This window comes from Marinomonas sp. ef1, from assembly GCF_002806845.1.
In the GTDB taxonomy this organism is placed as follows: domain Bacteria; phylum Pseudomonadota; class Gammaproteobacteria; order Pseudomonadales; family Marinomonadaceae; genus Marinomonas; species Marinomonas polaris.
In genome coordinates this window covers 57,672-115,342 of sequence record NZ_NHTT01000007.1, presented here as the reverse complement: position 1 = coordinate 115,342, position 57,671 = coordinate 57,672, and the positions used below count along the sequence as shown (strand labels likewise).

52 protein-coding genes (2 of these 52 cut by a window edge) are annotated in these 57,671 nt (G+C 43.1%); 28 read left to right on the top strand and 24 right to left on the bottom strand.

Annotated elements, in window-relative coordinates; genetic code table 11:
- Together hutC and CCS02_RS11560 are read right to left on the bottom strand one after the other, a co-directional pair.
- Window positions 1-313: the start of a histidine utilization repressor gene (gene hutC, locus CCS02_RS11565; RefSeq protein WP_232617082.1), read on the bottom strand. It extends 443 nt beyond the left edge of the window; the window shows 313 of its 756 coding nt (coding positions 1-313); the start codon lies at window positions 311-313; its stop codon lies off the left edge, out of view.
- Between the two features lie 98 nt (window positions 314-411).
- On the bottom strand, window positions 412-1,086 hold the full coding sequence (locus CCS02_RS11560; RefSeq protein WP_100186458.1) for a cytochrome b/b6 domain-containing protein: 675 nt from the start codon (window positions 1,084-1,086) through the stop codon (window positions 412-414).
- Window positions 1,087-1,274: 188 nt separating this feature from the next.
- On the opposite strand from CCS02_RS11560, the gene CCS02_RS11555 reads away from it, so the two are divergent.
- The 6 genes from CCS02_RS11555 to CCS02_RS11525 all read left to right on the top strand — a co-directional run bounded on the left by CCS02_RS11555 (window position 1,275) and on the right by CCS02_RS11525 (window position 9,915).
- Window positions 1,275-2,306, top strand: a complete 1,032-nt coding sequence (locus CCS02_RS11555) for a hypothetical protein (RefSeq protein WP_100636624.1) — start codon at window positions 1,275-1,277, stop codon at window positions 2,304-2,306.
- Between the two features lie 361 nt (window positions 2,307-2,667).
- Window positions 2,668-3,969: a Xaa-Pro dipeptidase gene (pepQ, locus tag CCS02_RS11545; protein WP_100636623.1), complete on the top strand. Its 1,302-nt coding sequence runs from the start codon at window positions 2,668-2,670 to the stop codon at window positions 3,967-3,969.
- Between the two features lie 302 nt (window positions 3,970-4,271).
- A complete protein-coding gene (locus CCS02_RS11540) occupies window positions 4,272-5,264 on the top strand; it encodes a tripartite tricarboxylate transporter substrate binding protein (protein ID WP_100636622.1) in 993 nt (330 codons plus the stop codon).
- An 83-nt stretch (window positions 5,265-5,347) separates the two neighbouring features.
- Complete coding sequence (locus CCS02_RS11535) at window positions 5,348-5,863, top strand: tripartite tricarboxylate transporter TctB family protein (RefSeq protein ID WP_072840139.1); 516 nt, start codon at window positions 5,348-5,350, stop codon at window positions 5,861-5,863.
- 7 nt (window positions 5,864-5,870) lie between these two features.
- Window positions 5,871-7,370, top strand: coding sequence for a tripartite tricarboxylate transporter permease (locus CCS02_RS11530; protein WP_100636621.1), 1,500 nt, complete (start codon window positions 5,871-5,873; stop codon window positions 7,368-7,370).
- 403 nt (window positions 7,371-7,773) lie between these two features.
- A complete protein-coding gene (locus CCS02_RS11525; RefSeq protein ID WP_100636620.1) occupies window positions 7,774-9,915 on the top strand; it encodes a methyl-accepting chemotaxis protein in 2,142 nt (713 codons plus the stop codon).
- A 126-nt stretch (window positions 9,916-10,041) separates the two neighbouring features.
- Here CCS02_RS11525 and CCS02_RS11520 read toward each other — a convergent pair whose 3' ends face one another.
- Window positions 10,042-11,895 (bottom strand): bifunctional sugar phosphate isomerase/epimerase/4-hydroxyphenylpyruvate dioxygenase family protein, encoded by a 1,854-nt coding sequence (locus CCS02_RS11520; protein ID WP_100636619.1) that lies wholly within the window; start codon window positions 11,893-11,895, stop codon window positions 10,042-10,044.
- 331 nt (window positions 11,896-12,226) lie between these two features.
- On the opposite strand from CCS02_RS11520, the gene pcaQ reads away from it, so the two are divergent.
- Both pcaQ and CCS02_RS11510 read left to right on the top strand, forming a co-directional pair.
- The gene (gene pcaQ / locus CCS02_RS11515; protein WP_100636618.1) at window positions 12,227-13,189 is read left to right on the top strand and encodes a pca operon transcription factor PcaQ; all 963 of its coding nucleotides are present in this window, start codon (window positions 12,227-12,229) and stop codon (window positions 13,187-13,189) included.
- Between the two features lie 22 nt (window positions 13,190-13,211).
- Window positions 13,212-14,153 carry an AEC family transporter gene (locus tag CCS02_RS11510; RefSeq protein ID WP_100186464.1) on the top strand — a complete coding sequence of 314 codons (942 nt, stop codon included), beginning with the start codon at window positions 13,212-13,214 and terminating at the stop codon, window positions 14,151-14,153.
- A 28-nt stretch (window positions 14,154-14,181) separates the two neighbouring features.
- Here the strand turns inward: CCS02_RS11510 and CCS02_RS11505 are convergent, their stop codons facing one another.
- Complete coding sequence (locus CCS02_RS11505; RefSeq protein WP_100636617.1) at window positions 14,182-15,237, bottom strand: Gfo/Idh/MocA family protein; 1,056 nt, start codon at window positions 15,235-15,237, stop codon at window positions 14,182-14,184.
- A gap of 128 nt (window positions 15,238-15,365) precedes the next feature.
- Here CCS02_RS11505 and CCS02_RS11500 point away from each other — a divergent pair, with 128 nt between their 5' ends.
- Window positions 15,366-16,292, top strand: coding sequence for a LysR substrate-binding domain-containing protein (locus CCS02_RS11500; RefSeq protein ID WP_072840146.1), 927 nt, complete (start codon window positions 15,366-15,368; stop codon window positions 16,290-16,292).
- A 65-nt stretch (window positions 16,293-16,357) separates the two neighbouring features.
- Here the strand turns inward: CCS02_RS11500 and CCS02_RS11495 are convergent, their stop codons facing one another.
- From CCS02_RS11495 to CCS02_RS11480, 4 genes are read right to left on the bottom strand one after another with little or no spacing between them, the layout of a single operon-like run.
- Window positions 16,358-17,170 (bottom strand): sugar phosphate isomerase/epimerase family protein, encoded by an 813-nt coding sequence (locus CCS02_RS11495; protein WP_100186467.1) that lies wholly within the window; start codon window positions 17,168-17,170, stop codon window positions 16,358-16,360.
- Window positions 17,171-17,180: 10 nt separating this feature from the next.
- Window positions 17,181-17,798: an NIPSNAP family protein gene (locus tag CCS02_RS11490; protein WP_072840148.1), complete on the bottom strand. Its 618-nt coding sequence runs from the start codon at window positions 17,796-17,798 to the stop codon at window positions 17,181-17,183.
- Window positions 17,799-17,853: 55 nt separating this feature from the next.
- On the bottom strand, window positions 17,854-19,560 hold the full coding sequence (locus CCS02_RS11485; protein ID WP_100636616.1) for an FAD-dependent oxidoreductase: 1,707 nt from the start codon (window positions 19,558-19,560) through the stop codon (window positions 17,854-17,856).
- A gap of 26 nt (window positions 19,561-19,586) precedes the next feature.
- The gene (locus CCS02_RS11480; RefSeq protein WP_072840150.1) at window positions 19,587-20,378 is read right to left on the bottom strand and encodes an IclR family transcriptional regulator; all 792 of its coding nucleotides are present in this window, start codon (window positions 20,376-20,378) and stop codon (window positions 19,587-19,589) included.
- A gap of 190 nt (window positions 20,379-20,568) precedes the next feature.
- On the opposite strand from CCS02_RS11480, the gene CCS02_RS11475 reads away from it, so the two are divergent.
- The 5 genes from CCS02_RS11475 (at window position 20,569) to CCS02_RS11455 (ending at window position 26,389) form a co-directional block, all read left to right on the top strand.
- Window positions 20,569-22,344: an FAD-dependent oxidoreductase gene (locus CCS02_RS11475; RefSeq protein WP_100636615.1), complete on the top strand. Its 1,776-nt coding sequence runs from the start codon at window positions 20,569-20,571 to the stop codon at window positions 22,342-22,344.
- 17 nt (window positions 22,345-22,361) lie between these two features.
- Window positions 22,362-23,168: a shikimate dehydrogenase family protein gene (locus tag CCS02_RS11470; protein ID WP_100186471.1), complete on the top strand. Its 807-nt coding sequence runs from the start codon at window positions 22,362-22,364 to the stop codon at window positions 23,166-23,168.
- A gap of 75 nt (window positions 23,169-23,243) precedes the next feature.
- On the top strand, window positions 23,244-24,233 hold the full coding sequence (locus CCS02_RS11465; RefSeq protein WP_100186472.1) for a Bug family tripartite tricarboxylate transporter substrate binding protein: 990 nt from the start codon (window positions 23,244-23,246) through the stop codon (window positions 24,231-24,233).
- A 131-nt stretch (window positions 24,234-24,364) separates the two neighbouring features.
- Complete coding sequence (locus CCS02_RS11460) at window positions 24,365-24,877, top strand: tripartite tricarboxylate transporter TctB family protein (protein WP_100186473.1); 513 nt, start codon at window positions 24,365-24,367, stop codon at window positions 24,875-24,877.
- A gap of 9 nt (window positions 24,878-24,886) precedes the next feature.
- On the top strand, window positions 24,887-26,389 hold the full coding sequence (locus CCS02_RS11455) for a tripartite tricarboxylate transporter permease (protein ID WP_100186474.1): 1,503 nt from the start codon (window positions 24,887-24,889) through the stop codon (window positions 26,387-26,389).
- A 103-nt stretch (window positions 26,390-26,492) separates the two neighbouring features.
- On the opposite strand, the gene aroQ is transcribed toward CCS02_RS11455, so the two are convergent.
- The 6 genes from aroQ to CCS02_RS11425 all read right to left on the bottom strand — a co-directional run bounded on the left by aroQ (window position 26,493) and on the right by CCS02_RS11425 (window position 31,224).
- Window positions 26,493-26,945, bottom strand: coding sequence for a type II 3-dehydroquinate dehydratase (gene aroQ / locus CCS02_RS11450; protein ID WP_100636614.1), 453 nt, complete (start codon window positions 26,943-26,945; stop codon window positions 26,493-26,495).
- A 55-nt stretch (window positions 26,946-27,000) separates the two neighbouring features.
- Entirely contained in the window at window positions 27,001-27,933 is a 933-nt protein-coding gene (locus tag CCS02_RS11445) for an AEC family transporter (RefSeq protein WP_100186475.1), read from the bottom strand.
- Window positions 27,934-28,022: 89 nt separating this feature from the next.
- Window positions 28,023-28,730 carry a GntR family transcriptional regulator gene (locus CCS02_RS11440; RefSeq protein ID WP_100186476.1) on the bottom strand — a complete coding sequence of 236 codons (708 nt, stop codon included), beginning with the start codon at window positions 28,728-28,730 and terminating at the stop codon, window positions 28,023-28,025.
- Window positions 28,731-28,894: 164 nt separating this feature from the next.
- Complete coding sequence (locus CCS02_RS11435; RefSeq protein ID WP_100636613.1) at window positions 28,895-29,749, bottom strand: shikimate dehydrogenase family protein; 855 nt, start codon at window positions 29,747-29,749, stop codon at window positions 28,895-28,897.
- A 279-nt stretch (window positions 29,750-30,028) separates the two neighbouring features.
- A complete protein-coding gene (locus CCS02_RS11430) occupies window positions 30,029-30,877 on the bottom strand; it encodes a class III extradiol dioxygenase family protein (protein WP_100186478.1) in 849 nt (282 codons plus the stop codon).
- Complete coding sequence (locus CCS02_RS11425) at window positions 30,877-31,224, bottom strand: protocatechuate 4,5-dioxygenase subunit alpha (protein ID WP_072840161.1); 348 nt, start codon at window positions 31,222-31,224, stop codon at window positions 30,877-30,879. The genes CCS02_RS11430 and CCS02_RS11425 overlap by 1 nt, the downstream gene beginning before the upstream one ends.
- A gap of 256 nt (window positions 31,225-31,480) precedes the next feature.
- On the opposite strand from CCS02_RS11425, the gene CCS02_RS11420 reads away from it, so the two are divergent.
- From CCS02_RS11420 to CCS02_RS11400, 5 genes are all read left to right on the top strand, one after another.
- A complete protein-coding gene (locus CCS02_RS11420) occupies window positions 31,481-32,695 on the top strand; it encodes a LysR family transcriptional regulator (RefSeq protein ID WP_100186480.1) in 1,215 nt (404 codons plus the stop codon).
- A gap of 151 nt (window positions 32,696-32,846) precedes the next feature.
- Window positions 32,847-33,794 (top strand): Gfo/Idh/MocA family oxidoreductase, encoded by a 948-nt coding sequence (locus CCS02_RS11415; RefSeq protein WP_072840163.1) that lies wholly within the window; start codon window positions 32,847-32,849, stop codon window positions 33,792-33,794.
- A 127-nt stretch (window positions 33,795-33,921) separates the two neighbouring features.
- The gene (locus CCS02_RS11410; protein ID WP_072840164.1) at window positions 33,922-34,905 is read left to right on the top strand and encodes an aldo/keto reductase; all 984 of its coding nucleotides are present in this window, start codon (window positions 33,922-33,924) and stop codon (window positions 34,903-34,905) included.
- Between the two features lie 194 nt (window positions 34,906-35,099).
- Window positions 35,100-35,852, top strand: a complete 753-nt coding sequence (locus CCS02_RS11405; RefSeq protein ID WP_100636612.1) for a hypothetical protein — start codon at window positions 35,100-35,102, stop codon at window positions 35,850-35,852.
- A 1-nt stretch (window position 35,853) separates the two neighbouring features.
- Window positions 35,854-36,675 carry a sugar phosphate isomerase/epimerase family protein gene (locus tag CCS02_RS11400; protein WP_100636611.1) on the top strand — a complete coding sequence of 274 codons (822 nt, stop codon included), beginning with the start codon at window positions 35,854-35,856 and terminating at the stop codon, window positions 36,673-36,675.
- Between the two features lie 105 nt (window positions 36,676-36,780).
- Here the strand turns inward: CCS02_RS11400 and oadA are convergent, their stop codons facing one another.
- On the bottom strand, window positions 36,781-38,589 hold the full coding sequence (oadA, locus tag CCS02_RS11395) for a sodium-extruding oxaloacetate decarboxylase subunit alpha (RefSeq protein WP_100186481.1): 1,809 nt from the start codon (window positions 38,587-38,589) through the stop codon (window positions 36,781-36,783).
- 17 nt (window positions 38,590-38,606) lie between these two features.
- Window positions 38,607-40,022, bottom strand: coding sequence for an acetyl-CoA carboxylase biotin carboxylase subunit (locus tag CCS02_RS11390; protein WP_100186482.1), 1,416 nt, complete (start codon window positions 40,020-40,022; stop codon window positions 38,607-38,609).
- Window positions 40,023-40,170: 148 nt separating this feature from the next.
- Here CCS02_RS11390 and CCS02_RS11385 point away from each other — a divergent pair, with 148 nt between their 5' ends.
- The 3 genes from CCS02_RS11385 to CCS02_RS11375 all read left to right on the top strand — a co-directional run bounded on the left by CCS02_RS11385 (window position 40,171) and on the right by CCS02_RS11375 (window position 44,146).
- Window positions 40,171-41,121 carry a LysR family transcriptional regulator gene (locus tag CCS02_RS11385; RefSeq protein ID WP_100186483.1) on the top strand — a complete coding sequence of 317 codons (951 nt, stop codon included), beginning with the start codon at window positions 40,171-40,173 and terminating at the stop codon, window positions 41,119-41,121.
- A gap of 277 nt (window positions 41,122-41,398) precedes the next feature.
- Window positions 41,399-42,703, top strand: coding sequence for a methyl-accepting chemotaxis protein (locus CCS02_RS22470; RefSeq protein WP_100186484.1), 1,305 nt, complete (start codon window positions 41,399-41,401; stop codon window positions 42,701-42,703).
- A 144-nt stretch (window positions 42,704-42,847) separates the two neighbouring features.
- Window positions 42,848-44,146, top strand: coding sequence for a methyl-accepting chemotaxis protein (locus CCS02_RS11375; RefSeq protein ID WP_072840171.1), 1,299 nt, complete (start codon window positions 42,848-42,850; stop codon window positions 44,144-44,146).
- Between the two features lie 74 nt (window positions 44,147-44,220).
- Here the strand turns inward: CCS02_RS11375 and CCS02_RS11370 are convergent, their stop codons facing one another.
- From CCS02_RS11370 to CCS02_RS11345, 6 genes are read right to left on the bottom strand one after another with little or no spacing between them, the layout of a single operon-like run.
- The gene (locus CCS02_RS11370; protein ID WP_100636610.1) at window positions 44,221-45,069 is read right to left on the bottom strand and encodes a class III extradiol dioxygenase family protein; all 849 of its coding nucleotides are present in this window, start codon (window positions 45,067-45,069) and stop codon (window positions 44,221-44,223) included.
- Complete coding sequence (locus CCS02_RS11365; protein ID WP_072840173.1) at window positions 45,069-45,431, bottom strand: protocatechuate 4,5-dioxygenase subunit alpha; 363 nt, start codon at window positions 45,429-45,431, stop codon at window positions 45,069-45,071. The genes CCS02_RS11370 and CCS02_RS11365 overlap by 1 nt, the downstream gene beginning before the upstream one ends.
- A 41-nt stretch (window positions 45,432-45,472) precedes the next feature.
- Complete coding sequence (locus CCS02_RS11360; protein ID WP_084122436.1) at window positions 45,473-46,345, bottom strand: amidohydrolase family protein; 873 nt, start codon at window positions 46,343-46,345, stop codon at window positions 45,473-45,475.
- 44 nt (window positions 46,346-46,389) lie between these two features.
- Entirely contained in the window at window positions 46,390-47,478 is a 1,089-nt protein-coding gene (locus CCS02_RS11355) for a 4-oxalomesaconate tautomerase (RefSeq protein WP_100186485.1), read from the bottom strand.
- Complete coding sequence (locus tag CCS02_RS11350; protein WP_072840175.1) at window positions 47,471-48,148, bottom strand: 4-carboxy-4-hydroxy-2-oxoadipate aldolase/oxaloacetate decarboxylase; 678 nt, start codon at window positions 48,146-48,148, stop codon at window positions 47,471-47,473. Before CCS02_RS11350 ends, CCS02_RS11355 begins: the two co-directional genes overlap by 8 nt.
- A gap of 29 nt (window positions 48,149-48,177) precedes the next feature.
- On the bottom strand, window positions 48,178-49,185 hold the full coding sequence (locus CCS02_RS11345; RefSeq protein WP_072840176.1) for an amidohydrolase family protein: 1,008 nt from the start codon (window positions 49,183-49,185) through the stop codon (window positions 48,178-48,180).
- A 680-nt stretch (window positions 49,186-49,865) separates the two neighbouring features.
- Here CCS02_RS11345 and CCS02_RS11340 point away from each other — a divergent pair.
- The 3 genes from CCS02_RS11340 to CCS02_RS11330 all read left to right on the top strand — a co-directional run bounded on the left by CCS02_RS11340 (window position 49,866) and on the right by CCS02_RS11330 (window position 52,709).
- On the top strand, window positions 49,866-50,879 hold the full coding sequence (locus CCS02_RS11340) for a DctP family TRAP transporter solute-binding subunit (RefSeq protein WP_072840177.1): 1,014 nt from the start codon (window positions 49,866-49,868) through the stop codon (window positions 50,877-50,879).
- A gap of 85 nt (window positions 50,880-50,964) precedes the next feature.
- Entirely contained in the window at window positions 50,965-51,438 is a 474-nt protein-coding gene (locus tag CCS02_RS11335; RefSeq protein ID WP_072840178.1) for a TRAP transporter small permease, read from the top strand.
- Window positions 51,439-51,440: 2 nt separating this feature from the next.
- Window positions 51,441-52,709 carry a TRAP transporter large permease gene (locus tag CCS02_RS11330; protein ID WP_072840179.1) on the top strand — a complete coding sequence of 423 codons (1,269 nt, stop codon included), beginning with the start codon at window positions 51,441-51,443 and terminating at the stop codon, window positions 52,707-52,709.
- 90 nt (window positions 52,710-52,799) lie between these two features.
- On the opposite strand, the gene CCS02_RS11325 is transcribed toward CCS02_RS11330, so the two are convergent.
- Window positions 52,800-53,279: a peroxiredoxin gene (locus tag CCS02_RS11325; RefSeq protein WP_072840180.1), complete on the bottom strand. Its 480-nt coding sequence runs from the start codon at window positions 53,277-53,279 to the stop codon at window positions 52,800-52,802.
- Window positions 53,280-53,341: 62 nt separating this feature from the next.
- A complete protein-coding gene (locus CCS02_RS11320) occupies window positions 53,342-55,318 on the bottom strand; it encodes a methyl-accepting chemotaxis protein (RefSeq protein WP_100186487.1) in 1,977 nt (658 codons plus the stop codon).
- A 254-nt stretch (window positions 55,319-55,572) separates the two neighbouring features.
- Here CCS02_RS11320 and CCS02_RS11315 point away from each other — a divergent pair, with 254 nt between their 5' ends.
- The 3 genes from CCS02_RS11315 to CCS02_RS11305 form a co-directional block, all read left to right on the top strand.
- Entirely contained in the window at window positions 55,573-56,985 is a 1,413-nt protein-coding gene (locus CCS02_RS11315) for an aminotransferase-like domain-containing protein (RefSeq protein WP_100186488.1), read from the top strand.
- 212 nt (window positions 56,986-57,197) lie between these two features.
- Window positions 57,198-57,608: an energy transducer TonB gene (locus CCS02_RS11310; RefSeq protein ID WP_072840183.1), complete on the top strand. Its 411-nt coding sequence runs from the start codon at window positions 57,198-57,200 to the stop codon at window positions 57,606-57,608.
- Between the two features lie 37 nt (window positions 57,609-57,645).
- On the top strand, window positions 57,646-57,671 hold the 5' portion of the coding sequence (locus tag CCS02_RS11305) for a DUF501 domain-containing protein (protein WP_100186489.1). It continues 490 nt past the right edge of the window; 26 of the gene's 516 nt are visible here — the first part of the coding sequence; the start codon lies at window positions 57,646-57,648; its stop codon lies off the right edge, out of view.

The following is a 57,671-nucleotide window of genomic DNA, read 5'->3' as shown; positions in this document are numbered from 1 at the left end:
CCTCTTCTGCGATGTTATGAACATCAAACAGTGCTGAATGAGCCTTTTTCTCGGCAACAAAAGTGCCTAATCCTTGGTGACGAACAAGAAAACCTTCAGCAGTTAATTCGCGCAGTGCGCGGTTGACCGTCATACGGCTCACACCCAAAGCTTTCACGACTTCAGATTCCGAAGGTATACGCTGATTTGTCTGCCATTCTCCTGATGAAATTTTCAACGAAATCGCCTGCTTTAACTTGGCATATATCGGCAAAGGGGCATCCGGTAAATCATCGAATAAATTCGCTAAATTGGGAGCAGTTACGTCAGACACTAAGGATTCCATATGTTCGTGAATTTAAGAAATAATTATATCGTGACTCGATAAGAACAAACAATCAACTTGTCTATACATCTAAAAAACAAGTCTTTTTAGATAGGCGCCAGCCATAGTGCTGCCAACCAGGAAAGCCCCATCAACAAAGAAAATATCACGCCCCAGCGGGGCGTCTTCACTTCAACAGAAGCGACTTCAACCGATGTAATTGTATGATGTTTTTTACGTCCGAGAATCATGGCTTCAATAAGACGCTCTTTAAGACACAACTCATGATAAAACACAGCCAGCACATGCATGGCAACTAAACCAAGTAATACGTTAGGTAAGAAATGATGAATCGACGCCAACTGACTAGCCAAATCTTCTGAAATAAGAGAATAAAAAGGCCCAAACCAAAACACTTCATCACTAGTAAATAAGCCTGTTCCCCACTGTACTGAAAGCGCGAGCAATAAAACTACCACCATTAATGCACCAACAGGGTTATGACCCAAGTACTTTTTTGGACGACCAGACAACAGCGACATAGCAAAGCGAAAAGCGACCTTTGGCCCCTTAACAAACTGACTAAAACGCGCGTAATAAGAACCATAGAAACCATAAAGCACACGAGCAATAACCACCGCAGACAAACCATAGCCCATGTAAAAATGGTACTGTATATAATCGCCTTCTGATTTACCCGTAATAATCAAACCAGTAAATAAAAGCACAATCAGCCAGTGGCTAATTCGCACAGGCCAATCCCACACCAGTGTTGATTTCATCTTAACTATCCTCTCGTGCTCTCTTTAAAGTGTTCTTTCATAGAAGCCTATGTAGGCTGCTCAAAAAACGCTCGCTTGCAAAATAGTGACATTAAACACTATGCTGTGAAAAGCAAGATTCTGATTGCCTATTTTCAGCACTTAGCCGATAAACGCTTCTTTGAATCTATTATAAGGATGAGATATGTATGCTTGTCACGTTATTCCTGATCATGCTTTTCAGCGCTGTATTATTAGCGTATCTATTTTTATTTAGAGGTCGTTTCTTTAGTCGACAAAATGCAGTTATTGATGCGCCGATTGATGCAATTACTGAAGATCTAAGTGACCTTACTAATTGGCAAGTCTGGCTACCTTGGCTCATTTATGAACCTAAGTCCTATGTAGACTTTGAATACTTAAACTCAGGTATTCATTCAGTCTTTCCTTCCTGCTTAGTTTGGCAAGGCAAGCTGATTAAAGATGGGCATATTACTTTAAAACCAGCACGCTCCGGCGCTCATTATTTTCATACGTTATTAGAAGCGCCAGCATTTTACCCAAACGACGTACACTTCAACATTGACCTTACTAAACAGAAAGAACGCACCTTAATCACCATTCAAATAACGGGCAAGCTGCCTTTTCTTACCCGTTGGAAACAAAAAAATTACAGCATTCGCTCGGATAAAGACGCCGAACTCGCACTACTAAAACTATTGGCTTATCTAAACAAATACAGCAAAACATCTAGCCATGAATACAACGCGCCAACCTTTGAATGGCTTAACAAGACCAAGCTAGACAATGTTGATGCGGTGACTCGACCTTTCGTGGTGAGCGACCAACCTATGTCGCAAAAAATGGATCAAGGCTTCCACGATTTGATTACCGAACTTGGTCCTGAAAATCCACCCGCTGGCCCAAGTTTCGCTCTATATAAAAAAGCCGACATCGCCCATCATTATTTTTCTGGTCGATTAGGTATTCCCGTACAAAACCTTGTGCCTTGTGAACTCTGCCCTGAACGTATTGTCTTACGAGGTAACTATTTGCATTTACGCTATGTAGGCTGCTACCAAAACTTATCTTTGGCTTGGCATGTGCTTTACAGCTTTATGAGACTACACAACTTAAAACCCCATCGGCGACACTATGGTGTGGAAGTTTTTGAAGCCGGGCCAATGCAAAAAAATAGCTCAAAAGACTTCATCACCTCAGTATATTTGCCTATCAAATAATGGGCTTAGCTGTTTTCATGTGAAAATCTTTTTTCAAGCAGCGACTTTATAAGGAAATACAAACGTGACAAAACTTTACCCATTAATCGACAGCCTGATACGCATCATTATAACCATCGCGTTTTTCTATATTTTTAAACATTTCTTTAATGTGGAAAATGATTTGTTATTGGCCTTTATTTCTGTATTTTGTGGATTCTTAACTTTTCGTTGCTTGATGTTTGGCTTCAATAAAATTACAGCCAAAAAATAGTGAGAGCCCTCTTAAAATTTAGCGTATCCTAATAATTTATCCCCCTGAATACACAATGCAGATTTAATGGATACAAGTCTGCATTCTAGCTAACACTTGCAGATAAATATGAGTCCTTCTATGACGACACTGTATCAAGAACATCTTGCCGTTCTCATCAATCGATATGAAAATGCCATGGCGCATTTTGGCCTAGATGCCATTGTTTTAGCCTCAGGGGAAAAAAGTTATTACTTTCAGGATGATCATACCCATCCTTTTCATGCCTATTCTGGCGCGCAACAATGGTTACCTTTTACCTTAGGTGCAGAAACTTATGTTGTGCTGAAAACAGGCGAAAAACCGACGTTAGTTTGGCCTGTTCGTGACGATTTCTGGCATGCTCCAAATCCTGTTCCTAGCAGCGATTGGCAACAAAACTGGAACATTGTTACGGCGAAAAAAACAGACAAATGGTTCGCTGATTTACCCAATAAAACCGCCTGGCTTGGCCCACAAGCAATGTCATTCGCTGTCGCTTGTGATGGTTTAAAAGCCTATGTCGATTTTGCAAAAGCGGTGAAAACCGACTTCGAAATACAAGCCATGCGCCAAGCAAGTATGCGCGGTGCTGCTGGTCATCTCGCGGCGAAAGAAGCGTTTCTTGCAGGAATGAGCGAACTGGAAATCCATCTCGCCTTTTTAAAAGCCAGCCAACAAAGTGCTTTCCAAGAACCTTATCCGGGCATTGTCGGTTTAGACGAGCATGCAGCTGTACTGCACTATGAACATAAATCTATAGAACAAGTCGCCAACTCTCGTACGCTCCTGATTGATGCTGGTGCCAACGAACATGGCTATGCCAGTGACATTACCCGTACTTTTACCCGTCACGATGATGACTTTAACGCCTTGATCAATGACCTTGATGTAATGGAACAAAAGCTTTGCCGTAGCGCCATATCTGGTGTTGCCTTCCGCGATTTGCACCAAAACACGCTAGCAGGTATTGCGGCATTACTGCTTGAACATAAGATTTGTGCTTTAAGCGTTGAAGAGCAACTAGCAAAACGCATTCCACAAGTTTTCTTTCCTCACGGCTTGGGTCATTTGCTTGGCTTGCAGGTTCACGATGTGGGTGGCCATCAAATTGATCAAGCGGGCACCTTAAGCATGCCAGACGAGCACGCTCCTTTTTTACGCCTCACAAGAACATTAGAACAGAATATGGTGATCACCATTGAACCCGGCTTGTATTTCATTCCAATGCTGATCGACAAGATGCAGGCAGAAGTATCAAATCACGGTTGCGATATGGCGCGCATTAAATACTTCATGCCCTATGGTGGCATTCGTATTGAAGACAATGTGGTGGTGAAAACTGACCAGACTGAAAACCTTACTCGCATCGCTTTTTCAACCGCGCTATAAAAACATCGCTTACCTTTACCTATTAATATCAATAAGTTGATATTAATAGGTTCTTTCACTCTTTCTGTTTCGTCTCTTAGATAAATAGTAAATTACATATTTTAACCAAGCTATCTATAACTAAAAGGCAATAAAATGAGTAACATATGGAATCGATACAGCCTTTATCAACAATCATCGATCAGCTAAGGTTATAGCGGTTGCGAAATACTAGCTCAAGGATTGATCAAGTATCTATCGCTAATAATAAAAACACTAACAAAGCCAAAACCATCAAAAGATGGACGCTACAGAGGCCCCTAATGAAAAAAACAACAATAGCGTTACTAGCAGCACTATCCTTATCTTCATCTCTAACTTTCGCCGATTATCCAACTAAAGATATACAAGGCATTATCCAATGGGGAGCGGGCGGCTCAACCGATACGGTTATGCGTTCTATTGCCCCTCACGTTGAAAAAGAGATTGGCGGAGACATTATCCTAACCAACAAAACTGGCGGTGTTGGTGCTATTGCAACTAAGTATGTTAATGCGAAAGCTGCCGACGGTTACACGCTTTTGATGGGGGCTGAAAATCCTCAGATGTACAAAATTTTAGGGCTTTCTGATATTGATTACAGCGATATGATCGCAATCAATGTGCTAGCTCGTGGTACGCCAATTATTGTGGCTAACAACGACGCACCATTTAACACGATGCAAGAACTGATTGAGTATACAAAAGCCCATCCAGGCGAAGTGAAATTTGGTTCTACAGGCCCTGGCGGGTTAACTTCTATTGTTACAGCCATGCTGGATTCTCAAGTCAAACTAGACTACACCAGCATTCCGTATAATGGTGATGGCCCAGCATTGACGGCTCTTCAAGGCGGTGCTATTGATGTAATGCCAGCCGTACTAGGTGCTACTATCGAACAAATCAAAGCTGGCCGCATGAAAGCCATTAGTATTGTTGATGTTGAAGCCAATAAACTTCTGCCTAACCTTGCGCCTATCACTGATGCACTACCAGGCATGAAGTCTTACCTACCATGGGGACCTTTCTTTGGCGTGTTCGTGAAAAAAGGCACACCTGATGAAGCTGTAGAAAAATTGCAGGCAGCCTTCCAAAAAGCCGCTTTCAACAAAGACTTTGTTGATCTAATGCAAAAGCGCGGTTTCACCATCATGAATATTTCAGGTGAAGAAGCCGATTACTTCCTAGAAGCATACCGTTCAACATCTTCTTGGTTAGTGCATGATGCAGGCTTTAGTAAGTTTTCACCAGAAGAGTTTGGTATCCGTAAACCATAAGGTTATCGTTCCATTTTGATCCCTAGACGCGACTTAACTGACAATAAGTCGCGTCTCCTCTTTTTGCTTTATCTGGAGTTACCATGTCCAGTCAATCTCCTATGATCAAAACCCGTAAACCTGGTGAACGCATATTCTGTTTTCTATTGGTTTTAGGAAGTGTTTATCTATTTTGGCAAGCTTATAATATTTCAGGATTCAGCTCGTTAAGCTCTCCTGGCGCGTTTCCACTTGCCGCTTCTGCTGCCATGATATTGGCATCTTGTGTGACCTTTTTGAACACGTTGAAAGTACCTGCAGCAAAGGATGTTCGTTTCGTTTATCACTGTTTCCCGCCAGTTATTGCAACCATTATGGCATTGATTTTGATCTACTCAGTGGTGCTGGAAAGCTTAGGATTCATTCTTACTAGTTTTGCTTTCCTATTCATTTCTATCCAATTTTTATATCGACGCAGTCCGCTCATAACACTCGCTATTACGCTGTTCGCACTGATTGTTGTATACATCATTTTCCGCCTCGTTTTTCAAGTCGTGCTTCCAGAAGGCATCGTACCTGAGCGCGAAATCCTATCCTCAATAAAGTCTTTGTGGAGATAGTCACCTTATGGATGCTTTTAATTATTTCGCCATGTCTTGGTTGTCCCCAGAATTACTAGGCTTAACAGCACTAGGAACTTTCTTGGGTATTTACGTCGGCGCTATTCCCGGTTTATCGGTCACTATGGCCGTTTCTATCTTGATCTCATTTACCTTCTCATGGGATGTAAATTACGCACTGTGTCTTATGGTTGGTGTCTACATGGGTGGGGTATATGGAGGCTCTCGTACCGCTATATTGCTTAATATCCCAGGTGCTCCTTCTGCTATTGCTACGGCTCTAGATGGTTATCCTTTGGCGAAAAAAGGTTTAGCTGGGGAAGCCATTGGTTTATCTACAATTATGTCCGTGGTCGGTGGCTTTGTCGGCATTATCGTCTTGGCTATTGCCGCACCAACGGTGAGTGAATTTGCTATTACCTTTCAACCGCGCGATTACATGATGTTGGGCATACTTGGCATTATGCTAGTAGGCTCTTTGTCTGGCAGCAGTTTGGCTCGAGGCATTTTTGCTGGCGCTCTTGGACTATTGATCGGTACCGTTGGACTAGACCCAATGACAGCCGAAGAGCGCTTTACGTTTGGCGTTGTCGAGCTTTGGGATGGTATTAACCCTGTTGCGGTAATGATTGGTATGTTTGGTATTTCTGAAGCCTTGCACCAGTTACACCACATGAACAAGGCCGTAGTGAAGCAGAAGATATCTCGCATCATTCCAAAATGGTCAGACATTAAAAAGTACATGCCGCTGAGCTTACAAACGTCTTTCATTGGCGTCATTGTAGGAGCGTTACCCGGAACCGGTGGTGATATTGCCGCGCTGATGGCTTACGACCATGCTAAACGCGTAACTAAGAATCCAAAAGTTCCATTTGGTGAAGGTGCTAAAGAAGGCTTGATCGCACCAGAATCGGCGAATAACGCTGCTGTCGGTGGTGCTTATATTCCAATGTTAACCTTGGGTATCCCTGGGGACGCAGTAACAGCAGTGTTTATCGGCGCCTTATTTATTCATGGTTTAAACCCAGGTCCTTTGTTGCTTATCGAACAGCCTCATATGTTCTGGTTTACCGTCGGTAACCTCACACTAGCGAACATTTTCGTACTGATCTTTGGCTTAACTGGCATTAGACTTTTCTCGAAAATTGTCGAATGCCCTAAAGGCATTTTGATTCCGTTAATTTTCCTTTTGTCTATTGTTGGTGCTTATGCGATTAACAATGCCATTACGGATATTTGGTGGATGCTCGCCTTTGGTGTATTTGGCTACTTTATGCGTCTATACGGTTTTCCCGTTGGCCCAGTAATCTTAGGTGTTATTTTGAGTTCCTTGACTGACGAAAACTGGCGTCGTGCTATTCTGTCTGAACGTGGCAGTGTTGGGGACTTATTTATTAACCTATTCCACAGCCCACTTTCAACAGTGCTATTTAGTGTGATTGTTTTAATTCTATTTACGCAATCTCCTATTTGGACAAAATGGCTGAAGCGGAAACTTTTCCGTTAATTCATTTAATTGTTGCTTAGCAAACACTGACTACCAATTTTATAGATGAGGTAGTCAGTGTTTTTTACTTTATCACCACCAAAAAGATTCATTCTCTATTCCTACTCAAAACTTAACTTAAAACTAAAAACGTCAAAAAATTACCTTTTATCGCCAAAAAGAACCAACAGAGAGCAATAAAAAAACAAATACACCAATTTGGTGCAACTTTAAAAATCCGCCATTAAATAAAACACTGTTTTACTCTTCATATTCAGTCGAATGATAAGGTATTTTTATAAGTTAGCAGTGCATCAAACTAAAGTTTTATATTGAAAAAACAATGGCAAAAAAATTGCTTTTTATAAGCTCCCCCTAAGCGCATGCAACGAAGTAGTGCTTAACGCAACGGAGCAATATAGATATGAGTTTGAAAAGCAATCAGATGTTACTTTCAGCAAAAGAACGTCGTTGGTTACCTTGGTTTGGCAATACCGGACGACTCTCTCTCTTTTGGTCATGCTACTTAAATAAAGACACTTACCCCAATATTGAAAAAACCTTTGAAAGCATCGCCAACACAAGGGTAAAACTACTCAATACTTGGGTGAATAATCAATGGTCACAATTAGAAGTTTTATTAGAAATAATAACTAGCTCATTCCCTCATATTGAACAAGAAGCGCTAGAAGAACGTCTAAGTATAGTGCCTGACGTGTCTGAATACTTCGTGATTGATACGCAAGGCAAAGTGCTCAATTCCACCACAAAAGACCGTGTCAATAAGACAGACTTACAAGCTAAAGCAGTAGAAGCTGGCTTAAATCATCAGTTCCTCCATGGACCATACGTGGACCAAAACACGCTAAGCATCGGCGCTTCCAGCTCAAAATTCCATGATGCAGTGACCCTGATGTTTTACCTGCCAATTAAACAAAACGGCATCAGCGTTGGTGCTATTTGCGCTCGCGTTCCCAATGATGTAGTTGGCGATCTAATCCAGCGCGAAGCGGGACACATTTATAAAGAATCCGGCGACAACTATTTGTTCATGGTGAAGTCTGAGTTCGACAAATCCCTATTACCCGGAACAGCACTTTCCCGCTCACGTTTTGAAGATAACACCTTCAGCCATGGCGAAAACCTAAAAAGCGGAATAACCACAAACTGGGGAACAGTTAAAGTTCAACAACACACAGAGTTTGAAATCCGCTTTACTGACCCAGCAACAAAAGAATTACATCCCGGTGTAAGAGAAACCATCAAGAACGGCCAGAATCTTTTTGTGACTTACCCCGGTTATTCTGACTACCGACATATTCCTGTTATCGGCAAAGGCGTTACCTTTCAGTTAAAAGGCAGCCCAGACACTTGGGGGATGATGTGTGAAGGCGATTTGGAAGAAGTCAATCGTCGTCGCTCTATCAATCTAAAATTAATGAAAAGCTACCTATTGGCTTCCAGCGTGCCTCTTATCGTCAGCACTTCATTACAGGCTTACACCAACTTATCCATTGTCTTGACCAGCTTGGCGGCTTTCGCCAGCTTAACCGTCGCAGGGCTGCTATTTAATAGACTCAGCACCAAAAAAATAAGCAGCAGCATGAGCCAAATGACGGAAGTAATTCAAACCATCGCAGAGGGTGAAGGCAACCTTAAGCAGCGCCTTGACGACGATCTTGCCAACGACGAAACCGGCGATATGGGACGCTGGATGAATAGTTTTATAGATAATCTTGATACCACTATGGGACAAGTTATCTCTGCCAGCACCAACGTCAAAAAGTCTAATGACTTTATGGTTCGCACTAATGAAGAAGCAAGCCAAGCCTCGCACTATCTCGAATCTACGGTTGAAAGCATGCTGACAGTGTTTCAGCAACAAATAGACGAAGTGCAAAACGCATCGAAAACCGCGGATGATTTGAAGCAAGCGATGAATCAAGTGGCAGCAGAAACACAATCTCGCTTGCTAGACGCCAAAACAGGCACACAAGAAATACGCGATGTAGTGCGAGCCACAGCTGAATCGGTAAAGTCACTAGATCAAAAAACCAATGAAGTTGCCGGTATCATTACCACCATTTCGGACATCACCAACCAAACTAATTTATTGGCATTAAACGCCGCTATTGAGGCCGCAAGAGCGGGCGAACATGGACGTGGATTTTCCGTCGTGGCCGATGAAGTACGCAGTCTAGCGTCCAAAACAGCCGCCGCTGCAGAAGAAATACAAGCCATGCTAGAAGGTATTCAGGAAGAAACACGCAGTGCGGTGAGTTTTATGGAAAAAGGCGCAGAAAATGTCGATAAAAATCTCATGGCAAACGAACAAACCAACACTGGCGACAGTGCTTTATACGCCTTAGTCGACACCATGTTTGAGGCTATTTTATTGCTCAACGAAAGCAACAAAGAAAATGCGAAAACCGCACATGAAATGGGTGCAGCGACAGAACAAATGCAACGCTCGATTGCTGCACTACAAAGACGTTCGTCCCGCGTTGGATTGTCTGCCTTGAAGCTCAACTCGCTGGTTGGTCGGTTCCAAGTAACCGCCAAATAACAAAAAGACACAGCTGTATTTCCATTTTTTAAAGCAAAAAAAACCGGAGGAAGTTTCCTTCCTCCGGCGTAATTTCCTCACAAATGAATACGCCTAAAATAAATCATTCCCCGCAATGACAATGATTTATTTTTTCTCTTGGCGCGCCTGTGAGGCAAGACGGACAAATGCATTCGCTTCGCCATAACGGCTGTAATCACCAACTCGTTGTACAACTTCAAAAAAGACGCCATGTACTTCTTCTGTATAGAAATGGAAGAATTCACCTTCGTCATTTTGGTCATACATGATGTTGTGTGACTGTAATTTTTTAATCATCTCTGCAGGCAAACCAAAGCGCGCTTCAATATCACGATAATAGTTGTGTGGAATCGGTAATTGCTTCTCGCTATCAATGTTTTTTGCCGCAGCAAAAATATCATCACAAGCAAAAGCAATTTGATGCACACCAGAGCCTTTTGATTTCTGAATAAAACGCTGTGCCGACGCGCCACGTGCGTTGGTCATATTCAATGGAATACGTACGCGCTTGTCTTTGCTTAGCGCCGTACGACTCACGACCAATCCATGAATATCCGGCAAGTCTTGGCTGGCATCGATATCGAAACCAAACAACGATTTATAAAAGAAAGTCGCTGATAAAAAGTTGGTATTGGAAACCGTTTGCCCAATGTGATCAAATCGCGTTAAGCCAACACCAGACTCGCCTTGAATACCCTGAATTGGTTTGAAATCCACTTCGAAAAAACGTACTGCGGCGTCTGCTGAAACAAGGTACACCAAGCTATCGCCAATACCGCGAAGTGCTGGAATATTTAATTCACCTGGACCGGCCTGATTATCAAAACGCTCAACTCGATAACGCTCAGCAAGAGACAAAGTAGCTTTGACGTTTTCAGAGGCAAACGCCATCGCACAAACCGATACTCCGTGCTTTTGGAAATGCTCGTGGGCTTGGCTTTTCGGCTCGCGGTTGAGGATTAGGTTAATATTGCCCTGACGCATCAAGCTAACGTTTTTAGAGCGATGTTTATGTGTTTCATGGAAACCCAACTGAGCCAAAGTATTGGTCAGCGCTTCTCCGCTTTCGCCTTCAATCGCAAATTCAATAAATTCCACATCGCTAATTTGTGGAGCCACAATAGGGGCGGTTTTTTCTTCACGCTTACTCACTGTTTGGTCATCAAGCCAAATCAATGAACGCATGCCATCAATGGCTTTTTCTAGTGGTGAAGAAGAACGAAATTCGTCGTTGAAAATTTCATGGGACAAATAGTCATCAAACCCTTTGTCTTTCAAAACTTGTAAAAACTCGACCACTGGCATGTCGCCTTGGCCAGGGAAACAACGGAAATGTCGACTGTATTGCAACACGTCCATTTGTAGACTTGGCGCATCGGCCACTTGCACCAGCGCAATCTTGTTTAGCGGAATTTCATCACGCAGAATATCTAGCGTATTACCACGGGAAAACATGTGGAAGGTATCTAAAATAATACCCAAGTTCGGGTGATCAACACGTTTAACCAGATCCCATGCTTCATGATAATCGGCAATATGGTAACCCCAAGCTAGGGCTTCATAACCCAGCATGATGCCTTCTTTTTTGGCTATTTCAGCAAGAGCAAATAAATCCGCCGCGCAAACGTCACGATCCGCAGAAGAGTAAGGCTGCACGTTACTGCAAAACAACAAACGATTCGTACCCAATTCATGAGCAACATCGATTTTATGCTGCAGCATCTTTGCCTTTTGCGAGCGCATTGGCTCAGGCATACCTTCCATATCACGGAATGGTTGCAAAGCAATAATTTCCAAGCCTAGATCTTGCGCCATACGACGCACATCTTTTGGCGTACCATCAAACTGAGTTAAGTCATTCTCGAAGATTTCCACGCCTTGGAAACCGGCTTTTGCCGCTGCTTCGAATTTTTCTCTCAGCGTGCCAGATATGGTAACGGTTGCGAGTGCTGTCTTCATTCTTACGCCCTGACTGTCTACATTTCATAACGAAAACGATATATGAGAAACAAACCTGATTTTTGCTTCTATATTTACTAATATTGATGCTAGCACAAGATTTTTATATTGAGAGTCATATTAAGAATGAAATAAAGCGCTAAAAATATATCGAAAAAGGAATACATAGCTCCTTTCCAAAAACGTGATATAGGAGTGTAATATAGAAAAATCATTCCCTTATTAGCGCTTATAATGAGCCTGATTCCTTAGTGTTTCTTACTTAGTGGCTGACTATCTAATAGCCAATTAGCAGCGACTGAAACCATGCGAGTACGATGGGAGACTTTTTATGTTAGAAAACCGTATTAAATATCGCCACCTTCAATGCTTTTTAGAAGTCACTCGCCAAGGCAGCGTTGTTCGCGCTGCTGATGTACTGGCTCTGACCCAACCCGCCGTATCGAAAAAACTCAAAGAACTAGAAGACATTCTGGGCGTTAGACTATTGGAGCGTAGTAAAAAAGGCGTTGAACTTACTCCATTCGGCAATGTGTTTCTAGAACACGCCAGCACCAGCGTCGCGGCATTACGAGAAGGCACCGAACGTGTTGCACAAGCGCAACAAAAAGGCATCAGCCGTATTAGTATTGGTGTATTGCCTACTGTTGCGACCAGTATTTTGCCAGAATCCGTGAAGCGCTTTCGTACTGGCGGAATTGATGTACGCCTGCATTTAGTCTCTGGCCAAAATGCTTTATTAATGAGTCAGTTACGCGTTGGGGAATTGGATTTAGTCGTTGGACGCTTAGGCGTTCCAGAAGCTATGTCGGGCTTGTCGTTCCAACATTTGTACTCAGAGCAAGTGGCTTTTACTGTTCGCCCAAACCACCCATTGCTGACAAAAGAAAACTTCCAGATCAGCGATATTGCCAATTACACTGTACTTTATCCACCAAAAGGTTCTATTACCGCGCCCTATGTAGACCGTTTTTTATTGTCCCAAGGCGTTAGTACTCTGACCGATAGAATCGATACTGTATCAGACTCATTTGGTAAGGAGTTTATTCGTAATAACGATGCGGTGTGGATCATTTCGCGTGGAGTAGTAGCCCGCGAAATTTCTGATGGTGAACTGGATGAATTGCCTATCGACACAAAAGAAACATTAGGCGCAGTTGGCTTAACAACACGAGCGGACTCTGTTCCCTCTATGGCGCTTAAACTCTTTATGAATGCGATTCGAGATACTGCACAAACCTTAGACAGCTATTACAAACCAATTGATCATCATAAAGATGAACCCGCAATTTAAACCGCCCATACAGGAACCATAGATGCTGACCATTATTGCGATCACAACCCCGATTTTTATCATGATAATGTTGGGGTACTTTGCGGTTCGCGTTAAATTGGTTCCTGGTGACACCATTGCGGGCATGGCAAAAATCGTCATGTATTTCACGCTTCCTGCGTTGATTTTTAGTACCTTGGCCAGAATGGAGTTTGATGAGGTCATTGTTCCAACCTATCTCGCCACTTACGCCATCGGCTCCTTATTAACCATGCTAATCGGCGTATTAATCAGCTTAAAAATAATGAACCGTTCTTTAATCGAGAGCACATTAAAAGGCGTGGGGATGGCAAATTCAAACTCTGCGTTCTTTGCCTATCCTGTGATGTTGCTGGCATTCAGCAATCCCCCAACAGCGGCGTTTGCCATGTCGTTAATCATTGAGAACATTTTGGTTCTACCCATCACTTTTGTGATTTTAGAAATCAGCTCATCCAGAGGCCAAGGTCTTAAACCCACCTACATGTTCTATACTGTGGTAAAAAGGTTGATCAAAAATCCGTTAATTCTAGCCGTCACTGGCGGGGTATTAGCATCGACTTTTCACCTAGAACTGCCTGCAGTAATTGATCGAGTATTAGTCATGTTATCCGGCGCATCCGCGACTCTCGCACTCATTGTGCTTGGAGGTTCATTAGTCGGAACCAGCCTAACAGGCAATGCCAAAGACATTTGTTTTGTCACCACAGGAAAACTAGTACTACATCCGTTGATGATTGCTGTCGTGGCGCTCTTTATGCCGGAAATGGACCGCAACCTTTTGCTCGGCGGCATCTTGATTGCGGCAGTTCCTATGATGAGTATTTATCCAATTATTGGTAGCCAATATGGTTTCCGCTCTCTTTGTGCAAGTATTTTATTGGTCACCACATTAGTGTCATTCGTTACACTCGCTGTTATTTTGTCATTAATGGGAGTGAGTTAATGCCTTGTCTGTCTATTAGACGTTTAGTTTATTCGATTTTAGCAACCTGCACCCTAGCCCCAGTTTGAGCTGCTTTAACAATACAATCCACCACCATGAGATTCTGTAAGCCATCTTGAACACTAACGCGCGGTTCAGTTTCGCCACGAATTACTCGACAAAAATGATCTATCTGCCCAACTAATGGATCATCTCGTTGTGAAGTTTCTACGGAACAATCAAACGGTTTCCACCAAGATCTGTCTTCAGTTTTAAGGTAGCGTTTAATACGCATAGTAGGAATAGACAGCGAACCTTCCGTTCCAGCAATATGATAACAATCTTCATCCTCATAGCTGGAATAGGCTTTATTTTCTTGTGAGGTCTGTTCCCAACTTCTGGAACTCGCCGCTGTATCAGACAGTAAAAAGGTCCCTAATACCCCATTTTCAAACTGTAAAGTAATGGCACTTGTGTCTTCCACTTCATGACCACGCACTGTGTTCGAACTCATAGCTTGGACTGCGTAAACCTCACCTAATAAGTAGCGTAAATTACCAATTTCATGAATCAAATTTAGCAATATTGGCCCACCGCCTTTTTGCGTACGCCACATACCCTCCAAAAAATAGCTATCTGGTTTATAAAATAGCGCACTGCCCATCACGGCAACAGGACGGCCAATAACGCCTGATTTAATTAAATTTCGGGCTTTTTCCATGATGCTACTATATGCACGATGATGACCCACTAGTACCTTATTACCTGTTTTATTTACTTCATCTAATAGCACTTTGCCTTCTTCAATAGATTGAGAAACTGGCTTTTCAATCAACACTGGAACGTTATGTTTAATACATTCCAAAGCTTGTTCAACATGTAATTGATTTGGCGTCGCCAGAATAATGCCATCAGGCTGAGCACTTTCAAATAGTTGCGCTAACGTAGTGAATAGAGGGACCTTGTATTGCTCTGCTATTGCCTTTGCATTCTCTGAAGGGTCTACAATGGCACCGATTCGGCATTCTGGATGTTGGTAAATGCGTTCTAGGTGTGACAAACCAATCAATCCAGCGCCAACTACAGTAATATTTAACTGCTCCATTTTTTATCCTCTTATTATCTTTATTATTAATCAGGGCAGAAATCTTGCCTTTTCTATTTGTCCTTCTATGATAGTAATAAATCGCTTTTCACAAATAATTAACCAAAAAACTAATTCACTATTAAGATATGACGAATAATAAATGGAACTTAACAGACCTAAATGTCCTCTGTGCGGTCGTAAAAACTGGTAGCTTTGTTGGAGCGTCGGAAGAGCTTGGCATGGCACAAGCCTCTGTTAGTAAGCGCATCGCTGATCTAGAGAAGTCACTTGGCGTGCTGCTGTTTCGCCGCACCACTCGTTCTGTGCAAATCACCAGTGAAGGTATCTTGGCACACACGCGCGCATTACAAGTATTAGATGCCGCCACTCGCCTACAGCAAGACGTATCAAGCGCACGCATTCGCCCTTCAGGAAAACTTCGCATCAGCACCAGTTTACGCTTAGGAAGAAACTACATTGCACCAATCTTATCGAAGCTAGCGAAAGAATATCCAGAGCTCGATATTTGGTTAGAGTTGGTCGACCGTCGTGTCGATATGCTCAATGAAGGCTATGACATCGACATTCGTGCAGGAGATGTAACCGAACCACACTTAATCAGTCATAAAGTAGTAAAAAGCCAACGAATGCTCTGTGCTTCTAAAGCTTATTTAGAACGTAAAGGAACACCTAAGACATTAGATGACTTGGCTTTGCACGATTGCTTATTATTCCGACAAAGAGATCAAATGCTAGGTGTATGGCGTTTGCAGAACAATAAAGAGGAATCTGCCGTTCGTATTACTGGCGGTATGGGATCTAACCACGCTGACGTGATCCACGAGTGGGCTGAACAAGGTTTAGGCATTGCGATGCTATCTGACTGGGATATTCACGATAAATTAGCCAAAGGAAAACTGGTACGCATCTTACCGGATTACACTCAACAAACCGATATTTGGGCAGTGACACCATCACGTCTCACCTATTCAGCAACACTAAAGTTATGTGTTGAGTATTTAATTGAGTCCTTACAAAGTGGCCCTCATGCGCTACCCGTTTCTTCAGACTGAACAGAGCCCCAAAAAACTCACAGTGAGACTGTTCGTTTTTTTGGGCTGTTACATATAAAAAAATATTATGATTGTGCTTTTTCAATAATACTTTTCATTCCATCCAACGCTCGACTTGCGCGTTCGGTAGGTGATTGCTTTTTAGCGTAATCGAAGTTTGGCACTTCGATACTCAACACCATTTCGTCTGGTATTGCTTGTAGAAGCGATACCAAATCAATTTCACCTTCACCCGGGTTTAGGCGTGCTTGACGAGCGATATGAATCAAACCTTCTGTAGTTGGATCAAACTCAGCCATCGCATCACAAAACTGAACGTAATGAAGCCACTTAGGATCAATCGTTTTTACATCCTGCGGCTTCATGCCCGCTCGATGATAATGCAATGCATCAATGAGTACGCCACCATTTGATTGATTCGCACCGTCAACGACCCGTAATGCCGATGCAATATTAGGCACTTTGGTCCATGGCATAAACTCCAAGTCTGCCGTCATACCATAATGATGAGCAGCTTCACAGAATTCACCATAGTTCTCAATCAAACGTGCCTCATCAGCATCATCGCCCGCTACCAGTACATTTTTCGCCCCTAAAACAGCCCCTCGCTCCAAGAAACGAAAAGTATCTTCCACGCGAAAAGCCTCTCCAAGACGTACAATTTCAATATCAGCTAATTTGATCCCTGTGTCTTGCATGGCTGCTCGCGTTTCTTTAAACACTTTATCATCCATCATCAGAGGATAAAGCCCCTCCGATGCGGAAGGCAGAAGACGGAAACCGACATGGGAAAAACCCGTTTTAGCAGCGATCTCGACCGCTTCACTTGGCGAAACATCAAACAAGGTTAGGAAAGCAAGAGAAAACGAATAAGCCATGGCAAGTACCTTATTTAAGAGGAGAGAATGCCATCGGCATTGCCAAAGTTGATGTCATGTCTGGCGTTAACCAATCAGGGCCACCTTTTGGCGGCCAAACACCTTCAGCAACGGTTTTTGCACGTATTTCAGCACGTTCGTTAGCTGATTTATAAGGCCAAATTTGAGTAAAGCGAGGACCGCCATCTAGCGAATACATAGCTATTGTTAACGCAGAATACTCTGTACGAGGTGGCACAGCTTCACGCCATTTTTCAATCGTCGGAGCCAAGCCGTTCAATTTAGTATGATAGGTGCGAATTTCATAAACAGGACCAAACTCACCTGGCTCAACTGGAGGCATAAAGTCCAAAGGAATATAGCTATCCATATGTAAATCAACCAATAAGTCGCCGCAATTGAACGGATCATTTGAAAGACGAATACGCTTACGCTCTTCAATTAAATCTTGCTCGGTTTCATAGCCACGAAGAATATAAACTTCATTTAAGTGACCAACATCAGCAAACCAAGCACCTAATAATTTACCCTTAGCTTCCGGCGCTTCCAAAAATGCCTGAATGCCTGCCGCAGCTTTACCAGCACCAAAAATAACGGTTTTCAGTGTCGCAATATCATAATACTTCATGATTTTTTTCCTTTTTAAGAGTTGTTTTAAAAGATTTTTCAAAAGTGCAGAGACATCACTCTGCTAAATGGTTGGCGGCTCGATAACCAAATGTCATGGCTGGACCTAAAGTAATGCCGCCACTTGGATAGTGGCCACCAAAGATGCTCGACATATCATTACCAACAGCATATAAGCCTGAAATTACAGACTGATCGGGACGTAACACTTGCCCATGCTCATTAGTCTTCACACCAGAGAATGTGCCCAAACTCCCCGGTACAATCTTCACCGCATAAAAAGGCCCCTGCTCTAATGCTGCTAAAGAAGGATTAGGCGTTTGTTCTGGATCACCTTGAATATGGTTATAAGGCGATTCTCCACGCTGAAATTCACTGTCAAAACCGATCTTAGCGTCGCAATTAAAACGCGCTACAGTTTCGGTCAAAGCATCTACGGGAGCGCCTAATTTAAGAGCAAGATCGGCAAGACTTTTCCCTTTTATTAGATAGCCTGTACGCTCAAAGTAAGATGTTGGAAATGGAAAAGGTTTTGACCAACCCAGCCCCCAACGTCGTTGAGCTTTATGATCTGCTAACAACCAGCAATAAGGCTGGCTATCTGCTGGACTTGCATCAAACAAAGCGCGCATAAAATCATGATAAGAATTCGCTTCACTGGTGAAACGCTTTCCATTTGGTAGCACGGCAATAATGCCGGGGTTGGCACGCTCGATTAGATGTGGAAAATGAATTTGCTCTTTGCCATTTGGCACTAAAGAAACAGGACTCCAAGCGCCAGCGTTTGCTAGATCATCACATATTTTGGCGCCGATGGACTCCGCCATATTAATCCCATCACCTGTATTGCTTTTAGGGGCGGCAGAATAGTGACCAAACCCAGTATTACCTTTAAATTGTTCAGCCTGGCGTTTTGTGTCATGAGGGAAACCACCCGTAGCCATCACCACACCCTTGCTTGCAGAAATACTGTGTAGCTGGTCGTTGATGATCACTTCGACACCGGTAACACGACCTTGATCATCTTTAATAAGCGTGGAAACAGACGCATTGGTTTGCACCCTAACGTTTAAATCCAACGCACTTTTCAATAATGCACCTACCAAAGCGTTACCATTTACTAATTGGGTGCTGCGACCAAATCTCACCAAGTCCAAGGCGTGGCGAGTTAATCGTTTGGTAACGTACATCATGGAAGATAAACGGCGAGTAGCGTTAAAAAAGTGGCGCATATCCGCACCACTAGCAATCCCCATTCCCCAGAGTGAAATTACCGACAAAGGTGGACGAACATGATGTTTCCATTTACCTAGCTGACGACCGTCAAAAGGTGCTGCGGCAACAGAACGACCACCAAGAGCATGACCGTCTAATTCATGGAAATCAGGAATAGCATTGCCATCAACAAAATTAAGGGCTGTTTGAGTTTCAAAGAAATCGACCATTTCTGGTCCGCTTTCTAAAAATGCGTCCAAACGAGGATCGAGGCTATCAGTTTGCATTTCACTGCAAATATAACGTCGAGGTTCTTCTGCGTCTTCATGAATACCTGCTCTTATGGCAAGTGGATTACGTGGAATCCACAACCAGCCACCAGACCAAGCGCTTGTTCCACCCAGAGCATCAGTTTTTTCTAATAATAAAACCGAAAGCCCTAAGTGAGCTGCACGTACAGCGGTACTTAACCCGCCGCCTCCAGAGCCAACTACAATGACATCATATTGATTTGAAAGAGGTGTTGTTATTGGGAACTTTCTTGCCATTCTAGGGCCCTGTCTATCGTTGTTATTTACTCCCGCTTGGAGAAATACAACGAGGCTCTGCTCGCGTCTCCTAGCGCTATTGCTGCCCGCCGCAATGGCTCTACATAAGTATCCATTACTTCAGGCGTAACTCTTACCGATGGCCCGGCAACACTGACTGCTCCGATGGGTTCTCCGCTATCCGGATTACGCACCACCATGGCAATAGCAGCCATGCCATCTAAATAACTGTCATGATTCACGGCATAACCGCGCTCACGTACCGTTTTTAATACCGACAATAGATCCGCCACCGTAACTGGCGCGGAAACACCCGGCGCATTATCTTTGACTAAGCCTTGGCGCATGACCAAAGAGATAGCTTCTTCATCGCTCATGCCCGCTAACCAAGCTTGTCCACCAGCCGAAGAAGCGAGATGAACCACCTTGCCTTGGTCTTGCCCTGGCTGATAGCGCAATGCAGATGTTGAACCTTGCGATACGCCAACCCAAACCAAATCACCATTGTCAGCTAGGGACAAACGCACTAGTTCACGAGTCTGCTGAGCTAGTTCATCTAAAATAGGCTGGCTAATATTGCCAATGCCTGTCTGCCCAAGAAACGCTAAACCAAGCGAAGCCAACTTGATGGTTAACTCATAGTCCCCCATGCCTCGGACTTGCCGCACATAACCCAAACCTTCTAATTCTTTTAGCAATCGATGCACGCCACTGATTGGCATATCTAACGATTTGGCAATATCGCTCACGGCACTACCGATAGGTTGGTAAGCCAAAAACTCCATTACAGAGAGCGCTTTTGCTAATGCACTGCTCATATCACTGTCTCCCAAGTTTGTTTATGTGTCTTTTTAGACACTGCTTGGAAGTGATTGTATTCACACTAGCAAAAAAAAACCACAATGGAAACTATTTTAATTATTGAAACAGTTTCAGCTTTATGAAATAGTATAAAACATAAAGACAAAAACAAACTCTTTTTAAGAGTAAATAGACAGGTAATAAGTGATGAGCCAACTAGACCCATACAAAGGTTTAAAACAATGCTTAGACCAGACTCAATACGACATCATCGTATTAGGTGCTGGCGCGGGAGGCATGGCAGCAGCGCTCTTTGGCGCAATTGAAGGTCAAAAAGTGTTACTGATTGAGCGTACCCATTATGTGGGAGGAACTACTGCATTATCTGGTGGTACCACTTGGGTTCCAATGACGCGATATCTCAAAGACACGCCAATGAATGACACCAAAGAGAAGGTGATGAACTTTCTTGATCATGCTGTGGGTGATCGAAGTGAACGTTCGCTGCGAGAGGCTTTTTTAGAGTCTGGGGCTGAAGCCATTCACACCTTAGTTGATAACACAGAAGTAAAATTTAGAGCTTGCGCTTATCATCCTGACTATTTGGCCGATCTTCCAGATGCCTCTTTAAATGGGCGAGCTTTAGAACCACTCCCTTATGTAGCCAAACATTTAGGGGCGGCCTTAAATTTGCTGCGTCATCCCATTCCAGAATTTACGGTATTGGGTGGCATGATGGTAAATCGTGAAGATATTGGACACTTATTGGCTCGCTTTAAATCTTCTACGTCATTTTTGTATACCGCTAGAATCGTCACCCAATATGCTATCGATAGGGCCTTGTATGGTCGTACTCGTCGTAGCGTGATGGGGCATGCCTTAGTAGCTCGAATGCTGCAATCCTTGCTCGACCGCAACATAGACTTACTCGTAGACACTGAAACCCTTGCTATTAATAGAAACACAGCAGGAAAAGTAAGTAGATTAACGCTTAGCCAAAATGGTGAAGTTCGCCATTTGATTGCGAACAAAGCCATTATTTTGGCTTCTGGCGGTTTCGCTCGAAATCCTGAAAAACGCGCTAAGTTGTTACCAAAACAACTACCGGCAGATTCCCCATCTGCCGAAGGACACAGCAGCAATTTACACCACCAAGTCGAATTATTAGGCGCTCATTATGGACAAGGGCATGACCAAGCAGCATTTTGGGCGCCCGTTTCTACCCGACAACGCAAAAACGGTACGAAAGCCGTCTTTCCACATTTTGTTTTCGACCGTTCAAAACCAGGCACTTTATGTGTCGATAGCAATGGCCAACGCTTTGTAAATGAAACGGTCTCTTACCATGAATTTGGGAAAGCCATGTTAGAAGGCGGAAAAAATACAAAACACGCGTGGATCATCACCGATGCAAAAGGGCTCGCCAAATATGGATTAGGTATGGTGCGCTTGGGTGGCGACAATCCAGCACCTTATTTACAAGATGGCTACTTAAAAACAGGCAAAAGTATTAGCGAACTGGCTCAGCAATTACAAATTGATGAGACCCTACTATCTAGCAGTATTGCCAGTATTAATAGCGCAGCTAAGACGGGTGAAGACACCTTATTTGGACGCGGCAGTACGGCTTACCAAAAAGCCAATGGTGATCCAAACCAAAAGCCAAATCCAACCATAGGTGCACTTGATCAGCCGCCCTATTACGCGGTGAAACTTCAACCTGCCGACATCGGCGCCGCACAAGGCTTAGTCGGTAATAAGCACGCACAATTAATAACCATCAATAACGAACCGATTGACGGACTTTATGCCTGCGGTAATGACTTGCATTCGATTATGGGCGGAACCTATCCAGGTCCAGGTATCACTATTGGACCCGCTATTGTGTTTGCATACAAAGCAATACAGCACGCGATTAACCCTTTAAATACCAATCAAAAAAACACGATGTCGCAAACAAAAGCGACATGTGAAACACACTAATTCAGGAGTGTAGATCGATGACTATTATTACCGGTGAAACTCGTATTTTCCCTATCCTAGGCGACCCTATTGCCCAAGTACGTTCACCTCAATTTCTAACGCAAATCCTGCAACGTCGAGAAGAGAACGGCATAGTTCCGCCTATGCATGTAGCACCGGAACACTTTATAGACGTTATGCAGTCCTTACGCAAAACACAAAACGTTCATGGCATTGTTATTACTATTCCACACAAAATCCCAGCCCTAGACGCATGTGACCTAGTCTCTGAACGCGCCAAATTTGTTGGTTCTGTCAACATCATCCGTAAACAAAGTAATGGCCAATTATATGGCGACAATGTTGATGGTATTGGCTATTTAGATGGCGTCAAAAAGGAAGGTTTTGATGTTAAAGGTAAGCGAGCCCTACTAATCGGCGCAGGAGGAGCTGGGTCCGCGGTAGCATTTGAGATTCTACAACGAGAGGCAGAATACCTAGCCATTTATGACCTCGACCAAGATAGATTAAATTCACTTATCAAACGCTTAAATGAACGTTTTCCAAACCGTGCAGGAGTGGGAGATCAAGATCCAACAGGCTTTGATTTTATTGCCAACGTTACACCAGTCGGTATGCGCGCAGGCGACCCATATCCTGTAGATGTTAGCAAACTTAATAGCAAGCAATTTGTTGCAGACGCTATCACCAAACCAGAAGTGTCTCCTATGGTCGAGCATGCAAGAAGCCTCGGCTGTAACACGATGGTTGGAGCAGGCATGTTCAATGCGGAAGCTGAAATTTTAGTGGACTTCATGCTGCGAGATCACCCAATCAATAACTAAAAACACACAAATAGCGCAAAAGGCTTTCCCTTTTGCGCATTACGCCCAACTGGGCATAATTCTCTGGAGGTTATGATGAAAAAAACAATAATTGGCGCATTAACCGCACTAACATTATCCACAACAGCATTAGCTGCTTTTCCTGAAAAGGATATCCAAGGCATTATCCAATGGGGAGCTGGCGGCTCAACTGATACCGTAATGCGTTCCATCTCACCTCATGCTGAAAAGGCTCTCGGTGTCGACATTGTCTTAACCAATAAAACAGGTGGCGTTGGTGCCATCGCAATGAAATACGTCAACAGTAAAGATGATGATGGCTATACCTTATTGATGGGAGCGGAAAACCCACAAATGTATAAGGTATTAGGCTTAGGTGACATGGATTATAACGACATGATCACCATCAATATATTAGCTCGCGGTACGCCAGTTTTTGTTGCAAGAAATGATGCGCCTTACAACAACATGCAAGAATTTACTGATTTCGTAAAAGCTCATCCCGGTGAATTGAAAATTGGTTCAACGGGTAATGGTGGTTTAACCTCAATTATAATGGCAATGCTGCAATCACAAATTTCATTGGACTACACCAGCATCCCTTACAATGGCGATGGTCCAGCATTAACCGCATTACAAGGCGGCGCAATTGATGTAATGCCAGCGGTGTTAGGCGCAACTATTGAACAGATTAAAGCTGGTCGTATGAAAGTAATCGGCCTTGTAGATAAAGAGGCCAATAAACTTTTGCCAGGTGTAGCACCTATCACTGACACTTTCCCAGGTTTAAAAAGCTACCTACCTTGGGGGCCATTCTTTGGAATATTTGTAAAACAAGGAACTCCCGATGATGTCGTCAAGAAGCTTCAAGGCGCATTCCAACAGGCTGCTTTTCACCCCGATTTTATTGATTTAATGCAAAAACGTGGCTTTACGATTCTGAATATTTCAGGAGAAGAAGCCAATTACTTTTTAAGTGGCTATCGCTCTACTTCTTCTTGGTTAGTTCATGAAGCAGGTTTTTCTAAGCGATCACCAGAAGAGTTCAATATTCCGCGTCCTTAACCTTAATAAGGCTATTTACTGAATTTTGATACATTAATTTGAATCACCCAAGAAGCTAATTTCCATTGCTTCGCTCTTAGCGGGGAGCGTCCTTCCCCGCCGTTTTTTTTCAGCATTGTCGGAGAGTCGTGATGAATCACCCCACTAGCCGTCGACCAGGTGAACTTCTGTTCAATCTGCTCGTTTTAATCGCCAGTTTGTTTCTGTTTTGGCAGGCATACGCCATTGCACAGTTTTCTTCATTAAGCTCATCAGGAGCACTGCCTCTTGCCGCTACGAGCATAATGGTAATAAGTGCCTGCTTGGTGCTTATTAAAACGATACGCCTTCCACTAGAACCACACGTACGTTTTATTCGGCATATATTCCCTCCGGTTATCGGCGTAGTTATGGCGTTAATTTTGATGTTCGCAGTTATGTTAGAGCCGATTGGCTTCATTCTATCTGCCGCTATTTTCTTATTTATTGCGATGACATTTTTACATCGTAAAGGATGGGTAGTCAGCCTTGGATTAACCCTTGTTTCTTTGGCCTTTGTGTATTGCGTATTCCGACTTATTTTTAAAGTTATTTTGCCTGAAGGCATTATTCCTGAACGCGAAATTATGGCGGTCATATCTCATTGGTTTAGTGCAAATTTTTAGGAAAATACAATGGAAGCTCTTTCGTTTTTTGCTATTTCTTGGATTTCCCCTCAACTCCTTGCGCTTACCGCGCTTGGTACATTTTTAGGGATTTATGTAGGTGCTATACCAGGCTTATCAGTCACCATGGCAGTCTCTATTCTCATCTCATTTACCTTTTCGTGGGAGGTAAATAATGCTTTATGTTTGATGGTTGGGGTATATATGGGTGGCGTTTATGGTGGCTCTCGAACCGCCATATTGCTAAATATTCCTGGGGCTCCTTCCGCCATTGCTACGGCGCTTGATGGTTATCCTCTCGCACAAAAAGGCTTAGCGGGTGAAGCCATTGGCTTATCAACAGTAATGTCTGTTATCGGAGGCTTCGTTGGCATTTTCGTATTAGCTGTCGCAGCACCATTTGTTAGCGATTTTGCCATCAGCTTTCAGCCAAGAGATTATATGCTGCTAGGTGTTCTAGGCATCATGCTGGTCGGTTCTTTATCTGGTAATAGTCTTGCAAAAGGTGTGTTAGCTGGATCGTTTGGCGTGTTAATTGGTACGGTAGGACTTGACCCCCTGACAGCAGAAGAGCGTTTTACATTTGGTGTCGTTGAACTCTGGAATGGCATTAATCCAGTTGCGGTTATGATTGGACTTTTTGGTATTTCCGAAGCCTTAACACAGCTACATTTCATGCATAAAGCCAGCGTCAAACAAGTCATCAATCGCATCATCCCTAAATGGAAAGATGTAAAACGCTACTTACCTTTAAGCTTACAATCCTCTTCGGTTGGCGTAATTGTCGGGGCATTACCAGGTACTGGTGGCGATATTGCCGCATTAATGGCCTATGACTATGCTAAACGTACGACTAAAAACCCAGAAGTTGAATTTGGCAAAGGAGCAAAAGAAGGATTAGTTGCGCCGGAGTCTGCAAATAATGCCGCTGTAGGTGGAGCTTATATTCCGATGCTGACCTTAGGTATTCCTGGGGACGCTGTAACCGCGGTATTCATTGGCGCTTTGTTTATCCACGGCTTAAACCCTGGCCCATTGCTGATGATAGAACAGCCCGAAATTTTTTGGTTTACTGTGGGTAACTTAACCCTCGCCAATATCTTCATATTGATTTTCGGTTTAACTGGTATTCGCTTATTCGCTAAGCTAGTTGAATGCCCAAAAGGGGTCTTAATCCCTATTATATTCTTGCTGTCTATTGTGGGCGCTTACTCTATCAACAATGCAATCACGGACGTTTGGTGGATGCTTGGGTTCGGCGTAATCGGTTACTTTATGAAACAGTACGGTTATCAGGTTGGCCCAGTTATTCTTGGGGTGATTTTATCTCGACTGATTGACGAGAACTGGCGACGAGCCATTCTGTCTGAACAAGGCAGCATTGCAGGCTTTTTTGGTGAAGCTTTCACTAGTCCACTGTCTTGTGTACTACTGGCAACAATTGTCTTTATTTTTATCTCACATACCCCTTTATGGACTCGTTGGAGAAAAACTAAATCGTCCAAAAGCTAAGCGTTTAACGTCATAATTAAGCTCAAAAAAATACCGAATGATCTCTTCAAAATAAGAAGCATCATTCGGTATTTTTATATTAGCCGTCGCTATTTTTTTAGTCTTAAGCTTTGAGCTTATGCACTAAGCCCTGAATGCCCAATACATACCCTTGTACGCCCATACCAACAACAATTCCTGCTGCAGCAGGCGATATGTAAGAATGATGACGGAAAGCTTCACGAGCGTGTACGTTAGAGATGTGAACTTCAATCACCGGTACATCAGCGCCTTTTATTGCATCGTGAAGAGCAACAGATGTGTGAGTATAAGCACCTGGATTGAATACTACGCCCAATACTTCGCCCGCTTTAATACGGCGACCTGCTTCATGAATTAGATCAATCAATACACCTTCATGGTTAGATTGATGGCATTCCACCTCATGGCCTAATGACAATGCCGCTTCGCGGCACATAACTTCCACATCTGCTAGAGTCTCATAACCATAAGTTGCTGGCTCACGAATACCCAATAAATTTAAATTTGGGCCGTTCAATACCATGATGGTAGACATAATAATTTCTCCTATAAATCAGCGTAAATATTCAATCAATCGCATTGCTATATTTTCATACAAAAAAGCGGAGTAAGACGCTCAAGGTAAAAAATGACAACACGGTAGTAATTAGCAAAGTACTAGCACAAAAACTGCGCGATCCATATTCCCCACATACAATTGGATAAGAACTGAACATAGATACCGAGGCAAAAATAACCACTGCAATTTTTAATTCGTTTGGCATGGTGGGTGTAAGTAACAAGAGCAAGGTGACAATCACCGGAAATAAGACCAGTTTGCCAATCGCCACCAGCAATATGGGAGCCCATTGACCTTTAATCGTCACACCCACCAAAGACCCGCCAATAACAATCAAGGCCACTGATGAGGCCGCTGCTGCCAGTAAATTAAAGCCTTTGCCTATAAAGCTCGGCAAGCTCAACTCAAACACAGAAAATACTAGCCCTGCGACCAAGGCAATTAATAACGGATTCGTTGAGATACGCTTCAGGACAACCATAAATAGGCTTTTCCCGTTACTCTCGCTCTTACCCAACACAGTTTCGATAAAAATTAAGCAAACTGGCAATAAAATGATATTTTCGACCATCAATGACATCACAAAGGCCTGCGTCAAAGGGTAATCAAAAAACTGTAATAAGACAGGAAAGCCAATAAAAGCGCTGTTTGACATGGTCGCCCCAACGCCTCTCACGCCGGCATCTACCAAACCACTTTTAAGTAATCGCCAGCTCAGTAACACAGTAATAAAAAAGGTGGCTAAACCACTCGCGGCGTACACGGCAAGATAGTCAAAATGTAGGACTTCTTTTAACTCCATGCTGGAAAGCTTTATAAAAATCAAAGCTGGCAAAGCTAGGTATAAAACAAAACGGCTTAACCCAGGTATCGCCGCTTGGGGAAGGAAAGAGTATCGAATGCTGAGAAAGCCAATTAGGATCAGAAAAAAGATCGGGGCTATGATGCTAATTACGGCTTCCATGTCATCATTTCCTCGTTGTTACATACATTAGATTGACTTTGAGTCTCTGTATTTTTCATTAGTTAAAATATCCTTACGAAGGATGAGTATTAGGCGATGGCTTTAGATTTTACTTTTAATGGTATTTTCTCAGCGTCCGGTAAAAACAAGCCTTTTTGAATATGCGAGTCCAAAATGGCCAATACAAACTCGGTTTCATCATCAAGAAGGTGTTTAAGCAATTTTTGGTGCTCTTCTACGGAGGCCTGTCCGCGAAATGGCCGACGGTGCAACGCCAATACCTGATAACGCATGTAAAGTTCAATCACCGAAGCATGATAGCGAATAAGCTGCTGAGAACCACAATGAGACACCATGGTAACGTGAAAATCTCGATCTGCTTTTTCCCACGCCTGAACATGACTGCTTTCATCTTCCATCATCAGCTTTTCAACACAATTCAAGCGAAAATGCGCACTTATCAAAGCTGACTTCCACTCCATTTGACCCGCTTTATTTTCCATTGATTTACGCACGGCCGACAACTCTAACATCTGTCGAAGCTCTAATAATTCACGCAAATCTGCGGTAGAAACAGGTTTTACCGAAAAGCCTTTTTGATCAACAAACATCACAAAACCGTCTGATACTAAGCGCATCAAGGTTTCACGCAAGGTATTCACACTGGCACTGTAACGGATTCGCAGAGCGTTTAATTTAAGCTTTTCACCGGGTGAAAGCTTTCCTGTCACAATATCTGAACGCAGTTGTTCATAGACGGATTGCCCAACCAATTTACGGTCATCGGAGTTAATCATAAAAAATTCTAAAGGCCTTTTATTTTTTTTGTAAGACCTATGCACTATATCATGAGCAAAGATATCTTAGTTGCTGAGCCCCATAGAATAAATGACAAAAAGACGCCATTTAGCGTCTTCTTTCCATTATTTATCCTATGAATTTATTTAGTTACCAACAATCTCTAGATCAACGAACTGACGACATTGTATTTTTCACGGAACTGGTCCCAAACAGGTTTCACATCCGTTATTTCCTGACCCGTGAAAATTTCGAAGGCATCGATGCCTTGATAAAAGAACAAATCAAAGCCTGACACAATTTGCAGACCTTTTTTATTCGCTTCCACTAAGAATTCAGTATCCATTGGGGTGTAAACCGCATCAAATGCCCATTTTTGTCCTTGAATCAGCTCCGCAGCCAATGGCATGCCTGGACTTTTCAAATGGCCAACAGGTGTACAGTTTACCAATCCATCTACTTCTGCGGCTGCTTCTGCAATGTCTTCTTTGGCAACAACACGCGCCTTGTAGCCAGCTTCATTAATAGCATCAACCAAAGATTGTGCACTACGTTCGCTCAAATCGGTGACCAATACTTCTGTCGCCCCCACTTCAAACAAGGCAAAACCAATTGCTCGACCCACACCACCAGCACCTATCATCAGCACTTTACCTGCTGGTAAATCCCCGACTCGACCTTTATAACCGCGAATAAAACCAGTGTAATCGGTATTAAAAGCACACACTTTGCCGTCTTTTAGCAACAAAGTATTACTCGCACCGACTTTCTTCACCGCGTCGTTTACTTCGTCTGCGCTGTCGATGGCGATTTGTTTATAAGGAAAAGTAACATTAGTGCCGACAAAACCTAAGGCACGAATTTCAGCAAGCTTGGTGTTAAAGGATTCCGCCGTATCATCTTCTGGCACTTGCAACTGATAATCCACTGGCAATTGCTTTAGTTCACCCAACATCATGTGTAAAGAAGGAGATCGAGAAGCGGCAATAGCCTGACCAATTAGACCTATATGTAACATTGTAATTGCCTCCAACGTATTCCAAAAAAGAATGTCATAACGTTAATAATTGAGAATTAGAAGATAAAAAGCGCTGCAGCTAACACAGTGTCAATACTCTATTAAAAAGGCTTTCTTGAGTGAATACCCCTGTTCAGTCTTGCGTCAGCAGCAAAGGTCACTGATACAAAAACGCTTCTTTTATCAAAGATAGAAGAAGCGTATACCAAAACTCGCGTTTTGTTGTATGACAATTTGACATGTATTTTGAATGAAAAAATTATATCAGCATTGCTAGACCTAGACAGCGTCGCTTGTCGCCAATAACTGCAACCCAGCACCCGTATTGGAAATCGGCAAATGATAACTACGATGCAGCTCGGTTAACGTTCCCTGCAAAGCGCCACGCATCGCTAACCACATATTCAACTCAACACCTTGAGAGCCTGCTTGTTCTACCAAGTCAAAATTAGTGAATTTGGTAAGCGCTTCCGGTTCATTCACGATTTTATCCATGCAATATAAATCAAATGGTTTATTAATGAAGCCCGCGCGCTGTCCATCTAGCTGATGAGATAAACCACCGGTTCCAAATATCACAACTTTCTGATTACCAGAGTAAGAACGAATAGCGTCACCAATCGCCTTGCCAAAATCAAAACAACGACTGGGTTTCGGCATAGGATGACGTTCACAGTTGATCGCAATTGGAATCACTTTAATATGACCGTATTTATGACCTGGCCACATGAGCGTAAGAGGCACTGTCAGTCCATGGTCCACTTTCATTTCTTGGCAAACGGTTATATCAAACTCGTCCTCTATCAATTGATTAACGATATGCCAAGACAACTCAGTTTCCCCAGTTACTGGTGGAATTTCAGCAATCCCCCAACCTTCGTCGGCATTCTCATACTGAGCTGCAGCGCCAATAGCAAAAGTCGGTTTGCGATCATGAAAAAACTCTAATCCGTGATCATTATAAAAAATGACGGCGATGTCAGGTTCTTGCGCATACAGCCATTCACGTACAGGTGGATAGGCATCAAAGAAATCTTTCCAATAAGGTGTTTGCTCAAGACCTTTATCCATCGCTACACCAATGGCAGGAATATGTGATGTGGCGATACCGCCAAGTATTTTCGCCATTATTTATCTCCCTGCTGTACTAAAAATGCTTTAAATTCGTCTGTTGTCATACCCGTCTGTAAACCACCAACATCTTGTACATTTAATCCCAAGATCCCAGCAAATTTTGCCAGATAATAAATACTTCCACCGGCTTCTAACATGGCAATGACATCACGATTTTTTACAGCCTGTTTTTGCTCTACAGAAAGTCCAAACTTTTCACAATAATCGTCTTCATTAGCTAGGAATGCTTTTCGCCCATTTGCGTTATTAAAGGAATAACACATTTTATTTAAGGGGTAGCCCTTCGTTGCCATCGGCCCATCAAACATAATATTGCCCGGAATATGACTCACCTGACTCATTCTGTTACCTCGCTATAAGATTGTTTTATTCAATGGCGTAAACGCCCATTAGTAGCGAGTATAAGAACAAACGAGCTGTACAAACCTTGATCTATATCTATTTTTTACTATTTAAAAAATAGAACGCATTATTTTTAGATTTTTTTAATGAGAGTTCCATTTTGGCCATATATAGGAAAAAATACGTAATTAATCCTTCAATTTGATTTCTTTGATATTCATTTTTGATATAGTTTATAAAAAATAAGGAGGTCTTATGGAGATAGCAATTCCCAACTTACGGCATTTACGCGTATTTCTCGCGGTCGCAGAGCTAAAAAGCATCACCCGAGCTTCTGAAAATATCTTTTTATCTCAGCCAGCCATCACCCAAGCGATCGCCAAGCTAGAAGGATTATTGGGCGCGTCGCTTTTTGAGCGCCATTCAGATGGTATGTATCCCACTCCATCAGGTGAGGTGTGGCAAAAACGCGTCAGCCGCGCCATCGATCATATTCAAACAGCCACACAAGAAATCGTGAAAGACACGACTCAAAAAGAACGCACTCCTAAAAATCTCATCGCCTTAATTAGCACCACCCAATTAAGAGCTTTAATCGCGGTGAGCGAAGCGCAAAACTTCAGTATTGCGAGCCGAAACCTGGCGGTGTCGCAGTCTTCCGTACACCGAGCCGCGCGAGATTTAGAACGCCTGCTCGGCGTTGTATTATTCGAAAAAAACAGCCTTGGAACCAGCGCAACCAAAGCAGCACAAACTTTGGCAAAAGCCACCAAACTAGCTTTCAGTGAATTACGCCAAGGCATATACGAGATCAACGCTTTACAGTTTAAAGATGTCAGTACCATCACCATAGGCAGCATGCCTTTGGCACGTATGACCATTTTGCCAAAATCAATTTTGCAGTTCAACGAACGCCATCCTGATGTGAATATCAATGTAACCGAAGGCCCGTATGCCGATTTACTTCATCATCTACGCCAAGGTGACATCGATATTATTTTAGGTGCATTACGTCATCCAACACCGGCTGATGATGTGGTCCAGGAAGAATTATGGGCGCCGCCATTATCAGTAGTGGCTCGTAAAGATCATCCATTAATGAGCAAACAAAACATCAGCGCACAAGATCTCGCCGAGTTTGCTTGGGTCGTTCCCGCCAAAGGCACTCCGACTCGACAAGCTTTCGAAGACATTTTCAAAGACGCTGGTATCGCCTTACCAACACGATTGGTTGAATCCAGTTCACAGATACTTATTCGTGAACTATTAATCGAAAGCGATCGATTAACACTCATCTCGGCACACCAAGTGGAGCGAGAAATTAATATTGAATTACTCAATGTTATAGACTTTCCGTTGGACCATACACGCCGCCCAATTGGGCTTTGTGTGCGAAAAAGCTGGCTTCCAACCGTCACTCAATCCCACTTTCTTAGCTTATTACGAGATATCTCAGAACGTTTTCGATGAAAACTACAAAAGCCTCATTGCAAAAAATGAATAGCTTATGCGGTTTATGGATTATCCCCATTAGGTGTCGGATGCTAGATTTGTTATCAATATAAGACTCGGGCAATGTTATGCCCTTACAATAAACACTCGCACTTTTAGGAGTAGACTAATGAGAATTTGTATCGCTGGCGCATCTGGCGCTTTCGGCATGAAACACATGGACGCCATCGCGGCGATCGAAGGTGCAGAAGTCGTTTCTGTGGTTGGCACAAAAATCGATGCGATTAAAGCCTTCGCTGAAGAACGCGGTGTTCCTCACTACACAACAGATCTAGCAGAAAGCCTAGCTCGTGATGACGTTGATGCGGTAATCCTAGCTACCCCGACTCAAATGCACGCTGCGCAAACTATCCAATGCCTTGAAGCTGGCAAACATGTTATGTCTGAAATCCCAATGGCAGACAACATTGAAGACGCTCGCAAAGTGGTTGAAGTACAAAAGAAAACTGGCCTAGTTGCCATGGCGGGACACACTCGTCGTTTCAATCCTTCGCACCAGTGGATTCATAACAAGATAATGGCTGGCGAATTAAACGTTCAACAAATGGACGTGCAAACCTACTTTTTCCGACGTTCAAACAAAAACGCCCTTGGCCAAGCACGTTCTTGGACTGACCATCTACTATGGCACCATGCTTGCCACACTGTGGATTTGTTCCAGTACCAAACTGGCGAAACAGCAAGCAAGGTTCAAGCACTTCAAGGTCCGATCCATCCTGAACTTGGCATCGCCATGGACATGAGCATTGGTATGAAAGTGCCTAACGGTGCAATATGTACGCTATCTTTGTCATTCAATAACGACGGTCCATTCGGTACCTTCTTCCGTTATATTTGCGACAACGGCACTTATATCGCACGTTACGACGATCTATTTGACGGCAGCGAAAACAAGATTGACCTATCTGGCGTAGCGGTTTCAAACAACGGTATCGAACTACAAGACAGAGAGTTCATTGCAGCCATCCAAGAAGGTCGTGCGCCAAACTCTTGTGTGACTCAAGCTATTGAAGCGATGGAAACCCTACATCGCTTAGAAGAATGCCTAGAAGCATAAGAACAGTGCAAAGTTCAATAAATTAAGACACAAACAGGGAGCCTAGGCTCCCTGTTTTCGTTACACTGTTTTGCAATAGTAGTCGTGCAGTAAAACATAGCAAAGCAAACTAACAAGGACTTTTTTTATGTCAAAACATCCACATTTAGCCAATCCAAACATCGGCCTCGGCTGCATGAATTTATCCCATGCTTACGGTTCACCTGTTGCAGAAGAGCAAGCCATCAAAGCGCTTCATCAAGCATTTGAAATGGGTTATCGCCATTTTGATACCGCGACCTTATATGGCGGTGGTAACAATGAGCTTTTAGTCGGTAAAGCACTAAAAGATCGCCGTGATGAATTTTTCCTTGCCAGCAAATGCGGTATGGCCATGGTTGATGGCAAAAAAGAGATTAACGGCAGACCTGAAAATATTCGCAAGCAGTGCGAAGACAGCCTAAAACGCCTACAAACAGACCATATCGATTTGTATTATTTGCATCGCTTGGACTTCAATGTACCAATCGAAGAAAGCGCAGGCGCTCTAGGCGATCTGGTAAAAGAAGGCAAAATTGGTGCGGTGGGTTTATCAGAAGTGTCTGCCGAAACGCTAACTCGTGCTCACAACGAGTTCCCAATTACTGCGATTCAGTCCGAATATTCTTTATGGACACGCAATCCAGAAATTGCCGTTTTAGAAGCCTGTAGGAAACTAGGCGTTACCTTTGTTGCTTTCAGCCCATTAGCACGCGGATTCTTAACGGGCACATTAAAAGACGTTGCGGATCTAGAAGCCAAAGACATTCGTAACAACATGCCACGCTTTAACGCCGAGCATTATCCTAACAATCTAGCCTTGTTAAACGACTACTTTGCCCTTGCGAAAGACATCGGCTGCACACCATCGCAACTAGCTTTGGCTTGGCTCACCGCAAAAGATAAAAATATTGTCCCTATTCCTGGCACTCGCTCGGTTAATCATATGAGAGACAATTTTGAATCAGCGCAATTAAAGCTGGATGCCAAACAAGTCAGCCTGCTAGACGAGATGATTAATCAAAATAACGTACATGGCACGCGCTATACCGCCGCACAACAAGCTGAAATAGACACCGAAGAGTTCGCATAACCATCTACAGCTTATCTATCATCCAATCGAATCTATAATATTTTTGAGATTCGGTTGGATCATTTCTTCATAGCTAAATATCACTTTTTGTTTGCGTACCTGCGATCCTGCTTATATGTTAAAAGGGTTATACGTTAGCTTGTCCATAAGACGACCTAACCATTACTAATGTATTGACCTCTTTGGACCGTATTATGGATCAAAACGACATCACACCTTTGTCTACTGCGAATTTACTGGGTATCGAGTTTATCGAGATAGTCGCGCCCTCTTTAGAAAGCGTGACTCCCCTAATGACTGAGCTAGGTTTTAGCCTTTACGCAAAACATCGACGTAAAAATGTATTCTTATTTCAACAAAATCAGTTAAAAATAATTATCAATTGTTCGCAAGATCCAACATTGGAAGCTTATGTTGGCGAAATGGGCATCGCTCTTTTTGCTATCGCCTTTAAATGTGACGACGCTTCTATCGCTCATGCTGAGCTAATAAAACGAGGGGCTTGGGATTCATCCAATCATTCAGGCCCGATGGAAGTCAATATTCCAGGCATTGAGGCAATGGGCGGCACCTTAATCTATTTAGTTGATCAAGTGCGTGACGATTTAAGCGTATATGAGATTGATTTTAAAACCATCCCCAGCGTAGCTGAAAAATTAAATGGTTCACTGTCTCACTTCCATGAATTTACTATACAAGTAGATCCTGACCGTACTCAGACTTGCTTAACCTTTTTTGAACGTCTTTTTGGTTTTCAAGCCAAAGAAGAGGCCAGCTTACAGCTCCCTGGAAAACACGCCATCAGCCTACGTTTTGTCGAAGCTTCAGACGAACAACACAATACTGAATTTTTTAGCAAAATCACTTTCAAAGCGAATGAGAACAGTCCACTTCGTCATCAAATTTTCGCAGGTAATGATCGCGCCTTTGCTATAGAGGTAATCTAATATGCTGTCTATTGCGGCAAACCTTTTTCATAGTACGCTCGAAGATAAATTCGCCGCGTTGGCCCAAGCAGGCTTTCTAAAAATTGACCTAACACACTCTGATTTTGGCGCTGATAAGCGTGATATCGAACACATTGCCGAACTCGCCAAACGCAATGGCATTGAAATCAGCAGTGCGTCGAGTTTGCGAGAGTTTGGTGGAAATACAAATCATATCCATGAGTACGATATGGATTTGGCGCGCAATTACTTAAAAACCTTAGCGCAACTGAATTGCCGCTTACTGGTTGTTATGCCACCAACCATTCGCTCTAAGAACATAGACATCAATCAAATTTTGGCCGATCTTCGTGCTTTGGCTAATTTAGCCATTCCTTATCGCATTAAGATTGCTTTAAAAGCATTGCCTTGGTCACCTTACATTGGCAGTTATCAAGCCGCTGCCTCGCTTTGCCGAGACGTAAACAGCCCAAATTTTGGCTTAGTAATTGATACGTTTCATTTTCTGAGTGAATCAGAAGCAATTGATGTTCTTGAAGAAATTCCGACGTCAGATATTTTTTTAGTACAATGCTCGGACTTCAACAGCAGCATGACCTATTCGCTTGAAGATCAAATCGAGACCTATCACCACAAGCGTTTGATTCCGGGAGATGGCTATTATGAAAGTAGCATTGTCACCTTAATAGAACACCTGCATCAACAAGGTTATCGTGGTCACTATTCTATTTTAGCCAATAACGCCATCTACAAGACCCAACAAACTGATGAGCTTATCTCTCGTATAAATTCCTTCCAAGAAGCTTGCCAAGTGTTTCTGTAATGACAAAATTGATATGAAAAAGGCCGTCTTTCTAATAAAGAAAAACGACCTTTTTAAAGTCTATTTCATTAGCTTCCTAATGGAATCATCTTTCTCAATAATGAACTAAACGATTTCAATCAGCATTTCACCCGGTGTGACTCGGTCGCCTTTTTTAACGAAAACGCCTTTTACCGTACCCGCCACGTTGGCGTGTACCTCGGTTTCCATCTTCATGGCTTCCGTGACGAGTACAGCTTGACCCGCGGTAACCGTGTCGCCTTCTTCAACCAAGACATCAATGATATTACCCGGCATCGCCGCACTAACATGACCAGGTTCAGTCGCGCGAGATCGCCCTGCACCACCGTCAGCAACATATTCATTCAGCGATTCAAACACCACTTCTTCTGGCATACCGTCCAAAGACAAGTACAACTTGCGTTTACCAACCCCAAAGTCACCTACACCAGTGATTTCAACATTGTAGACTTCACCATGCACATCAATCTTGAACTCAGTAGCCAAGCCACCTGCGGCTGCACCTTGACCCGCTTGTTCTAGCGGTAACAAGACTTCTGGAACCAAGGTTCCGTCAGCACGTTGCTGTAAAAATTCACGACCTAGTTCAGGGAACATAGCAAAGGTCAGTACATCTTCTTCTGATTTCGCTAATTCACCAATTTCATTGCGTAATTTATAAAGCTCTGGTGACAAAGAATCCGCAGGACGAGCGTCGTTAACTGATTCATTACCTACGGCTTTTTTCTGCACGTCTGGATTTACTGCCGCTGGCGGTTGGCCGTATCCACCCAATAAGTAACGTTTCACTTCATTGGTGATAGTTTTATAGCGCTGACCTGCCAATACGTTATAAACCGCCTGCGTACCAACGATTTGCGAGGTAGGCGTTACCAAAGGCGGATAGCCTAAGTCAGCACGAACACGAGGAATCTCGGCAAACACCTCACGAATCTTGTCTAACGCATTTTGCTCTTTTAACTGGTTCGCCAAGTTTGACATCATACCGCCCGGCACTTGGTTAACCTGTACAGACACATCTTCGCGCGTAAATTCGCTTTCAAATTGATGATACTTTTTACGAACATCACGGAAGTAATCGGCAATTTCTGACAACAAGGCCAAATCTAAACCCGTGTCGTAATCGGTATCTTTCAAAGCCGCCACTTGAGTCTCAGTCGCTGGATGGCTAGTGCCACTGGCAAAGGATGAAATCGCGGTATCAATACGGTCGGCACCTGCTTCGATGGCTTTAAGCTGACACAAAGGCGCCAAACCTGAGGTTGAATGGCTGTGTACTACTAAAGGCAAATCGACTGCTTCTTTGATGGCTTTCACCAGATCATAAGTCGCATAAGGCGTTAACAACCCCGCCATGTCTTTAATGGCAATAGAATCTGCACCCATGGCTTGCATGGCTTTGGCTTGCTCGACAAACAAGGCTGGCGTATGCACTGGGCTGGTCGTATAACAAATCGTACCTTGCGCATGTTTACCGGCTTTTTTCACCGCTTTCATGGCAGTTTCGATATTGCGAAGATCATTAAGAGCATCGAATACTCGGAACACATCAATGCCATTGTCAGCCGCTTTTTGTACAAACGCTTCTACAACATCATCGGCATAATGGCGATAACCCAAAAGGTTTTGACCACGCAACAACATTTGCAAACGGGTATTTGGCAAAGCCGCACGAAGCTGACGCAATCGCTCCCAAGGGTCTTCTTTCAAAAAACGTACGCAAGCATCAAAGGTCGCGCCGCCCCACACTTCTAAAGACCAAAAACCGACTTGATCGAGTTTTTCACAGATCGGCAACATGTCTTCCGTGCGCATACGAGTGGCAATCAGCGATTGGTGAGCATCACGCAAGGTGACATCTGTCACTTCTATTTTTTGTTTAACTTGACTCATTTTCTTCCTCCTGCGGATTATCGACCAACATGCGCTGCAATAGCGGCTGCCAACACCAAAGCGATATCACTTGGATGGCGTCTAACGGAATAATTTAATAATTCAGGGTGCGCTGGAACGAATCCAGTATTGAATTTCCCTTTGATGAAATCTGGGTGTTTCAGAATTTGCTGATAATAATTGGCGGTAGTTTTGATACCATGCAAACGCATATCGTCAATGGCACGGCGACCGCGCGCGACCATCTCATCCCAAGTCAACGCCCAAACCACCAGCTTCAAACACATTGAATCAAAGTAAGGCGGAATCTCGTAACCAGTATAAATCGCCGTATCAACACGAACCCCAGGACCACCCGGCGCGTAGTAGTGAGTAATACGCCCAAAGCTGGGTAAGAAATCGTTCTTTGGATCTTCCGCGTTAATACGGAACTGCATCGCATAACCACGATAACTAATGTCTTCTTGGCGGAAGCTAAGCGGCGAACCAGCCGCGATACGAAGCTGTTCACGCACAATATCGACACCCGTGATTTGCTCGGTAATCGTGTGCTCAACCTGTACTCGTGTATTCATTTCCATGAAATACACTTCGTTGCCAGACAACAAAAACTCCACCGTACCTGCGTTAACATAATCCACCGCTTTAGCAGCACGTACAGCGAGATCACAAATATACTGACGTTGCTCTGGGGTAAGTTGCGGGCTTGGCGCAATTTCGATCAACTTTTGATTGCGGCGCTGAATCGAACAATCACGCTCATACAAATGAATCGCATTGCCTTGGGAATCCGCCAATATTTGAACTTCAATATGGCAAGGATCAACGATGCATTTTTCTAAAAACACTTCAGCTGAACCAAAAGCTTTGGTCGCTTCCGAAATAACACGAGGATATTGGGAGGTTAATTCTTCTGGTGTGTCACAACGCCGAATACCTCGACCGCCACCGCCAGAGGTTGCCTTGATCATCACCGGATAACCAACTTTCCCAGCTAGAGTAAGCGCCTCTTCAAGGTTGGCTAAATTCCCCTCTGAGCCAGGTGTGATTGGAATACCTGCTGCACGCATACTGTCGCGCGCTTGAGTTTTATCACCCATTTTATGAATGACGGAAGAATGAGGCCCGATAAAGGTAACGCCTTTTTGCTCACACAGTTCTGCAAAATGCGCATTTTCAGACAAAAAACCATAACCGGGGTGAATCGCATCACAACCCGTTTCTATGGCTAAATTCACTAGACGCAAAGGGTCTAAATAACCGGCAAGTGGATCATCGCCTAACGAGTAAGACTCGTCTGCACGTTTGACATGCAAGGCATATCGATCAGGTTCCGTAAATATCGCAACAGAGCGAATCCCAGCCTCTGAACAAGCGCGAATGATACGAACCGCAATTTCACCTCGGTTAGCGATCAACACTTTTTTTAACATGAGTCACTCCTTTCTTGTTGAACATTTAGCCTACTCAAAGATCAACCAAAGTAAAAATTGATATTACGACATTTATGTATAAGCTATTCCTGATAGATAAAAGCTGATAGATAAGATCCGATGGATAAACCAAGAGGAAACAAAAACAATGCCTCAAAGCGTACAAAGTTTAGTGAACCGACTCACGTTTAGACAATTACAAGTGTTTAAGAGCGTTTATGAATTGAGTAGCTACAGTCGAGCTGGCGATATGCTGGGGTTAAGTCAGCCTGCCGTTAGCAACCAAATACGACAACTTGAACAAGCACTGGAACAACCGCTGTTTGAATACGTCGGTCGTCAGCTTTACAGTACAGCGACGGCCAAGCGTTTGGCTCAATGCATTCATGCTATGTTTGATGAAATACAACGCTTTCAAGATGACTTATCAGAGGAAACTGGCCTAATATCTGGTGAATTAACTTTGGTGGCTGTGAGTACGGCGCAATATGTGGTGCCTTACTTACTTCGGGCTTATACCAGCTTGCATCCAAACGTCACGATAAACGTGAAAGTCATGAACCGTGCAGCGGCCATTGAGCGACTCAACGAAAATCATGATGAATTAGCAATCATGGGCATGGTGCAGAATGATAAACCTATGTTTAGCATACCTTTTTTGAACAATGAGTTAATCGCTGTTGTACCACAAAACCATCCTCTTCTCGCTCTAGAAGACATCTCATTAAGCACCTTTTTAGAACACAACTTACTGCTTCGAGAAGCAGGGTCAGGCAGTCGGTTAGCACTAGAACTGCATTGTCAAAAGCAACGTATTCGTCTGCACGCAGAGATGGAAATTGGCTCCAATGACGCGATCAAACATGCCGTTATTGCAGGGCTAGGTGTAGCCGTGTTACCCAAACTAGGCATACTCTCAGAGCTTACTCTTGGTACCTTAATCGAAGTTCCAATCAAAGATTTCCCCCTTCGCCGATCATGGTGTTTGATCCACCCTCAAGGTCGTCATCCAACTCCGACTATGCGCTCCTTTATTGACTACATTCAACAAAACATTGGCCAGTTTGAAACCATGTTCGCTCGAATGACTGAAAAATAATCTACTCGATACTATTATCGTTAGACAAGAGTAATGCCTTATTTAGCCAGTTCAATCCCCCCATCATTTTTTCCTGCAAAAAAGCAAACAACCACTCACAAAGAGTTACTCAAAATAAGTAAACCATTAACAAACATCACACGTATATAACACTTAACAAACATTAAATCCAAGCATTACAGTGTAAAATTCGACCAGTTTTGTAGGAAAACACCTACACAAAACAATGGGGAATGCGACTGTCATACTGACAAATCACCCCTAGCGAGGAACTGTCATGTTTTTTACCAAACAAAAGAAAGCCATCGAAAAAACTCTACCTCAAAGCGAAGACTCTGCTTTCATTACGGCTATGAAGAAATTTTGTGCATCCATTAGCTTTTTACCAGATGGCACAGTATTAGATGCCAATGCACTATTCCTCGATACAGTGGGCTACTCATTAGAAGAAATCCAAGGACAAAAACATGCCCTATTTTGCCCTACTAAAGTCACCTCTAGTCTCGATTACAAACATTTTTGGTCGGATTTAGCGGCTGGACAAAGCAAACAAGGTACGTTTTTACGCAAAAACAAAAACGGCTCGGATATTTGGCTTGAAGCCACTTACTTTCCAGTTGAGATAGATGGGAAAATCGTCAAAGTCATAAAAATTGCTTCCGATGTCACTCGAAACAAAATAATGGCAGACAGTCAAAGTGCAGTCTACAACGCTATAGACAGATCTTCAGCAACCATAGAATTTATGCCTGACGGTACCATTATCACGGCTAATGATAACTTCATTACAACTATGGGATATCGATCTCAAAAAGACATCATAGGCCAACATCATCGTCAATTTTGCACTCCAGAATTTTACCAAGAAAACCCTAATTTCTGGGCAGAGCTGGCCCATGGTGACTTCAAAACTGGACAGTTCAGACGTATAAATAAACAAGGTAAAACGATCTGGCTAGAAGCAAGCTACAACCCAATTTTTGATCAATTTGGCAAAGTAATTAAGATACTCAAGGTCGCGTCAGATATTACCGAACGAGTCAATACGCAGCTAGCCATTCAAAATGCGGCCGAAGTGGCACATTCAACATCTGTAGAAACCGCTAAAGTTTCAGAAAATGGTGCAGATATCTTACGTCGCACCGTTGAGACATCTGACAAAATCGTCGCAGATATTGAAGTATCTACAGACCTTATTGAGCAGTTAAATCATCAGTCGCAAAACATCGCTAAGATTGTTACCTCTATTGGATCAATTGCCGATCAAACCAACTTGTTAGCACTAAATGCAGCGATAGAAGCCGCTCGTGCAGGAGAAAATGGCCGAGGCTTTGCCGTTGTCGCAGATGAAGTTCGCACGCTCGCCGCCAGAACAAGCAAGTCAACGGTCGAAATTGAAGACATGGTAAAACAAAATAGCAATTTAACCCTGCAAGCAAAAAACAGTATGAGCAAGGTAAGTGAACGCTCAAGCGAGAACGCGCAACTGATTAATGAAGCATCAGGCATCATAGATGAAATTCAAAAAGGTGCTAAACACGTATCAAACACAGTGAGCAAATTGCTGCATACAGAAAAGTAACTGCCTTTTCTTATCAAAAAGATAACTAACCGTTACATTTTAGGACACTTTCACTACAGCTATAGAAATAAACACCATTTATAGTCTGATTACTAACACAGCAATAAACACTAAAAAGTACGCAAGGCTAGGGAGGAGAAGCAAATGTTTTTCAATAAGAAGCAGACTGAAAAAAAACCAGCTCAATCTATAGATAACGCTGCTATAGAAGCGATGAACAAGTTCTGCGCAACAATTAGCTTCTCACCCGATGGCACTGTTCTAGAAGCAAATTCACTGTTTCTTAATGCGATTGGTTATTCTCTTAAAGAAGTACAGGGACAAAAGCATGCGTTGTTTTGTCCAAATCAAATAACCTCTAGCCCTGAATACAAAAGTTTCTGGCCGGATCTAGCATCAGGAAAAAGCAAAGAAGGTACGTTTTTGCGTAAACACAAAGACGGCTCGGATATTTGGCTTGAAGCCACTTATTTCCCTGTTGAAATAGATGGCATAGTAGTAAAAGTAATAAAAATTGCTTCCGATGTAACCAAAGCTAAACTTATGGCTGACAGTCAGCTAGCTGTTTACAATGCTATTGACCGCTCCTCTGCCACTATTGAGTTTACACCAGACGGCACCGTAATTACCGCAAATGACAACTTCCTAATGGCACTAGGCTACAAATCAAAAAAAGAAATTGTTGGCCAAAATCACCATAAATTTTGCACTGATAAATTTTATCAAGATAACCCAAGATTTTGGACAGAACTGGCTAATGGTGACTTCAAAACAGGTCAATTTGAGCGTGTAGGTAAACAAGGCCAAACTGTATGGTTAGAGGCCAGTTATAATCCAATTTTCGACCAATTTGGTAAAGTGGTTAAAGTACTTAAAGTCGCTTCTGATATTACCGATAGAGTTAATACTCAACTAGCTATTCAACATGCTGCTGAAGTGGCTCATTCAACTTCGGTAGAAACCGCACAAGTGTCAGAAAATGGTGCACAGATCTTACGTCGGACCGTCGAAACCTCAGACAAAATTGTTGCTGATGTTGAAGTATCTACAGACCTAATAGAACAACTTAATCACCAGTCTGAAAGTATCGCGAAAATTGTGACAACCATTGGCTCTATTGCTGACCAAACTAACTTATTAGCACTCAACGCCGCCATTGAAGCCGCTCGTGCAGGCGAACATGGCCGTGGTTTTGCTGTAGTAGCGGATGAAGTGAGAACACTAGCCTCTCGCACCAGTAAATCTACTATTGAAATTGAAGATATGGTGGCACAGAACAGCAACCTAACCCGCCAAGCCAAAACCAGCATGAGCAAAGTAAGCGAACGTTCTAAAGAGAACGCACAATTGATAGATGAAGCCTCTGGCATCATAGATGAGATTCTAAAAGGCGCGATACACGTTTCTAATACTGTTAATAACCTTTTGAATATCGAAAAATAAAAAAATCCGCTATCTATTTTTGTAGATAGCGGATTTATTGATCTTAACAACGCCCCTCTAATAAAGAAGATTTGTTATTTCGGCATCTCATGTTCTAACAACATCAACCCAGAGCCAGTGTTTGAAATCGGCGCATGGTAGTTACGGTGTAATTCCGTCACTTTACCTAACAAGGTACCACGCATGGCGATGTGCATATTCAGCTCAACAGCCTGAGCGCCACCTTGTTCAACAAGATCAAGATTAGTGTATTTTGTCAGCGCTTCAGGATCGCTGACGAGTTTGTCTAAGCAGTCGATATCAAAAGCACGATTGATAAAGCCAGCACGCTCACCATCAAGCTGGTGCGACATACCACCTGTACCAAACACAACAACATTGACGTCTTCTTCGTAAGACGCCACAGCACGGCCAATAGCTCTACCCAATTCAAATGTACGCCAAGGCTGAGCCATTGGGTATTGTTCGCAGTTAATACACACTGGGATGACTTTCACATGACCATATTGATGCCCAGGCCACATAAGATTCAGTGGAACCGTTAGGCCATGATCAACGCGCATTTCTTGACAGATAGTCATGTCAAAACCTTCGTCGACAATACTATTAGCAATATGCCAAGATAATTCTGACTCACCAGTCACTGGCGGAATGGTCGGAATGCCCCAACCTTCGTCAGAGTTATGATATTCATCAGCAACACCTATCGCGAACGTCGGTTTTTTATCAATGAAAAATTCTAAACCATGGTCGTTATAAAAAAGGATAATAACGTCTGGTTTTTTCTCATTTAGCCAGTCACGTACAGGTGGATAAGCATCAAAAAAAGGCTTCCAGTACGGTGTTTGCTCTAATCCGTTTGCCATAGCATTAGCGATAGCTGGGATATGAGATGTCGTTATCGCACCAATAATGTTCGCCATTAGACTTCTCCTCGCCCATTTTTCTCAAGCATTGCTTTAAATTCATCGGTGCTCATGCCAGTTTGCAGACCACCAATGTCTTGCATGTTTAGCTTTAGTAAGCCGGTAAACTTTGCCAAATAATAGATACTACCGCCTTCACGCAGAAGCCCGATTACATCTCTATTACGAATCGCTTCTTTTTGCGCTTCTGTAAGTTTGAACTTTTCACAGTACGCTTCTGGATCCGCATTAAATTCATCACGCGCTACTTGATCATTAAATGAGTAACACATTTTATTTAAGCCATAGCCTTTTTTGGCCATTTGACCATCAAAAAGGTACGTGCCTTGGAGTTGTCGATCTGTATAGTTACTAGCCATTTCGGTAACCTCTATTCATTTACTTTGCTGCGAAGCTTGGATTATTTCCAGTAAAGACGCATAGGATTATCCACCAACAAAGCTTGTTGTAGCTCTGGTGTTGGGGCGATATGAGGAATCACATCCACAAGATGACCGTCATTTGGCGCTTCAACTTTCATGTTCGGATGTGGCCAATCCGTTCCCCACAAAACACGATCAGAGAACTTCTCAACTAGCGTGCGGGCAAAAGGATAAACATCAGAATAATCAGGCGCATGTTGAGTCAAACGCTCTGGGCAGCTCACCTTGCACCACACGTTGTCATTATCCGCCATGAAGTTAACAAAACGTTGGAAATCTGGATGATCCACGCCATTGGCAACATTTGGTGTTCCCATATGATCAACAACAATCGTGGTATTCAATTCTTTCAAAAAAGGAATCAAGTCTTCTAGATCTGCCGCTTCAAAGTACACCACAATGTGCCAACCGAAAGGACGAATCTTGTCAGCAATCGAGAAAAACACTTCTCTTGGCGTGCTATCAACAAGGCGTTTCACAAAGTTAAAGCGCACACCACGAATGCCCACAGCATGCATTTTTTCAATTTCTTCGTGAGTGATAGAGTCATCAACAAATGCCACACCGCGAGCCAAATCCCCCGCAGTTTCTAACGCATCGATCAAAGCCGAGTTGTCGGTACTATGACAAGATGCTTGAACAATCACATTACGAGAAAAACCTAGATGATCACGTAAGGCAAACAACTGTTCTTTTGACGCATCGCAAGGCGTGTATTTGCGTTTTGGATGGTACGGGAATTTATCCGCTGGACCAAAAACGTGACAATGCGCATCAACTGCACCCGCTGGTGCTTTAAAAGCGGGTTTGCTTGGAGCAGGATGAAATGGAATATAATCTTTGTCCATCATGTTCAAATACCTTTAAAAAATTCGTTATGCTAAAAATCAGCGAATTAAAGACCGTTACCATGAGCAAATACCTGCCCATCAAATAACTTTCTCGCGGTACGTAAAATCGCCGCAGAACCTAGGTCGCCGTTTTCTTGTTGATCTAAAATCACGGTCATCGCGCCAATTGGATGCTCAACATCCAACGTCATACGAGCGCTTGACTGATAACTTGCTACTTCATTAGCAGGCGACCCTTTCAGCACCGCAGCTGTCGCCACACTCACCGCACCCAATACGCCAATCGATGCATGACAACGATGGGGAATAAAAGTACGTGTGGAGATAGCACCGCCGTTCGTCGCTGCACTCACCATGGTCATTTTAGGAACGGATTTTTCTTTCACGTCACCCAAATTCATCATAGGGCCAACTTGCAAGCGAATAGATTCTAGCTTCGCACGCAGTTCGTCATTGGCCTCAAGTTCTTCGCGAGATTCTGTACCCGTAATACCCATATCAACAGCACGCATGATAACAACAGGCATACCATTATCGATGCAGGTTACTTCAATGCCATCAATCACATCGACTACATTACCCGTTGGCAACAAAGCACCACAGCTTGATCCAGCGGTGTCTTGGAAAACGATCGGCACTGCAGCCGAAAAACCAGGCACGCCATCAATACGAGCGTCGCCTTCGTATTGCACTTCGCCGTCTTTTATAGCAACACGCGCCACCGCGATTTGACCGGTATTCTCCATAAAAATACGTACAGAGGTTTCGCCTTCTTTGGCCTCAACCAAGCCACGTTCAATCGCAAACGGTGCAATGCCGGCTAAAATGTTGCCGCAGTTTTGCGCATCGGTAACAATCGCTTGATCAACAAACACCTGCAAGAACAAATAGTCTACATCGGCATCGTCACGTTCCGACTTTTTCACCACGGCGACTTTTGATGCTAATGGGTCTGCACCACCGATGCCGTCGATCTGACGTTCATCTGGCGAGCCCATCACGCGTAATAAAAACTGCGCACGAGCATCGACATCAATCGGTAAATCTGCGGCTAAGAAGTAAGCACCTTTTGACGTGCCGCCACGCATCCACATACAAGGCGCACTCTTTATAACGCCTGAATGTTTAGACATACTTTAAGCCTTTCTCTTTTAGACGTGGGCGCATTTCATAAATGTCTAAGCCCAATTCGCCATTCGCCATACGTACGCGTTTTGATTCTTCATTCGCCATACGCTTACGAGACAATTCCAATACTTCAGCAGCATTCTCACGACGCACTACAACCACACCGTCATCGTCAGCCACAATCACATCACCAGGATTAACCAAGGCATCAGCGCAAACCATAGGTACGTTAACAGAACCAACGGTTTCTTTAATCGTACCTTCAGCGAACACGGCTTTTGACCAAACAGGGAAGTTCATTTGACGAAGGTCGCGAGTATCACGAACACCACCTTCGATAATCAAACCAACTACGCCACGAGATTGCGCTGATGTTGCTAACAAATCACCAAAAAAGCCGTGATTCGAAGGAGACGTTGGAGCAAATACCATCACGTCACCCGCTTTGCACTGCTCAATCGCCACGTGCATCATCCAGTTATCGCCAGCGGCACCTGAAATAGTGATCGCGGATCCGGCAATGGTCTTGTCCATTTGAATTGGGCGCATGTAATGAGCCAATAGACCAACACGACCTTGAGATTCATGAATCGTCGCTACGCCGCACTCTGCCAAACCATCGATTACAGCTTGGTCAGCACGTTCAATATTTTGTACTACTACATTATTTCGCATGATTCTTTTTTCCCTTGTAATCGAAAGTCTTACGCTTTCAAACGACTAAATACACGACGAGCATTGCCTTCAAAGATAGCTTGTTTCTGCTCAGCGGATAACACGGTGTTGTTATCGATGTAACGTTTCGTATCGTCAAAATAATGACCTGTTTCTGGATCAACACCACGTACCGCACCAATCATTTCAGACGCAAACAAGATGTTCTTTGTTGGAATAATGTCTAACAGAAGATCAATACCACGCTGATGGTAAACACAAGTATCGAAATAGATGTTGTTCAAAACGCGCTCGGCAAGATCAAAACCTTGATCTAATGCCATACCGCGGAAACGTCCCCAGTGATAAGGTACTGCGCCACCGCCATGAGGAATGATAATTTTCAATTCAGGGAAATCTTTAAACACATCCGACATCATCAATTGCTGAAAGCCCGTCGTATCCGCACCTAGGTAGTGTGAGCCAGTCGTGTGGAAACAATCGTTACATGCCGCGCTCACATGGATCATCGCCGGAATGTCGTATTCGCACATTTTTTCATAAATAGGATAGAAAGAACGGTCCGCCAAAGACTTATCCTGCCAGTAACCGCCACTTGGATCTGGGTTCAAGTTGATACCGATGAAACCCATTTCTTCAACAGTACGTACGATCTCAGCAACCGATTTGCCAGGATCAACACCTGGCGATTGTGGTAACTGCGCTACAGGAGCAAAGTTTTCAGGGAAAAGATCACAAACACGGCGAATCAAATCGTTTTGATGTTCTGTCCAATATTGGCTGGTGTATTCATTACCAATATGGTGTCCCATCCAGCTAGCACGAGGAGAGAAGATGGTTAAATCGGTGCCACGCTCTTGCTGTAAACGCAGCTGATTATTGATAATGCTGTCACGGATTTCATCATCCGAAACAATAACCTTACCTTTTTCACCAACAAAAGCAGGGTCTTTAGCGACCTGTGCTTTTTGTTTATCGCGGTACTCACCAACGCCTGCTGGCGTAGTCGTATAATGTCCGTGGCAATCTATAATCATGTTACTACTCTCTATTCTTATTTAAGGCGCTGTTTTTATTTAAGGCAATTGCTGTGGAATAGAAGACCAGCCGTCTATTTTTATGCCTCTTACCTTCTTTATTTACACAGCCATTCAATCACAATCTGTTCAGAGTATTCTTGTGTATAGGCTATTTGGCTATTTCAATTTGACCGAAAGGGTATTGCATTTTGAGATAGCTGTTTTTTAGTACAACGAGAACATCTACTCATTTTAGATATTTATTTTGAAAAATCTCACTTTTACACCAACTAAAGGTTCCTTTAAAATAACACTATCAATATGATATATATGGTTTTTTTCAAAAAAAACGAACATGATGGTGTTTTTGTATTCCTTTTTCGATATATAAGAGACATTAAAAATTCATTTCTAAAAATACAAAATTTACGACATTTTGGTCGTGTTGCTTAGCAAAGCAGATCAAAAAATAGATATTGAGTGGAACACAAAGACCAGATGTAGAAATCGTTCACATTCGTGTCATTGTGAGCCTCTAAGAAAAAATATAGGGTATTTTTAAAATGATCCTATATTATTTAGAGGCTCAAAAATGCTAGTTTCGAATACAGGACAGCCTGTCTTACTGCAAAGTAGGATAGAAAATACAAAAATAAAACAACCGGGACACATAAGATCCCGTGCTTGGAGACGTAAAAATGAACCTAACAAAAAAAATTACACTTGGCTTAATTGCTGCTGGTGCTGTAAGCAGCGTTAGCGCAGCCGATCTCACTCTTACTATTGGTCACGTAGATCCCCAAGATTGGACAACCTCTAAAAAAGGTGCCGCGACAGAAGTTTTCAAAAACTTAGTGGAAGCTGAGTCTGGCGGTCGTATTGAGGTCAATGTTTACCCTTCTGGACAGCTTGGCGGCGAAACAGACCTTGTTCAGTCTACTCAAGAAGGCACACTGAGCATGACGATGGTGTCTGGCGCCTTTGCTAAAGTTTGTAAAGAAGCATCGGTTCTAGAAATTCCTTACCTATTCCCATCAGCTCCTGTTGCTTGGGAAGTATTAGATGGCGAATTCGGTAAAGCACTGTCTGAACATTGCTTGAAAGAAAGCGGACTACGCACTCTTGCCTATGGCGAAACAGGCTTCCGTAACTTCACTAACTCAAAACGCCCTGTTGCAGAACCAAAAGATTTAAACGGTTTAAAAATCCGCGTTCAAACCCTGCCACTATATGTTGAAATGGTAAAAGCAATGGGCGCAGAGCCTACGCCAATCGCATGGCCTGAAGTACCATCTGCATTAACAACTGGTGTTGTTGATGGACAAGAAAACCCTGTCAGTGTTATCGAAGCGAACAAATTCTATGAGTTCCAAAAATATCTAACACTAGACGGCCACGTTTACGGCACAGATTTCTTACTAATCAACGAAGACCTTTATCAATCATTGAGCGATGAAGATCGCGCAATTATTGACCGTGCAGCAAAAGTTGCAGGAACTGTAGGTCGTGCAGTGCAGCAATTTAACTCTGCAAAAGGCTTAAAATCTCTTGCAGCTAATGGCATGCAAATCACCACTCCAACACCAGCACAAATGGCTAAGTTCCGTGATATCGCGCAACCAGCTGTTATCAACTGGTTAAAAGGTGAAGTACAGCCAGAGTGGATCGAACGCGCTCAAATGTCTGTAAAAGTCGTTAGCAACTCGAAATAAACTCAGTACTTGAAATCAGGCAACCGAGAGCCTTCTTTAATGGCTTTCGGTTGCTTTTCCTTTGTCACAACCCGGAAAGCTCAACATGAAGCGCCTCTATAAAAATACTCTCTCGATTTTAACCGGCACCTCCCTATTCGTTATCTTTGGCGTTGTTTTAGTAAGTAGCTTGAGCCGTTACTTATTTAACTCACCGATCCAATGGAGCGAGGAAGTCGCAAAATACGCCATGATCTACGGCACCATGTTTGGTATGGCATTGTGTTATTTAGAGGGCATTCATATTCGTTTTACTTTTTTAGAAGATATGGTCTCCGCTAAGATTCGCCATGCTCTGCATTTTATATCTGACGTTATTGCGCTAGTAAGCGGCTGCGTGCTGACCTATTCCGGTTACATTTTCATGATGAAGCGAGGAGCAATACAGGCCCCCGGCACAGGCATTCAAATGTATTATTTTCAAGTGGCTATGGTCATAGGTGGTGCGTGTCTTGTGATCGCAGCACTTATACGACTCATCGACTATTTTCAATCTACAACGTTAGAGAAAGGACAGTAATTATGCTAGGTCTTGGGATTCTTATTGTTCTTTTGGTTATTGGCAGCCCTATTGCATTCGCCATTTTATTAGGCGTAGTTGGTCATGTTTACACATTACCTTTCAATGTAAGTCTCGTCGCTCAACGTATTTTTAGCGGCCTAGATTCATTCTCTATTTTGGCAATTCCGCTTTTTGTTCTAGCTGGTGAGCTGATGAATGAGAGTGGTATCACAAGCAGAATTATCAACTTTGCTAATGCGTTAGTTGGTCATATGAAAGCTGGCCTTGCCCATGTAAACATCTGGGCGTCGGTTATTTTTGCCGGACTGTCAGGTTCCGCTGTTGCCGATACCTCGGCACTTGGACGCGTATTTATTCCGACAATGGAAAAAGAAGGTTACCCACGGGCTTTTGCTGCGGCACTAACCGCCGCATCGTCTGTTATCGGACCGATGATTCCGCCAAGTATTCCAGTGATTATTTATGCGTTGATTACTACCGGTGTTTCTGTACCAGCGCTATTCCTTGCGGGCGTAACACCTGGACTATTTCTAGCTATTGGCTTGTCGATCTATGTTTACTTTTTTGCAGGTCATTACGCACCGTTAAAAGCGAAACTGTCCATGAAAGAGCGTTGGAAGGCTTTTGTTGATGCGTGGATTCCGCTGTTCATGCCGATATTCATTGTGGGCTCAATCCTGACTGGTATTGTTACACCAACGGAAGCAGCTGCCTTTGCCGCCGCTTATGCTCTGTTAGCAGGTGTATTCATTCTGAAAAGCTTGAAAATATCGAGTTTGCCACGCATCTTTATTCGAGCAATGCGCGACTCATCTGTAATCCTAATCGTGATTGGCGTCGTTGCTGCTGCGAACTGGTTACTAACTTTCTCAAGAGTGCCGCAAACTGTCAGCCAAATGGTGCTAGAGCAAGTATCTAGCCCTTGGATGTTCCTAATCCTAGTCAACGTGATTTTGCTGGTTGTTGGTCTATTCCTAGAAGGGATCGCAGCGATGCTGATATTGCTACCGATTCTGCATCCTATCGCGATGAGCCTTGGTATCGATCCAGTACACTTCGGTATTGTGGTGATTTTCAACCTGATGATCGGCCTTGTCACACCACCGATGGGGATTTGTCTATTCGTTTCTAACTCGATTGCGAACGTAGGTATTGCGGCTATATCTAGGCAAATCATGCCACTTTTCTTAGTAGAATTGGCCGTCTTGATCTTGATTACCTTTGTGCCAAGTACAGTAACCTTCTTACCAACCTTATTTGGCTATTAGCCAGTAATGAACGAAGCATTAATATGAGACATAAAAAACGACGCCATGTGCGTCGTTTTTTTGCCTGACTAAAAAAGCTAAACAAAAAGCTTATAACTGAGACAAAACATATTCCGCAGAACTGACTTTGTATTCGCCTGGCTCATCCAACCATAACTGCTGAACAATGCCGTTGGTCACTAACATGGCGTATCGACGGCTACGAATGCCCATTTTAGCAGCTGAAATATCCAGTTCTAATCCCATAGAGCAAGTGAACTCAGCCAAGCCATCTGCTGCCATTATCAGATTTTCAGCGTTATTCGCTTTACCCCAAGCATTCATAACAAAAACGTCATTCACAGAAAGACACACTATGTCGTCTATTCCTTTTTCTTTTAAAGCATCAAAGTGCACTACAAAACCAGGTAAGTGACTAGCACTACAGGTTGGAGTGAAAGCACCCGGTACGGCAAACATCAATACAGTTTTACCTGAGAAGAATTCTGTGACATCTACTGTCTCAGGACCTTCTTCTCCCATTACCTGAAACGTACCATGAGGCAACATATCACCCATAAGAATCGACATGAACTTTATCTCCAGAGAATTAAGTTGCCCCAATATTAACGCAACCTATCTTAGAAAAACCATCAAACAATCTTAAATTGACTAAGTAGATACTTCTGATGAGACGCCAGTTTAGACAATCCTTCACTGTCTTTCTCACTCTGATCTGAACCCAATGCCGCCTGTTCAGACATCTCAGATATTTCTAATACATTTTGCTTAATTTCTTGCGCTACAGCAGATTGCTCTTCAGCGGCGGTGGCAATTTGAATACTTAAGTCCCGAATTTCAGCCATACTGCCTTGCAATTCAATTAGTGACAATCCAACTGTGCGCGCTTCCTCAACACTAGAAGTAGCACTTTTTCGGCTCTCTTCCATGCTGCCAACGGTTTTTGTCACACCTTGCTGTAATTGCGCGATAACATGCTGAATCTCTTCAGTGGAGCTATGAGTTCGAGTAGCTAAAATACGAACTTCATCTGCCACTACAGCAAAACCTCGACCTTGCTCACCAGCACGCGCTGCTTCAATCGCAGCGTTTAACGCCAATAAGTTCGTCTGCTCCGCAATACTTTGAATCACCTCTAAAATACGATCTATGCTCTTCGAGTGCTCATCAAGTTCATTCACAACTGTCGTCGATTCTTCTATTTGCTCGAGAAGATGTTCGATTTTATGAATATTGGTATCCATTTGTTCGCGATTTTGATGAGCTCTTTGATCAACCGATTGGATCTGATGCAAAATAACTTCTGAGCTTTTTGCCACCTGATCGACCGTAGACACCATTTCCGACATAGACGAAGCAACCTCAGAGGTTCTTTCATTCTGTGCGCTCATCAAGCGTTTAGAATCACCAGCTAAGCGAACATTGCTGCCAGCCGACTCAGCAACTTCATTAGACGCCTGATCAATCTCAGACATGACCTCCTGTAACTTCGCCACCAGCCCATTTACCCAAGCAGATAACTCACCAAACTCGTCCTTGGTTTTTACTTTACTGCGTTGAGTGAAGTCACCATCCGAAATTTTGCCCAGTACAGTCATCACTTCTTTCAACGGAAGGCGAATGCTTCGACTTACCCATAATGCCACCAGCACTGCAATTACTATAGAAACAACCAATACAACCTCAATAATAAGCGTTGATAATTTCGCAGCATCTGTGGCTTCTGTTTTAGCGTTTAACCCCATCGAAGCGGCCTTAGATAATAGCTGCTGCACGGACGTATTAACCACTTCCATGCTGTCTGACAGCTGTTTCGCCAGCACTTCTGACTCTTGCACTAGACGAGCATTCTCGTAAAATTTCGCCACAACACCATCGCCAGACATCACACTGGTTTCTATTTCGCTCACCAGACCATTGATGTTGTCATCGTTCAAATAGGATTGTTTGTCTTTCAGGCTAGAAATAATAGATGCCATGGCATCACGTAATTCCTGCATTTTATCCAGACTACGCACATCAAAGTAATCATTAACCGATACTTGAAGACTTTCTATTTGGCTATGCATGTAAGAAGCCGCAAATTGGATTTCGGATGTATCGCCATCTGTTACCAACATACCTAAATCTTCTGTAGCAAAAGCAATTGCATCTTTAAGATCAAGTTTTTCATCTGGCACCACAGCCTGAAGCCCTAACATCCTCTTATGATTAGAAAAAGCGACATCGGTATAACCATAAAAACGCTCCACTTCAGCGTTAATGCTTTCAAGCGCCTGACTCATCTCTGGCAAACCTTGAAGTTGAGCAGACAATTGTTCTGAAACATCGCTAAACTCCTGTTTATATTTCAGAAAACGTGCGGATAAATCTTCCAATGAATCGGGAGTTTTACTAAGTAAATATTGTAAAACAGCCGCATTAGCCAAGCTGACATCTTCTTTTAGCGCATTACTGGTAGATGAGATATTGGCCACTTTCCCTGTAACAACGTTTAATCTATCTTCTATTTTGTTGATGCCTACAAATCCAGATGCGGCAATCATCAGCAAAAGTAGCAGTAAAATACTAAAGCCAAATAAAATCCTTTGAATAACGGATAACGACATAATCGACCTCTAAATTAAAATCTGCTCTAAATTTTTAGTTTTCTTACCCGGCAGCTAAACATTTAAGCTGATATAAACCTGACCAAGTATACAAGAACACCATAACACTTTATTTACAATGATCGCCTATCCCAGAGCGTCAAAAAATACCACTTAACACACAGACCTTTGCGCCGTAAAATCGGCATAGATTTCTTTCAATCCACCAATCTGGTAGATTAAACATCTCTCATTTTGAATTCGACCTGCGCTTTATGGATTGCCCCTTATACGAAAAAATTGCTAACCAAATTGAACACCAAGTTCATGAAGGTATTTTCTTACCAGGCGCAAAGATCCCATCGGTTCGTAAATCCAGCAAACAAATGGAAGTCAGTGTTGCGACTGTGCTGCAAGCCTACAGTTTGCTAGAAGACAGAGGCGTCATAAAAGCACGCCCTCAAAAAGGCTATTTCGTTCAAGAAACTCAGCTCCAGCCAACAGAACCTGCAAAAATTGAACCTACTAAGAATGATGGCACCATACATGCTTTACTACGGCGCTTACTTCATGCCTCTCAAGACGGCAATATCATGCAATTTGGTGCAGCTATTCCTAAAAGCCAGTTCCTACCGATACGACAGCTACAGCGCTCTGTAGGGCGCCTGATGCGCTTAGAACCAGAAATATGTGCAGCTTATGAATTCACCCCAGGATCACTCAGCTTACGCCGTCAGATAGCCATCCGCATGCTAGACAGCGGATGCCAGCTGCAACCCGATGACATTACTATTACATTGGGCTGCCAAAACGCCTTGATGCTCTCATTACAAGCTGTCGCAAAAGCGGGCGATACCGTTGCTATCGAAAGCCCGGCTTATCATGGAGTATTACAAATCATTGAAGTGTTGAACCTAAAGGCGGTTGAAATCCCTTGTTCAGCGGAAACAGGGATCGACTTAGATATTCTGGAAAATGCGGCAAAAGAATGGGATATCAAGGCATGCGTGGTGACACCAAACAACCAAAATCCGATTGGCGCCACGCTCAATCACTTGGCAAGACAACGCATCCTCAATCAATCTGTTCAACACGGCTTCACTCTGATTGAAGACGATGTATACGGAGAGTTGAGTTATAAAGACAAACGCGAGCGATCTTTAAAAGCTGACGACAAACAAAATACCGTTATTTACTGCAGCTCTTTTTCTAAAAGTATCGCGCCAGGGTTTCGCATTGGTTGGATTGTTGGCGGCCCTTTTCAAACTCAGATTGAACATTACGCTTATGTTCAATCCCTTGCGATTCCCACATTAACGCAAACAGCTATCGCCAATTTTCTAGAAAACGGCGCGTATGATCGTCATTTACGAAAAACCCGACAATCTTATCAAGACAACTTAGCTCGCTGTCAGGCGCTCATTCAGGATCACTTTCCAGCAGGTACTCAAACCTCTACCCCAAAAGGTGGTTTTTTATTATGGGTCACTTTACCAGACACGGTAAACGCAATGACACTTCATTCCCAAGCCTTAGAAATTGGCATTGGCTTGCTGCCAGGGTTAGCATTCAGTTTAACAGCGCAATTCAACCATCATTTTCGATTAAACTACGCACTAAATTGGGATAATAAAACCGACGCTGCACTAAAAGAACTCGGTAAGCTTTGCCAGCTTCAGATCCCCTAAGCTAGGCTAATACAGCTATCTGAGCAGTTCAAAATACAAAGCACCACATTGAGTATTTTCACATATAAGTAGAAGTTATGATTTTAGCCTCAGACATCCTAAAATTCGTCTGTACAGACAGGGCAAAAAGCGTACAATTCGCATTCTTTTTTAAACACTCTGCCTTCTTGGCCGATAACATGAATATCTGAAATAGTAGCTGGCTTGTTGCGATGGAATTTGTTGCACATCCGAGAGACCTTCCGTTAGACATTACGCTAATAGAAGATCAGCCCTTTCCTCAAATTACTGAAGATAGAGCTGGGTTTGTCGGTATCACATATGTCACCCTTCGTCCTTTTGACAATGGACGCTCGGTAAGAATTACATTGGAAGAGATTGACCCAAACTTTTGCGTGTCTGGCCGTATAGCTTGGTGCACTAAAGAAACGGATGGCTACCACATCGCCATTGAGTTCCCTACCAAAGAAGAGTGTTACTGTGTTCGCATGATCGAGCAGCTCTCTCAGATAGAACATTACCGACGCCAAGCAAAAATCGAAGGCCGACGACTCAACTACAATGAAGCCGCCGCTGAATGGATACAAAAATTCGCCGCCAGTTTCCCTGCGTTCACAATTTAATTCTTCTCTTTTAGAAGACACTATTCAATAAGACATTATGACAACAACACTTTCTCAGCGTGA

Bases quoted from the DNA above. Each gene is read 5' to 3' on its own strand.
- CCS02_RS11330 (WP_072840179.1), top strand. From the start codon at position 51,441: ATGCTAGGTCTTGGGATTCTTATTGTTCTTTTGGTTATTGGCAGCCCT.
- CCS02_RS11525 (WP_100636620.1), top strand. From the start codon at position 7,774: ATGAGTTTGAAAAGCAATCAGATGTTACTTTCAGCAAAAGAACGTCGT.
- CCS02_RS11340 (WP_072840177.1), top strand. From the start codon at position 49,866: ATGAACCTAACAAAAAAAATTACACTTGGCTTAATTGCTGCTGGTGCT.
- CCS02_RS11530 (WP_100636621.1), top strand. From the start codon at position 5,871: ATGGATGCTTTTAATTATTTCGCCATGTCTTGGTTGTCCCCAGAATTA.
- CCS02_RS11510 (WP_100186464.1), top strand. From the start codon at position 13,212: ATGCTGACCATTATTGCGATCACAACCCCGATTTTTATCATGATAATG.
- CCS02_RS11370 (WP_100636610.1), bottom strand. From the start codon at position 45,069: ATGGCGAACATTATTGGTGCGATAACGACATCTCATATCCCAGCTATC.
- CCS02_RS11320 (WP_100186487.1), bottom strand. From the start codon at position 55,318: ATGTCGTTATCCGTTATTCAAAGGATTTTATTTGGCTTTAGTATTTTA.
- pepQ (WP_100636623.1), top strand. From the start codon at position 2,668: ATGAGTCCTTCTATGACGACACTGTATCAAGAACATCTTGCCGTTCTC.
- CCS02_RS11390 (WP_100186482.1), bottom strand. From the start codon at position 40,022: ATGTTAAAAAAAGTGTTGATCGCTAACCGAGGTGAAATTGCGGTTCGT.
- CCS02_RS11445 (WP_100186475.1), bottom strand. From the start codon at position 27,933: ATGGAAGCCGTAATTAGCATCATAGCCCCGATCTTTTTTCTGATCCTA.
- CCS02_RS11470 (WP_100186471.1), top strand. From the start codon at position 22,362: ATGACTATTATTACCGGTGAAACTCGTATTTTCCCTATCCTAGGCGAC.
- CCS02_RS11410 (WP_072840164.1), top strand. From the start codon at position 33,922: ATGTCAAAACATCCACATTTAGCCAATCCAAACATCGGCCTCGGCTGC.
- CCS02_RS11480 (WP_072840150.1), bottom strand. From the start codon at position 20,378: ATGAGCAGTGCATTAGCAAAAGCGCTCTCTGTAATGGAGTTTTTGGCT.
- CCS02_RS11460 (WP_100186473.1), top strand. From the start codon at position 24,365: ATGAATCACCCCACTAGCCGTCGACCAGGTGAACTTCTGTTCAATCTG.
- CCS02_RS11400 (WP_100636611.1), top strand. From the start codon at position 35,854: ATGCTGTCTATTGCGGCAAACCTTTTTCATAGTACGCTCGAAGATAAA.
- CCS02_RS11430 (WP_100186478.1), bottom strand. From the start codon at position 30,877: ATGGCGAAAATACTTGGCGGTATCGCCACATCACATATTCCTGCCATT.
- CCS02_RS11315 (WP_100186488.1), top strand. From the start codon at position 55,573: ATGGATTGCCCCTTATACGAAAAAATTGCTAACCAAATTGAACACCAA.
- CCS02_RS11520 (WP_100636619.1), bottom strand. From the start codon at position 11,895: ATGAAGACAGCACTCGCAACCGTTACCATATCTGGCACGCTGAGAGAA.
- CCS02_RS11435 (WP_100636613.1), bottom strand. From the start codon at position 29,749: ATGTTACATATAGGTCTAATTGGTCAGGCTATTGCCGCTTCTCGATCT.
- CCS02_RS11345 (WP_072840176.1), bottom strand. From the start codon at position 49,185: ATGATTATAGATTGCCACGGACATTATACGACTACGCCAGCAGGCGTT.
- CCS02_RS11440 (WP_100186476.1), bottom strand. From the start codon at position 28,730: ATGATTAACTCCGATGACCGTAAATTGGTTGGGCAATCCGTCTATGAA.
- CCS02_RS11405 (WP_100636612.1), top strand. From the start codon at position 35,100: ATGGATCAAAACGACATCACACCTTTGTCTACTGCGAATTTACTGGGT.
- CCS02_RS11425 (WP_072840161.1), bottom strand. From the start codon at position 31,224: ATGAGTCAGGTGAGTCATATTCCGGGCAATATTATGTTTGATGGGCCG.
- CCS02_RS11540 (WP_100636622.1), top strand. From the start codon at position 4,272: ATGAAAAAAACAACAATAGCGTTACTAGCAGCACTATCCTTATCTTCA.
- CCS02_RS11555 (WP_100636624.1), top strand. From the start codon at position 1,275: ATGCTTGTCACGTTATTCCTGATCATGCTTTTCAGCGCTGTATTATTA.
- CCS02_RS22470 (WP_100186484.1), top strand. From the start codon at position 41,399: ATGTTTTTTACCAAACAAAAGAAAGCCATCGAAAAAACTCTACCTCAA.
- CCS02_RS11375 (WP_072840171.1), top strand. From the start codon at position 42,848: ATGTTTTTCAATAAGAAGCAGACTGAAAAAAAACCAGCTCAATCTATA.
- CCS02_RS11500 (WP_072840146.1), top strand. From the start codon at position 15,366: ATGACGAATAATAAATGGAACTTAACAGACCTAAATGTCCTCTGTGCG.
- CCS02_RS11310 (WP_072840183.1), top strand. From the start codon at position 57,198: ATGGAATTTGTTGCACATCCGAGAGACCTTCCGTTAGACATTACGCTA.
- CCS02_RS11490 (WP_072840148.1), bottom strand. From the start codon at position 17,798: ATGAAGTATTATGATATTGCGACACTGAAAACCGTTATTTTTGGTGCT.
- CCS02_RS11560 (WP_100186458.1), bottom strand. From the start codon at position 1,086: ATGAAATCAACACTGGTGTGGGATTGGCCTGTGCGAATTAGCCACTGG.
- CCS02_RS11350 (WP_072840175.1), bottom strand. From the start codon at position 48,148: ATGCGAAATAATGTAGTAGTACAAAATATTGAACGTGCTGACCAAGCT.
- CCS02_RS11355 (WP_100186485.1), bottom strand. From the start codon at position 47,478: ATGTCTAAACATTCAGGCGTTATAAAGAGTGCGCCTTGTATGTGGATG.
- CCS02_RS11365 (WP_072840173.1), bottom strand. From the start codon at position 45,431: ATGGCTAGTAACTATACAGATCGACAACTCCAAGGCACGTACCTTTTT.
- CCS02_RS11535 (WP_072840139.1), top strand. From the start codon at position 5,348: ATGTCCAGTCAATCTCCTATGATCAAAACCCGTAAACCTGGTGAACGC.
- CCS02_RS11485 (WP_100636616.1), bottom strand. From the start codon at position 19,560: ATGGCAAGAAAGTTCCCAATAACAACACCTCTTTCAAATCAATATGAT.
- pcaQ (WP_100636618.1), top strand. From the start codon at position 12,227: ATGTTAGAAAACCGTATTAAATATCGCCACCTTCAATGCTTTTTAGAA.
- aroQ (WP_100636614.1), bottom strand. From the start codon at position 26,945: ATGTCTACCATCATGGTATTGAACGGCCCAAATTTAAATTTATTGGGT.
- oadA (WP_100186481.1), bottom strand. From the start codon at position 38,589: ATGAGTCAAGTTAAACAAAAAATAGAAGTGACAGATGTCACCTTGCGT.
- CCS02_RS11495 (WP_100186467.1), bottom strand. From the start codon at position 17,170: ATGGCTTATTCGTTTTCTCTTGCTTTCCTAACCTTGTTTGATGTTTCG.
- CCS02_RS11505 (WP_100636617.1), bottom strand. From the start codon at position 15,237: ATGGAGCAGTTAAATATTACTGTAGTTGGCGCTGGATTGATTGGTTTG.
- CCS02_RS11475 (WP_100636615.1), top strand. From the start codon at position 20,569: ATGAGCCAACTAGACCCATACAAAGGTTTAAAACAATGCTTAGACCAG.
- CCS02_RS11335 (WP_072840178.1), top strand. From the start codon at position 50,965: ATGAAGCGCCTCTATAAAAATACTCTCTCGATTTTAACCGGCACCTCC.
- CCS02_RS11360 (WP_084122436.1), bottom strand. From the start codon at position 46,345: ATGATGGACAAAGATTATATTCCATTTCATCCTGCTCCAAGCAAACCC.
- CCS02_RS11415 (WP_072840163.1), top strand. From the start codon at position 32,847: ATGAGAATTTGTATCGCTGGCGCATCTGGCGCTTTCGGCATGAAACAC.
- CCS02_RS11385 (WP_100186483.1), top strand. From the start codon at position 40,171: ATGCCTCAAAGCGTACAAAGTTTAGTGAACCGACTCACGTTTAGACAA.
- CCS02_RS11465 (WP_100186472.1), top strand. From the start codon at position 23,244: ATGAAAAAAACAATAATTGGCGCATTAACCGCACTAACATTATCCACA.
- CCS02_RS11420 (WP_100186480.1), top strand. From the start codon at position 31,481: ATGGAGATAGCAATTCCCAACTTACGGCATTTACGCGTATTTCTCGCG.
- CCS02_RS11455 (WP_100186474.1), top strand. From the start codon at position 24,887: ATGGAAGCTCTTTCGTTTTTTGCTATTTCTTGGATTTCCCCTCAACTC.
- CCS02_RS11325 (WP_072840180.1), bottom strand. From the start codon at position 53,279: ATGTCGATTCTTATGGGTGATATGTTGCCTCATGGTACGTTTCAGGTA.